The sequence below is a fragment of the Nonomuraea rhodomycinica genome, assembly GCF_013363995.1.
GTDB classification, from domain to species: domain Bacteria; phylum Actinomycetota; class Actinomycetes; order Streptosporangiales; family Streptosporangiaceae; genus Nonomuraea; species Nonomuraea rhodomycinica.
In genome coordinates this window covers 281392-336795 of the sequence record NZ_JABWGO010000010.1, presented here as the reverse complement: position 1 = coordinate 336795, position 55404 = coordinate 281392, and the positions used below count along the sequence as shown (strand labels likewise).

The 55404-nt window shown below is 69.8% G+C and carries 60 protein-coding genes and 2 pseudogenes (2 of these 62 cut by a window edge); 35 read left to right on the top strand and 27 right to left on the bottom strand.

The genetic code is table 11. The features are described from left to right. On the bottom strand, positions 1-962 hold the 5' portion of the coding sequence (locus tag HT134_RS33615) for an ABC transporter permease (RefSeq protein ID WP_175604497.1). It extends 529 nt beyond the left edge of the window; the window shows 962 of its 1491 coding nt (coding positions 1-962); the start codon lies at positions 960-962; its stop codon lies off the left edge, out of view. A gap of 188 nt (positions 963-1150) precedes the next feature. Here HT134_RS33615 and HT134_RS33610 point away from each other — a divergent pair, with 188 nt between their 5' ends. From HT134_RS33610 to HT134_RS33600, 3 genes are read left to right on the top strand one after another with little or no spacing between them, the layout of a single operon-like run. Continuing rightward, positions 1151-1639: a DUF5946 family protein gene (locus tag HT134_RS33610; RefSeq protein WP_175604496.1), complete on the top strand. Its 489-nt coding sequence runs from the start codon at positions 1151-1153 to the stop codon at positions 1637-1639. 49 nt (positions 1640-1688) lie between these two features. Then, positions 1689-1877 carry a hypothetical protein gene (locus HT134_RS33605; protein WP_175604495.1) on the top strand — a complete coding sequence of 63 codons (189 nt, stop codon included), beginning with the start codon at positions 1689-1691 and terminating at the stop codon, positions 1875-1877. Positions 1878-1937: 60 nt separating this feature from the next. Further along, complete coding sequence (locus HT134_RS33600; protein ID WP_175604494.1) at positions 1938-2234, top strand: DUF3817 domain-containing protein; 297 nt, start codon at positions 1938-1940, stop codon at positions 2232-2234. Between the two features lie 42 nt (positions 2235-2276). Here the strand turns inward: HT134_RS33600 and HT134_RS33595 are convergent, their stop codons facing one another. Both HT134_RS33595 and HT134_RS33590 read right to left on the bottom strand, forming a co-directional pair. Then, entirely contained in the window at positions 2277-3383 is a 1107-nt protein-coding gene (locus HT134_RS33595) for an ARPP-2 domain-containing protein (protein ID WP_175604493.1), read from the bottom strand. After that, positions 3380-4765 carry a hypothetical protein gene (locus HT134_RS33590; protein WP_175604492.1) on the bottom strand — a complete coding sequence of 462 codons (1386 nt, stop codon included), beginning with the start codon at positions 4763-4765 and terminating at the stop codon, positions 3380-3382. The genes HT134_RS33595 and HT134_RS33590 overlap by 4 nt, the downstream gene beginning before the upstream one ends. Before the next feature lie 281 nt (positions 4766-5046). On the opposite strand from HT134_RS33590, the gene HT134_RS33585 reads away from it, so the two are divergent. Further along, positions 5047-5517, top strand: coding sequence for a molybdopterin-dependent oxidoreductase (locus HT134_RS33585; RefSeq protein ID WP_175604491.1), 471 nt, complete (start codon positions 5047-5049; stop codon positions 5515-5517). Between the two features lie 30 nt (positions 5518-5547). On the opposite strand, the gene HT134_RS33580 is transcribed toward HT134_RS33585, so the two are convergent. From HT134_RS33580 to HT134_RS33550, 7 genes are all read right to left on the bottom strand, one after another. Next, entirely contained in the window at positions 5548-6579 is a 1032-nt protein-coding gene (locus HT134_RS33580) for an ABC transporter ATP-binding protein (RefSeq protein WP_175604490.1), read from the bottom strand. Beyond that, positions 6576-7388, bottom strand: coding sequence for an ABC transporter permease (locus tag HT134_RS33575; protein WP_175604489.1), 813 nt, complete (start codon positions 7386-7388; stop codon positions 6576-6578). Before HT134_RS33575 ends, HT134_RS33580 begins: the two co-directional genes overlap by 4 nt. A 5-nt stretch (positions 7389-7393) precedes the next feature. Continuing rightward, positions 7394-8188 (bottom strand): molybdate ABC transporter substrate-binding protein, encoded by a 795-nt coding sequence (modA, locus tag HT134_RS33570; protein ID WP_376768136.1) that lies wholly within the window; start codon positions 8186-8188, stop codon positions 7394-7396. A gap of 11 nt (positions 8189-8199) precedes the next feature. Beyond that, a complete protein-coding gene (locus tag HT134_RS33565) occupies positions 8200-8613 on the bottom strand; it encodes a TOBE domain-containing protein (protein WP_175604487.1) in 414 nt (137 codons plus the stop codon). Between the two features lie 200 nt (positions 8614-8813). Continuing rightward, complete coding sequence (locus tag HT134_RS33560) at positions 8814-9278, bottom strand: peroxiredoxin family protein (RefSeq protein WP_175604486.1); 465 nt, start codon at positions 9276-9278, stop codon at positions 8814-8816. A 145-nt stretch (positions 9279-9423) separates the two neighbouring features. Continuing rightward, positions 9424-10020: an RNA polymerase sigma factor gene (locus tag HT134_RS33555; RefSeq protein ID WP_175604485.1), complete on the bottom strand. Its 597-nt coding sequence runs from the start codon at positions 10018-10020 to the stop codon at positions 9424-9426. Between the two features lie 213 nt (positions 10021-10233). Further along, entirely contained in the window at positions 10234-10926 is a 693-nt protein-coding gene (locus tag HT134_RS33550; protein ID WP_175604484.1) for an SDR family NAD(P)-dependent oxidoreductase, read from the bottom strand. A 109-nt stretch (positions 10927-11035) separates the two neighbouring features. Between HT134_RS33550 and HT134_RS33545 the strand changes: the two genes are divergently transcribed. From HT134_RS33545 to HT134_RS33510, 8 genes are all read left to right on the top strand, one after another. Further along, positions 11036-11533, top strand: a complete 498-nt coding sequence (locus HT134_RS33545) for a SigE family RNA polymerase sigma factor (RefSeq protein WP_175604483.1) — start codon at positions 11036-11038, stop codon at positions 11531-11533. A 4-nt stretch (positions 11534-11537) separates the two neighbouring features. Further along, positions 11538-12539 carry a hypothetical protein gene (locus HT134_RS33540; RefSeq protein ID WP_175604482.1) on the top strand — a complete coding sequence of 334 codons (1002 nt, stop codon included), beginning with the start codon at positions 11538-11540 and terminating at the stop codon, positions 12537-12539. An 83-nt stretch (positions 12540-12622) separates the two neighbouring features. Beyond that, positions 12623-13240 carry a hypothetical protein gene (locus HT134_RS33535; RefSeq protein ID WP_175604481.1) on the top strand — a complete coding sequence of 206 codons (618 nt, stop codon included), beginning with the start codon at positions 12623-12625 and terminating at the stop codon, positions 13238-13240. 52 nt (positions 13241-13292) lie between these two features. Beyond that, positions 13293-13877 (top strand): hypothetical protein, encoded by a 585-nt coding sequence (locus HT134_RS33530; protein ID WP_175604480.1) that lies wholly within the window; start codon positions 13293-13295, stop codon positions 13875-13877. A gap of 46 nt (positions 13878-13923) precedes the next feature. Continuing rightward, positions 13924-14502: a hypothetical protein gene (locus tag HT134_RS33525; protein ID WP_175604479.1), complete on the top strand. Its 579-nt coding sequence runs from the start codon at positions 13924-13926 to the stop codon at positions 14500-14502. Between the two features lie 442 nt (positions 14503-14944). Further along, positions 14945-15841 (top strand): hypothetical protein, encoded by an 897-nt coding sequence (locus tag HT134_RS33520; RefSeq protein ID WP_175604478.1) that lies wholly within the window; start codon positions 14945-14947, stop codon positions 15839-15841. An 81-nt stretch (positions 15842-15922) separates the two neighbouring features. Beyond that, positions 15923-17545: an SCO7613 C-terminal domain-containing membrane protein gene (locus HT134_RS33515; protein ID WP_175604477.1), complete on the top strand. Its 1623-nt coding sequence runs from the start codon at positions 15923-15925 to the stop codon at positions 17543-17545. Positions 17546-17642: 97 nt separating this feature from the next. Then, positions 17643-18017 carry a hypothetical protein gene (locus HT134_RS33510; RefSeq protein WP_217708657.1) on the top strand — a complete coding sequence of 125 codons (375 nt, stop codon included), beginning with the start codon at positions 17643-17645 and terminating at the stop codon, positions 18015-18017. Between the two features lie 12 nt (positions 18018-18029). Here the strand turns inward: HT134_RS33510 and HT134_RS33505 are convergent, their stop codons facing one another. From HT134_RS33505 to HT134_RS33495, 3 genes are all read right to left on the bottom strand, one after another. Continuing rightward, on the bottom strand, positions 18030-18350 hold the full coding sequence (locus HT134_RS33505) for an ankyrin repeat domain-containing protein (RefSeq protein ID WP_175604476.1): 321 nt from the start codon (positions 18348-18350) through the stop codon (positions 18030-18032). Positions 18351-18484: 134 nt separating this feature from the next. Beyond that, positions 18485-19135: a class I SAM-dependent DNA methyltransferase gene (locus tag HT134_RS33500; RefSeq protein WP_376768135.1), complete on the bottom strand. Its 651-nt coding sequence runs from the start codon at positions 19133-19135 to the stop codon at positions 18485-18487. A 145-nt stretch (positions 19136-19280) separates the two neighbouring features. Beyond that, a complete protein-coding gene (locus HT134_RS33495; RefSeq protein ID WP_217708656.1) occupies positions 19281-19721 on the bottom strand; it encodes a hypothetical protein in 441 nt (146 codons plus the stop codon). A gap of 239 nt (positions 19722-19960) precedes the next feature. Here HT134_RS33495 and HT134_RS33490 point away from each other — a divergent pair, with 239 nt between their 5' ends. After that, positions 19961-20449, top strand: coding sequence for a hypothetical protein (locus tag HT134_RS33490; RefSeq protein ID WP_175604474.1), 489 nt, complete (start codon positions 19961-19963; stop codon positions 20447-20449). 23 nt (positions 20450-20472) lie between these two features. Here HT134_RS33490 and HT134_RS33485 read toward each other — a convergent pair whose 3' ends face one another. The 3 genes from HT134_RS33485 to HT134_RS33475 all read right to left on the bottom strand — a co-directional run bounded on the left by HT134_RS33485 (position 20473) and on the right by HT134_RS33475 (position 23159). Further along, the gene (locus HT134_RS33485; RefSeq protein WP_175604473.1) at positions 20473-21141 is read right to left on the bottom strand and encodes a hypothetical protein; all 669 of its coding nucleotides are present in this window, start codon (positions 21139-21141) and stop codon (positions 20473-20475) included. A gap of 139 nt (positions 21142-21280) precedes the next feature. Continuing rightward, positions 21281-22447, bottom strand: a complete 1167-nt coding sequence (locus HT134_RS33480; protein ID WP_175604472.1) for a serine/threonine-protein kinase — start codon at positions 22445-22447, stop codon at positions 21281-21283. Positions 22448-22565: 118 nt separating this feature from the next. Beyond that, complete coding sequence (locus HT134_RS33475) at positions 22566-23159, bottom strand: protein kinase family protein (protein WP_175604471.1); 594 nt, start codon at positions 23157-23159, stop codon at positions 22566-22568. Positions 23160-23391: 232 nt separating this feature from the next. On the opposite strand from HT134_RS33475, the gene HT134_RS33470 reads away from it, so the two are divergent. Then, positions 23392-23955, top strand: a complete 564-nt coding sequence (locus HT134_RS33470; RefSeq protein WP_175604470.1) for a dihydrofolate reductase family protein — start codon at positions 23392-23394, stop codon at positions 23953-23955. A gap of 75 nt (positions 23956-24030) precedes the next feature. Here the strand turns inward: HT134_RS33470 and HT134_RS47255 are convergent. The 4 genes and pseudogenes from HT134_RS47255 to HT134_RS33450 all read right to left on the bottom strand — a co-directional run. Continuing rightward, a pseudogene (locus tag HT134_RS47255) lies at positions 24031-24231 on the bottom strand (response regulator transcription factor); the annotation flags it as partial. A gap of 48 nt (positions 24232-24279) precedes the next feature. After that, the gene (locus tag HT134_RS33460; protein WP_217708655.1) at positions 24280-25095 is read right to left on the bottom strand and encodes a CPBP family intramembrane glutamic endopeptidase; all 816 of its coding nucleotides are present in this window, start codon (positions 25093-25095) and stop codon (positions 24280-24282) included. Between the two features lie 114 nt (positions 25096-25209). Next, positions 25210-26346 carry an o-succinylbenzoate synthase gene (gene menC / locus HT134_RS33455; protein ID WP_175604468.1) on the bottom strand — a complete coding sequence of 379 codons (1137 nt, stop codon included), beginning with the start codon at positions 26344-26346 and terminating at the stop codon, positions 25210-25212. Positions 26347-26493: 147 nt separating this feature from the next. Then, positions 26494-27132 (bottom strand): TetR/AcrR family transcriptional regulator, encoded by a 639-nt coding sequence (locus HT134_RS33450; protein WP_246366036.1) that lies wholly within the window; start codon positions 27130-27132, stop codon positions 26494-26496. Between the two features lie 69 nt (positions 27133-27201). Between HT134_RS33450 and HT134_RS33445 the strand changes: the two genes are divergently transcribed. Continuing rightward, the gene (locus HT134_RS33445) at positions 27202-28521 is read left to right on the top strand and encodes a M14 family zinc carboxypeptidase (RefSeq protein WP_175604467.1); all 1320 of its coding nucleotides are present in this window, start codon (positions 27202-27204) and stop codon (positions 28519-28521) included. 45 nt (positions 28522-28566) lie between these two features. On the opposite strand, the gene HT134_RS33440 is transcribed toward HT134_RS33445, so the two are convergent. The 5 genes from HT134_RS33440 to HT134_RS33420 form a co-directional block, all read right to left on the bottom strand. Then, the gene (locus HT134_RS33440; RefSeq protein WP_175604466.1) at positions 28567-29385 is read right to left on the bottom strand and encodes a S1 family peptidase; all 819 of its coding nucleotides are present in this window, start codon (positions 29383-29385) and stop codon (positions 28567-28569) included. A gap of 177 nt (positions 29386-29562) precedes the next feature. Beyond that, positions 29563-30195 carry a DUF6461 domain-containing protein gene (locus HT134_RS33435; RefSeq protein WP_175604465.1) on the bottom strand — a complete coding sequence of 211 codons (633 nt, stop codon included), beginning with the start codon at positions 30193-30195 and terminating at the stop codon, positions 29563-29565. A 91-nt stretch (positions 30196-30286) separates the two neighbouring features. Beyond that, entirely contained in the window at positions 30287-30952 is a 666-nt protein-coding gene (locus HT134_RS33430; protein WP_175604464.1) for an ester cyclase, read from the bottom strand. A 94-nt stretch (positions 30953-31046) separates the two neighbouring features. Further along, positions 31047-31829 carry an SDR family NAD(P)-dependent oxidoreductase gene (locus HT134_RS33425; protein WP_175604463.1) on the bottom strand — a complete coding sequence of 261 codons (783 nt, stop codon included), beginning with the start codon at positions 31827-31829 and terminating at the stop codon, positions 31047-31049. 47 nt (positions 31830-31876) lie between these two features. Further along, entirely contained in the window at positions 31877-32602 is a 726-nt protein-coding gene (locus HT134_RS33420) for an SDR family oxidoreductase (protein WP_175604462.1), read from the bottom strand. 128 nt (positions 32603-32730) lie between these two features. On the opposite strand from HT134_RS33420, the gene HT134_RS33415 reads away from it, so the two are divergent. The 8 genes and pseudogenes from HT134_RS33415 to HT134_RS46245 all read left to right on the top strand — a co-directional run. Further along, positions 32731-33693 (top strand): LysR family transcriptional regulator, encoded by a 963-nt coding sequence (locus HT134_RS33415; protein WP_175604461.1) that lies wholly within the window; start codon positions 32731-32733, stop codon positions 33691-33693. A gap of 136 nt (positions 33694-33829) precedes the next feature. Further along, positions 33830-34972: an ROK family transcriptional regulator gene (locus tag HT134_RS33410; protein WP_175604460.1), complete on the top strand. Its 1143-nt coding sequence runs from the start codon at positions 33830-33832 to the stop codon at positions 34970-34972. Further along, positions 34950-36128, top strand: coding sequence for an alanine racemase (locus HT134_RS33405; RefSeq protein ID WP_175604459.1), 1179 nt, complete (start codon positions 34950-34952; stop codon positions 36126-36128). The genes HT134_RS33410 and HT134_RS33405 overlap by 23 nt, the downstream gene beginning before the upstream one ends. Positions 36129-36156: 28 nt before the next feature. Beyond that, positions 36157-37578, top strand: coding sequence for an APC family permease (locus tag HT134_RS33400; protein WP_217708654.1), 1422 nt, complete (start codon positions 36157-36159; stop codon positions 37576-37578). A 482-nt stretch (positions 37579-38060) separates the two neighbouring features. Beyond that, complete coding sequence (locus HT134_RS33395) at positions 38061-38807, top strand: hypothetical protein (RefSeq protein ID WP_175604458.1); 747 nt, start codon at positions 38061-38063, stop codon at positions 38805-38807. A 785-nt stretch (positions 38808-39592) separates the two neighbouring features. Further along, positions 39593-40183: a hypothetical protein gene (locus tag HT134_RS33390; protein ID WP_175604457.1), complete on the top strand. Its 591-nt coding sequence runs from the start codon at positions 39593-39595 to the stop codon at positions 40181-40183. A gap of 70 nt (positions 40184-40253) precedes the next feature. Further along, positions 40254-40514 carry a hypothetical protein gene (locus HT134_RS33385; protein ID WP_175604456.1) on the top strand — a complete coding sequence of 87 codons (261 nt, stop codon included), beginning with the start codon at positions 40254-40256 and terminating at the stop codon, positions 40512-40514. Between the two features lie 328 nt (positions 40515-40842). Further along, positions 40843-41039, top strand: a pseudogene (locus HT134_RS46245) (tyrosine-type recombinase/integrase); the annotation flags it as partial. 374 nt (positions 41040-41413) lie between these two features. Here HT134_RS46245 and HT134_RS33380 read toward each other — a convergent pair. Next, complete coding sequence (locus HT134_RS33380) at positions 41414-44050, bottom strand: tetratricopeptide repeat protein (protein WP_175604455.1); 2637 nt, start codon at positions 44048-44050, stop codon at positions 41414-41416. Positions 44051-44844: 794 nt separating this feature from the next. On the opposite strand from HT134_RS33380, the gene HT134_RS33375 reads away from it, so the two are divergent. After that, a complete protein-coding gene (locus tag HT134_RS33375; protein WP_175604454.1) occupies positions 44845-45930 on the top strand; it encodes an HNH endonuclease signature motif containing protein in 1086 nt (361 codons plus the stop codon). Positions 45931-46224: 294 nt separating this feature from the next. After that, complete coding sequence (locus tag HT134_RS33370; protein ID WP_175604453.1) at positions 46225-46788, top strand: NUDIX hydrolase; 564 nt, start codon at positions 46225-46227, stop codon at positions 46786-46788. Here the strand turns inward: HT134_RS33370 and HT134_RS33365 are convergent. After that, positions 46766-47989 carry an NsdA family TPR-like regulatory protein gene (locus HT134_RS33365; RefSeq protein ID WP_175604452.1) on the bottom strand — a complete coding sequence of 408 codons (1224 nt, stop codon included), beginning with the start codon at positions 47987-47989 and terminating at the stop codon, positions 46766-46768. The genes HT134_RS33370 and HT134_RS33365 overlap by 23 nt on opposite strands. 118 nt (positions 47990-48107) lie before the next feature. Between HT134_RS33365 and HT134_RS33360 the strand changes: the two genes are divergently transcribed. The 10 genes from HT134_RS33360 to HT134_RS33315 all read left to right on the top strand — a co-directional run. Continuing rightward, entirely contained in the window at positions 48108-48530 is a 423-nt protein-coding gene (locus HT134_RS33360) for a hypothetical protein (protein WP_175604451.1), read from the top strand. Further along, positions 48527-48868 (top strand): hypothetical protein, encoded by a 342-nt coding sequence (locus HT134_RS33355; RefSeq protein ID WP_175604450.1) that lies wholly within the window; start codon positions 48527-48529, stop codon positions 48866-48868. The genes HT134_RS33360 and HT134_RS33355 overlap by 4 nt, the downstream gene beginning before the upstream one ends. A 302-nt stretch (positions 48869-49170) precedes the next feature. Then, on the top strand, positions 49171-49887 hold the full coding sequence (locus tag HT134_RS33350; RefSeq protein WP_175604449.1) for a GntR family transcriptional regulator: 717 nt from the start codon (positions 49171-49173) through the stop codon (positions 49885-49887). A gap of 122 nt (positions 49888-50009) precedes the next feature. Next, on the top strand, positions 50010-50420 hold the full coding sequence (locus tag HT134_RS33345; protein ID WP_175604448.1) for a plasmid replication, integration and excision activator: 411 nt from the start codon (positions 50010-50012) through the stop codon (positions 50418-50420). Then, the gene (locus tag HT134_RS33340) at positions 50417-50731 is read left to right on the top strand and encodes a hypothetical protein (RefSeq protein WP_175604447.1); all 315 of its coding nucleotides are present in this window, start codon (positions 50417-50419) and stop codon (positions 50729-50731) included. The genes HT134_RS33345 and HT134_RS33340 overlap by 4 nt, the downstream gene beginning before the upstream one ends. Before the next feature lie 86 nt (positions 50732-50817). Beyond that, entirely contained in the window at positions 50818-52248 is a 1431-nt protein-coding gene (locus HT134_RS33335) for an FtsK/SpoIIIE domain-containing protein (protein ID WP_175604446.1), read from the top strand. After that, entirely contained in the window at positions 52248-52448 is a 201-nt protein-coding gene (locus HT134_RS33330; protein WP_175604445.1) for a hypothetical protein, read from the top strand. Before HT134_RS33335 ends, HT134_RS33330 begins: the two co-directional genes overlap by 1 nt. Then, positions 52441-54042, top strand: coding sequence for a replication initiator (locus tag HT134_RS33325; protein ID WP_175604444.1), 1602 nt, complete (start codon positions 52441-52443; stop codon positions 54040-54042). Before HT134_RS33330 ends, HT134_RS33325 begins: the two co-directional genes overlap by 8 nt. Next, positions 54039-54227, top strand: a complete 189-nt coding sequence (locus tag HT134_RS33320) for a helix-turn-helix transcriptional regulator (protein WP_175604443.1) — start codon at positions 54039-54041, stop codon at positions 54225-54227. The genes HT134_RS33325 and HT134_RS33320 overlap by 4 nt, the downstream gene beginning before the upstream one ends. Continuing rightward, positions 54224-55404, top strand: the 5' portion of a protein-coding gene (locus HT134_RS33315) for a tyrosine-type recombinase/integrase (RefSeq protein WP_175604442.1). 199 nt of this gene lie beyond the right edge of the window; the window shows 1181 of its 1380 coding nt (coding positions 1-1181); it begins with the start codon at positions 54224-54226; its stop codon lies off the right edge, out of view. The genes HT134_RS33320 and HT134_RS33315 overlap by 4 nt, the downstream gene beginning before the upstream one ends.

The following is a 55404-nucleotide window of genomic DNA, read 5'->3' as shown; positions in this document are numbered from 1 at the left end:
GGGTCGATGACCAACTCCTCGGGCTCCGGCCGACAGCCGAGATCCCGCACGGCCCGCACCGGGATGAAGATCTTCTCCTCCTGCGGGTCGGCGGATCTGGCGGCGATCGCGGGAAGGATCTTGCTGGTTGACGACGCGCCGCAGTCGCCGTAGTCGATCGTCACCTTGTCGACGTCCGTGTCATCAGCCGTGATCACCACGGCCGTGTCCTCGTCGTAGGGCGTCGACGGGGCCGCGGTGAGATAGCGGAGCAGCGCCTCGTCACCGATGACCACGGCCGAGGTGCCGCTCTCCAGGTCCGGTGCGTCCACATCGACGATGTCCAGGCTCAGAAATCCGGAATTCGGCAGGCGATAGCTCTGCGCGATCGGCACCTCGGGTAGCTCCTGCTGGACGACCCTGCCCACAGCCGCCGCCTGCTCCGGCGAGGGCCAGGTCACCACGAGAGCGCCGGAGCGGGCCTGTGGACGGTACGCCGCTCTGTCCTGCTCCACCTGGGCCGTCCCGACGATCATGAACGTGAGCGCGAGTGCCGTCGCACTCGCCGTCGTCGCCGCCGCTGCCGCTGCCCGGCGCCCGGCCGCGCCGTGAGCCGCCAGGCGGATCGGCGGCGTCAGCCGTACCGCCGGCCTCCCGAGCAGGACCAGCAGCCATGAGACGAACGGGCCGATACCGAGGAGGAGCAGTGCCGCACCCGCCAGGGCCGCGAGAACGGTGAGGGCCAGACCGCCGTCGTCGTAGGGCGTGTAGTGGCGCGTGGGCCGCGTGACCACCAGCACCACGATGCCGACGGTCGACAGAACCGCTCCCCAGGCCAGATGGGGCCGGCTCACGCGGGCATGACGGCTGCTGGGGGCGGAGCGAACCGCGAGCGCCACGGAGCCGCACACGGGGGCCGCGGCGACGCACAGGATCGTCACCATCAGCGCCGCGTTGAGCACCGCCAAGATCACTTGCTCCATAGCCGGATCGTACGCAGCGCCGAACGGACGCGGTGATCTCGCGGCTCCGGGGCCTTCCGAGGCGCGGCTGCTGCGCGTCAGCGGCGCCACGTACCAGTTCCGGCACCGCGAGCCGCAGGACTTCCTGGCGCCGCCCGGCCGGGAAATGTGATCGACAAGGCCGGCGCCGTCCGCCTAGGGTGCGGGCCATGACGGACATCCCCATCGCGAATCGGTGCGAGTGCGGCGCCACGGCCGGCCCGCTGGGCGTGTGCGCGGACTACTATCACGGGATCCTGGCCGAGGAGCAGGCCGATCCGCGGATGTACAGCTGGCACGCGCCGGTGGTCTGCGCGTACCTCCTGCAGCACCCCTCCCGGGCGCGCGAGAAGTACCTGGACGGCCAGTTCCGCCAGTTGCAGCTCTACGTGGACCAGGGCCTCGACGCGTTGCTGCGCGTGGCGGCTCATCAGGTGGCGCGGAACAGGCACGGGTCACGGTCGGGCTACGACATGGCACCCCTGGCGCCGTACGAGCCGCTCCCGCCGGGCGGACCTCCGGGGCGCTTCCGCGCCGCGTTCTCGGGCTTGCCTTACAGGGAGGGCAGCTTCGTGGCCGACGGGCACGAAGCGTACGGCCGCCGCATCCAGCTCATCGCCGAAGCGACGGTGGAGGCGTGGACCTCCCTCCGGGCCTGACGCACGCGGCGAGCCCGGCCGGGGGCCGGCGATCGCGGGGTGACCGACGATGAGCAGGAGGCGCTACGTCGCCCGAGGCGTTCCCGGGGGCTACCGGATCTGGGACAACAAGGCACGCCGCTGGTGGGGCGAACTGTACGAGCTGTGTCCGGACGATCTGCTCGCCGAGCTGAACGGCGCCCGCGACCACGCGAGGGTCACGGCCCTGCTCAGGCGTCACCGGGCCATGAGGCGATGAGCGCCCCTTGCTCTACAGCCTGTAGAGTGTGGCGCGATCGTGCGAGTGGGAAGGTGAGGCATGCTGCGCTGGTTCCGGGTCGTGGCGGTGGCCGAGGCGTGCTCGTGGGCGGGCCTGCTGGTCGGGATGTTCTTCAAGTACGTGGCCGCCACCGGCGAACTCGGCGTGAAGATCTTCGGGCCGATCCACGGGGCGCTGTTCGTGCTGTACGCGGCCGGCGTGGTGCTCTCGGCGCGGGAGGCCGGCTGGAGCCGGGGCGCGGTGGTGCTCGGCCTGGCGTGCGCGGTGCCGCCGTTCACCTCGGTGTGGTTCGAACGCCGGATGGCGGCGCGCACCCCGGCCGGACAGCCGGCCTGACCCCGGGCCGGACAGCCGGCCTGACCCCGGCCTCCGGACTCCTCAGCGCTTCGCGGCCTTGCGGTAGTGGTCCAGGACGTGCTGCCGCAGTAGGTGGCCGAAGCCGGCGCGTTCGAGGCGCAGCCCCAGGTCCGCCGGGGTGGTCCCGAGGGCGTCGGCCGTGCGCCCGAGGTGCCAGTCGTGCGCGGCCAGCCTGGTCAGCAGGTAGCCGCGCCGGATCTGCGCCTGCGACAGGCGGAAGGTCTTCAGGTAGGCGACCTGCCCGTCGTCGGAGGTGATCGTCTCCCCGATGTGGTTCTCCCGCCGCGGTTCGAAGCGCGGCAGGAACCGGGAGAGGCGGAACGGCCCGAACCGGTAGACCTCCTCCACCCGGCCGGGGGACGACAGCATCTCCGCCGCCATGGTCGTGTCGTGGAAGGACGCCCACTCCCGTTCGTGCCGCTCGGCCGCCTGGCGCAGGTCGTCCAGCGAGGCCACGCGCAAGGCGTCCACCACCGCGGGGAAGTCGCGTACCGGGTGGTACAGGGCGTAGTCGTGGATCAGCTCACCGTACAGGTCGTGGATGAGGGTCGGGTGCAGCGCCCGGTAGTCGTCGGGGTGCGGCACCACGGTCGCGGCGGCGAGCGAGTCGGCCACGTAGATCATCAGCCCGCACTGTCCGGGGTAGATCTCGAAGACCCGCAGGGCGTCCGCCAGCCCGCTGATCTCGGCGCCGCTGTAGACGGCCTCCACCCGCGGCGACAGGTCGCGGCGCGACCACTCCTCCCAGACGATCTCGGGCCCGTCGAAGTGCAGCGCCAGGTAGCCCTCCACGGCCAGGTGCATCGGCAGGAAGCGCAGCCGGTTCTTGTCGACGCGCCGCGCCATGCGGCGCCGCGTCCTGATGCCGATGCGGCGGGCCGGCTCGTCGATCTGGGTCCCGTACGCGGCGGCGGGCGTCCCGTCGCCGGTCCAGGACGCGACGAAGGCGTGCGGGATGTAGGCCCAGTAGCCGGTCCTGTCCGGCAGCGACACCATGGACAGCTCGTCGCCGTAGATCTTGGCGTGCAGCCGCAGGTCCAGGATCGGCTCGCGGCGGACGAGCGGCACCAGGCGCACCGCTCCCCAGGTCTGCGCGGGCCGCGTCTCCAGCCCGGTCAGGTCGATCATCGCCGCGCCACCCTCTCCGCCGCCCGCTCGGCCAGGTAGCCGCGCAGCTCCGCCAGGCCGGTCCGGCCCTCGGCGAACTGGGCCAGCTCGACCAGCACCGGGAGGTCCTCCGCGTCCCGGATGCCGGTGGTCGGCACACCGGGCGCCAGCCGGCGCACCTCGAAGCCGCCGGCGTCGTAGACCGGGTTGACGTGCACGATGCTCACCTTCCGGCCGGGGTCCAGCCGGGTGCGCCAGACGCGCAGCACCTCGGCGGCCAGCCCCGGCGGCGCGTTGTCCCAGCCGTCGGAGACGATGAGGAGCCGTTCCGGGGCGGTCTCCAGCCCGTCGACGATCCGTCGCCCGAGCGGCGTGGGGCCGGTCGGCCGCGCCATCAGCGGGTCGCCGCCGCCCGACAGCCAGAGCCCGCGGTAGTCGCCCGCCAGCGCCTCCAGCAGGTAGTGGCAGGCCACGGCGACCGCGAGCGGCCTCCGTCGCTTGGTGACCGAGCCGAAGGCGGAGAAGCTGTCGTCGAGGACCGCCGTGACGCGTCCCCAGGTGCCCGCGCGCGTTCCGGCCGCGCGCGCCGCCGACGCGCGCAGGGCCGCGGTGAGTTCGGAACGGCGGCGCGCCCGGGTCTGGAAGGGCAGCGACAGCGCGTAGGAGGCCAGCCGCACCAGGGGCATCGCGGCCAGGTCGGCCTCGACGCCCTGGTCACGCGCGGACTCGGCCAGCCGCATCCGCTCCAGCCTGGTCAGCCGCGGCGCGATCCGCTCCATGAAGATCTCGCGCTTGATCCCGTGCCGGGCGGCGAATCCCTCGGCCACGGTGTAGGGCAGCTCGTAGACGGCGGCCTGCTCGTAGTGCGCGCGGCGCCAGGCGTCCAGCAGCGGGTGGTCGAACCTGGTACGGCCGCGCGGCGCGAAGAGGAAGTCGCCCAGCTCGCCCTCCAGCCGCAGGTGGGCGTGGCGCACCGCGTCCTTGACCGCCGTACGGTACTTGACCGCGTCGAAGGCCAGGTCGGGACGGCCGGACAGCCACCCGGCGATGATCGCCCGGGTGCGCCGGTTGTTGACGCCGAGCCGCCGCAGGTCCTGGAACAGCCGGTAGACGCGCTGCGGCGCCATCCGCGACAGCCGCCACGCGATCAGGGCGCCGTCGCCGCCGTGCCGCAGGAGCAGGTTGCGGATGATCATCGCGGCGTTGTGGTCGTTGATCTCCAGCGCCAGCGTCGCCGCGTAGATCTCGGGGTAGTTGCCGTCGATGTAGCTGTGCAGGAACCGGAGGGAGAGCCGCTGCTCGGCCTGCGTGCTGTGGAACTCGCGCTGCCCGGTCGACGTGATCGCCGCGTTGACGAACAGCAGGACGTCTTCGCACTCGATCAGGTCGGCGAACGTCTCCATGATCGCCCCCTTGTCCGGGCCGGCCGGGGAATGAGGGCACGAACTGCGAAGGCATCGCTGTACAGGCGGGTTCCGGAAGTCGCACCGAAGTCCCGCGGCCGACCGGAGACGACGGTACCAACGATCACGGAACGGCGCAGGTGGATATCAATCCCACCGAAACGCAGAAGCTACATCCTTTCCGCCATTTCCCTTGCATCTGCGATGGGTAGCACGAAAGCCCCTTGCAGTTACATGGCGGCCCATGTGAGGGTGAGGAGGGTCAAGACGAGGAGGCGGCCGTGCGGCCGACGTCAACCGATCTTCCATCGGCCGGCCAGGTGGCTCTGTCGGGCGAGGTCCGCGTACCCGCCCGGTGGAGCGTCGCGACGCTGCGGTCCATGCCACAGCGGGAGATGACGGTGACCTTCGAGTGCCGCACCTCCGGACCGCGACGCCACTACTTCACCGGGCCGCTGCTCATCGAGGTGCTCCAGGCCGCGCAGCCGCTGTTCGACCCGGCCGAGCGAAAGGACCGGCTGCGCCATCTGATCGCGGTGCTCGGACGCGACGGCCACCGCGCGGTGCTGTCGTGGGGCGAGATCGACCCCGAGTTCGGCGACACGCGGGCGCTGCTGGCCGTCAGCATGGACTGCCGGCCGCTGGACGAGCAGGGGCCGCACCTGGTGATGCCGGGCGATCGCTGCGGGGCGCGGCACATCAGCCAGGTCACCGACATCCGGGTGTGCGCCGACGACCGGCTGTGGGGATGAGCGCGCCGTCTCGTTCAGACAGGAGCTCGTTCAGGCGGGATAGGCGTGGGTCTCGGTGGCCTTGACCGAGGCCCAGATCGTCTGGCCCGGGGTGAGGTCGAGGTCGGCGAGGGCGGCGGGGGTGATGTCGGCGAACGCCGTGACAGGGCCGTCGAGGTGGACGCGGACGTTGTCGCCGTGCCGTTCGATGCCGTCGATGCGCGCCTGCCAGAGGTTGCGCGGGCTGCCGTCCGGACGGGAGCGGTAGAGCGCCACGGCGGCGGGCGGGAAGGCCACGAACGCGGCCCCCTCCAGCCGTTCCGACGTGCTGATCAGCAGCTCGCCGACCTTGACCCGCGGCCCGTCGGCCACACCGCGATACAGGTTGAGCCCGACGAGCCGGGCGACGTAGTCGGTGCGCGGGTGGCGGGCCACCTCGGCGGGGGCGCCCTGCTGGACGATCGCGCCGTTCTCGATGACGACCAGCCGGTCGGCCAGCACCATGGCGTCCAGCGGGTCGTGCGTGACCAGCACGGTGGCGCCGCCGAAGTCGGCCAGGTGACGGCGCAGCTCCGAGCGCACCTCCAGGCGGGTGTGCGCGTCGAGGGCGGCCAGCGGCTCGTCCAGCAGCAGCAGGTCGGGCCGTACGGCCAGCGCCCGGGCGAGCGCGACGCGCTGCGCCTGGCCGCCGGAGAGCTGCCGCGGCCTGGCGGCGGCCCGCTCGGCCAGGCCGACGCGTTCCAGCAGGGCGGCGGCCGTGCGGCGCGCCTCGGCCTTGGAGGCGCCCTGGCACCGGGGACCGAAGGCGACGTTGTCCAGCGCCGACAGGTGCGGGAAGAGCAGGTAGTCCTGGAAGACCATGCCGATCGGCCGCTGCTCGGGGGCCAGGGTGTGCAGGGCGTGCCCGTCCAGGACGATCTCGCCCTTCGACAGGGGGACGAGGCCGGCCAGGGCGCGCAGGGCGGTGGTCTTGCCCGCGCCGTTGGGGCCGAGCAGCGCGACCACCTCGCCCGGCCGGACGTCGAGCGCGATGTCGAGGGTGAAGGCGGGCCGGGTGACCACGAGCCGGGCGTGGAGGGTCACGGCGCGCTCACCCACCGGTCGCGCAGGCCGGCCAGGATGATCATCGAGACGGTCAGCAGCACCAGGCTGAGCACGATGGCCGCCTCCGGCTCGGTCTCCAGCGCCAGGTAGACGGCCAGCGGCATGGTGCGGGTGGTGCCGGGGAAGTTGCCCGCGAACGTGATCGTGGCACCGAACTCGCCCAGCGCCCGGGCCCAGCACAGCACCGCCCCCGCCACCACGCCGGGCATGACCATCGGCAGGGTGACGCGGCGGAAGACCGTCCAGCGGGAGGCGCCGAGCGTCGCCGCGGCCTCCTCGTAACGCCGGTCGGCGGCCCGCAGCGCGCCCTCCACGCTGATGACCAGGAACGGCATCGCCACGAACGCCTCGGCGACGATCACACCCGCCGTGGTGAACGGCAGCGTGATCCCGAACGCCGACTCCAGCCACTGCCCGACCAGCCCGCGCCGCCCCAGCACCAGCAGCAGCGCCACGCCGCCCACCACCGGCGGGAGCACCAGCGGCACGGTCACCAGCGCCCGCACCAGGCGCCGGCCCGGGAACTCGACCCGGGCCAGCAGCCAGGCCAGCGGCACCCCGAGCAGCAGGCTCATGGCGGTGGCGACGGTGGCCGTCACCAGCGACAGCCGCAGCGCCTCCAGCACGTACGGCTCGGCCAGCCGCTCCGGCAGCGTGGACCACGGCGCTCGGACCAGCAGCCCGGCCAGCGGCAGCACCAGGAACGCCAGCCCCGCCAGCGCGGGCACGACCAGCATCCACGGCGGCCGCGCCGAAGCGGTGCGGTTCTGCTCGGTGACGGCGCCCATGCTGATCAGGGCGCCTCGAAACCGGCCTTGGTCAGCACGTCCTTGCCCTGCGGCGACAGCACCAGGCCGACGAACTGCTCGGCCAGCTCACCGGCGGGAGCCTTCGGGAGGGCGGCGATCGGGTAGTCGTTGATCGCCTTGTCGGCTTCGGGGAAGGCGATGCCCTGGACCTTGCCCGCCGCGGCGATCACGTCGGTCCGGTAGACCAGGGCGGCGTCCACCTCGCCCAGCTCGACCTTGGTGAGCGTGGCCTTGACGTCCTGCTCCAGCGTCACGGGCTTGACCTCGAGCCCGGCCGCGTCCAGCGCCTTGACCGCCGCCGCCCCGCACGGCACCTGCTCGGCGCAGAGCGCGACCTTCACCTTGGGGTCGGCCAGGTCCTTCAGCTCGTCCACCTTGGCCGGGTTGTCGGAGGGGACGGCGATCTGCAGCTTGTTGCGGACGAAGGTCTTCGGCGAGGTCGCCGGCGACGCGTCGGTGACCGTCTTCATCGTGGCCGGGCTGGCCGCGGCGAACACGTCCGCGGGCGCGCCCTGCGCGATCTGCTGCGCGAGCGTCGCGCTGGAGCCGAAGTTGAACTTCACCGACGTACCCGGATGAGCCGCCTCGAAGTGCTTGCCGAGCGCGGTGAAGGCGCCGGTCAGGGACGCCGCCGCGAACACCGTCACCTCCTTCGCCCCCTTGGCCGCGCCGGCGGGGGTGGCCGCCGAGCCGGCCGGTACGGCGGAGCCGCATCCCGACAGGCCGAGCGCGAGCGCGACGGGGAGGGCGACGGTCCACCGGGGAAAACGCCTCGACACCAAGGGGCTCCTCACAGGCTGCTGGGCACGCGCTCGTGACCAGGGATCTCGACGACGACATTGGTGGACTTGATCACGGCGATCGCCACCACCCCCACCTGCAGGCCCAGCTCGTCGGCGGCCTGGCGGCTCATCAGCGACACCACCCGGAACGGCCCGGCGGCGATCTCCACCTGCGCCATCACCGCGTCCCGGATCACCTCGGTGACGATCCCGCGGAAGCGGTTACGCGCCGAGGAGCGGTTGCCGCTCTCGCTCTCCCCGACCTGGGCTCGGGCGAAGGCCGCCAGATCGGCGCCGTTCACCTGCCGGTGACCGTGCTCGTCCCGCTCGGCCGCCAGCCGGCCCGCGTCCACCCACCGGCGTACGGTGTCGGAGCTGACCCCGAGCAGCGCCGCGGCCTCACTGATCCGGAACGTCGTCACAAGACCTCACCCTACCCTTCGCACATACCAGTCTGAAGACCCCCTCTCCCCCGAAACAGCAGCCCGATCCAGCCTCCTGACATGGCATCCACGAGAGTGGACCCCGCCGTCCCGGCCGTCGCGCAGCGGCGCCGGCGACAACGCGAGAGGCCCGCCACCGCGTCTCCGCCGGTGACGGGCCCCTTCCCGGTGAACCCGCGTCAGGTGATCGACATGCTCTTGACGGCCGCGATGATCCCTTTCCGGTCGTAGCCGGCGGTGGGCAGGGTGGAGCCGTGAGCGTGGCGGACGACGCCCGCCGCGTCGACCAGGATGCTGCCGGACTGCTGCAGCGCGCCGAAGACCTTCCTGCCCAGGCCGATCATCTCGTGCGGAGTGCCCTGGCGGCCGACGAGGACGGGGAACGGCACCCCCCGCTTGGCCTTCCAGGCGGCCGCCTCGGCACGGTCCTCGGGAACCGCCAGCATCACCTGGACGCCGCCGTCCGCGAACTCGTCGCGGCGCCGGTCGAGGTCCTGGACGTGCAGGTTGCAGACCGGGCACGACGTCGACCGCATGAAGTAGATCAGTACGGCGTGTCGGCCCCGGTAGTCGGACAGGCGGACGGTACGGCCGTCGGTGTCCTCCAGCACCACGTCGGGCGCGGGGGATCCAGTTTCGAGCATGGCGGAACTTCCTCTTCGAACTCGGGTTGTGAAAACGCGGACCTTCGACGGTCTTCGGGCAGACCTTCGGTGGTCCTGAGTCAGGCCGACGGCAGGCGGGGCCGGGGTCGGGCGTACGTCAGGCGGGTCCGGGGTCGGGCGTACGTCAGGCCGCGCCGCGGTCCGACGGGCTTTCGGCGGGGCCGGTCACGCCCGCCAGGCCGAGCCGGAGCCTGTTGCGGGCCCGGTGCAGCTGGGACTTCATCGCGGCGTTGCTCAGGCCGAGCGACCGCGCGACCGACGGCCCCGGATGGCCCAGGACGTCCCGCATGATCAGCACTCTGCGCTGGACCTCGGGCAACTCCTGGATCGCCCGCGCGACCCACTCGGCCTCCAGCCGCCGGAGCGCCTCGTCCTCGGCCGAGGACGCCAGGCCGCTCTCGAACCCGTCCTCACGCTCGAACAGCGGTCGCTCGTCCTGACGCTCGAACACCAGACGAGCGCGGCGCAGGCACTCGTTGCGGACGATGCGGAACATCCACGACGCCAGCGCCCCGGTGGCGCGGAGCGAGCCGATCTTCCGGTAGAGGATGATCAGCGCTTCCTGCGCGGCGTCCTCGGCGTCCTGCGGTGAGGCGCAAAGGTGCTCCGCGAAGCGCCGCACGTGAGCGTGGGCGCCATAGAGCACCGCGGCGATCGACTCGCGGTCGCCGGCCTGCGCGGCCTCGATGAGCTGCGCACTCGCCCATCCCCGGTCAGCCATGCGCACGCCCTTGCTCTCTGCTGGACAAGGTCCTGAAGCATACCCGCCGCACCACCGGCGTCACGGCGTCCCGCACACCCGTCTCCTTCCCCAGTGTGGCCATCACCTCATAAGAGGGCTGGGCGGGGCGAAAGGATTCACCCATGCCGCGATCGGCTCATGTCGGGAGCCGTGGCCGGTCGCGGCCGGGGCTCTCCGGAGACGGCGCGGAGGTCAGCGTGGCGACGGCACCACGGCGAGCTCCGCGGTGTAGGCGTCGGGAGGCGCGCTCAGCACCCAGACGACCATCGCGGCGAGCGTCCGCGGCCGGATGCACAGCTCGGGATCGTACGGGCGGCCGAACGCGGTCCTGACCTCGCTCAGCAGGTCGGTCGCCGTGGGGCCGGGATAGACGGTGGTGACCCGTACGCCGGAGGCCGCCTCCTCGTCGCGCAGCGAGTCGGCCAGCTCGCGCAGCGCCGCCTTGCTGCCGGCATAGGCCGACCAGCGGGCGATGCCGGTCGTTCCGGGAGCGGCGTTGATGAAGATCACGTGACCCCGCGAGCGCCGCAGGGCGGGTAACGTCAGCCGGGTCAGTTCGGCGGCGGAGCCCACGTTCACCGCCAGGGTCCGCTGCCACGTCCCGGGGTCGGCGTCGGCGACGGCCGCGACCGGGGCGATCGCCGCGCAATGCACCAGCGCTCGCAGATCCGCCAGCTCGCCCGCCTTCTCCAGCGCCCCGATCGCACCGGCCAGCGTCCCGGGCTCGGCGAGATCCACCTCGATCCCCCGCACGTCGAGCCCCCGCGCGCCGAGCCGCCCGACGTCGCGCCCCACGGCGGTCACCCGATGCCCGGCCTCCACCAGCGCGCCGGCCAGCGCCGCCCCGATCCCTCCGGTGGCTCCGGTCACCAGTACGTGTCCCATGACGGCTCCCAACCTCGGCGCGGCAGCGTGATCATCGTACGCACCGCGCAACCTTCCGCGCCCCAGGCGGCGTAAGGACGGGTGACTGTCGCCGCAGGAAGGACCGTTCATGGCGGATCGATCGGAATACGACGCCTTCGTCGAGACGTCGTGGCACCGGCTGCTCCGCACCGCCTACCTGCTCACCCGCGACTGGGCGACCGCGGAGGACCTGGTGCAGGCGGCACTGCTCAAAGCGTGGCAGGCCTGGCCGCGCCTGGGGGCCGAGCGCGAGGCGTACGTCCGGAAGATCATCACGAACCTGCACGTCTCCTGGTGGCGGCGGCGCTGGAGACGGGCCGAGCTGACCAGCGAGTCGCCGCCCGACCGCGCACAGGCGGCCGACCACATGGGGCAGGCCGACGAGCGGGAGCTGGTCTGGCAGGCGCTCGGACGCCTGCCGGCCCGGCAGCGGGCGGTCATCGTGCTGCGGTTCTTCGAGGACCTGACCGAGGCCCAGACCGCCTCGATGCTCGGCTGCAGCGTCGGGACGGTCAAGAGCCAGGCGAGCAGGGCGCTGGCCAAGCTGCGGGTGGACGAGTCGTTCGCGTACGACAGGAGGGGGTAGCACCATGCCCATCGACCAGGGAGAGCTCCGCCACCTGCTGGACGAGCGCAGCCGCCCCGCACTCGACCGACCCGTCCCGTGGCACTCGTTGCGGGCCGGGACGCGGAGCGCGCGACGGCGCCGGCTGTCGGCCGTCACCGCCGCGGCCGCCGTCGCCGTAGCGGCCGTCGCCGCGGTGACGGCCGTGAGCCTGCGCGGTCCGGAGGACGTCGATCGGCCGACCGTCGCGCGGATGAGCGAGAAGTTCCCGGTGCGGTACCAGGAGTCCGACGGCACCGTCTACCGCCGGCTCGCCGTGGTCGCCTTCGACCCGTCGAAAGAGAGGTCGAAGACGTTCCAGGTGAAGGTGAGCGGCAAGCCGGTGGCGGTGCTGCCCGAGTGCCCGCCCGAGACGTCACGGCAGCCCCAGATCAGCGCGCGGGTGCCGGGGACGGCCCGGACGTACACGCTGTCGCCGGTGCCCTTCCTGGCCAACGCGTGCACGCGCGGCATGGCGATGGACATGACGCCGTTCCCGGCCGGGACGCGGCGGGCGACGTTCACCATCACCGCGCGGCACGACGCGCCCGCCGGGAAGTGGCGGTTCGGCGTGTACGAATGGGCGCCTCCCGTCACGATGAGGGCGCCCGCGCCCCCGGTCGAGCCGCCGGCGAAGATCAGAGAGGGGCTCGACCTGGTCACCAGGCGCAGCGTCACCTGGCCCGGCGCCCGCGAGGTGACGCTCACCGTGCCGAACACGGGCCGCACCCTGGCCGTCGTCGCCTACTGCGGCGACAACCTCGGCGAGCGGCTCCTCCAGCAGCTGTGGGTGAACGGCCGGATGGAGAAGGGCGCCATCGACTGCTCGATCCCGCCCGGCGCCCGCGGGCTGGGGTTCACGGTCCTGGGCAAGCGGCCGCAGGCCGAGAAGACGGTGACGGTCAAGGTCCGGGTGACGGCGCCCGTTCCGGAGTACCTGCTCCGCCCGGGGACGCTGACGGTGGCCGTCTACGACGGATTCATGTGATGCCGCCGGCGGGGGCGGCGCTCTTCGGTGGTACGGGACGGAGGACTGACGCGGACGCCCGTCCGCTCGCTACGTTGATCCGCATGGGCGACGCGAAAAGACCACTGACCTCGACGGATGCGGCCACGGCATTGGCCATGACGCTCGACGCGCTCGAAGCGGCGGGCGCCGACCCGGCGTACCGCGTGTGCGGCACCGGCGCCGCGCTCCTGCAAGGAGTCCCGCTGCCCGCCGGGGACATCGACATCCTGCTCGGCGCCCGGGAGGACGTGGACACGTTCGCCGCGGCGCTCTCGTCGTTCCCCTGCCGGTACCCGGCGTCCTGGCTCGCCGGATCCGCGCAGTACTTCGCCAGGTTCGCGGTGAACGGGGTGGACGTGGAGCTGAGCACCCCCGAAAGGCAGGTCGATTCGGACGCCATGGAGTGCGCGGGCAGCGGGCCGTGGCAGCACTACGTCCAGGTTCCCTGCGGCTCGCACCATGTGCCGGTCGTCCGGCTGGAGCTCCGGTTGGCCACGGAGCTCCTGCGAGACCGGCCTGATCGCTACGACCCGCTCCTCGACCACCTGGGCACGCACGGGTTCGATGCCGATCTGCTGCGACGGGCGCTGGACGGCTGCCGCATCCCCGCTCAGCGCCGGCGGCTCGTGCGAGACCGCCTGGCCACCGTCGCAACCAAGATCCAAGTCGATCACCAGTGAGCTCTGCGACGCTCCGCGAGGTAAGCGAGAACGCGTCACAGGAGACACACATATGAGGAAGAAGGCGTTGTCCGCCGCGGCGGCATCCACCGCGGCGGCCGCCCTGACCGCTCTGGCGGCCGTGGCCGTGGCGGCTCCCGCGCCCGCGTCCGCGGCGGCCGTGACGATCAAGGTCGAGCGCGCCCACGCCGAGATGGTGCGGGAGTGGATCGACCCGTTCACCTGCCCGACGAACACGGTGCTCACCGGCCGCTCGCACTACGGCGACGAGAACGCCCCCACCACCTACTACTGCAGCTTCATCCTCATCAACGGCGAGCAGGCCCAGGTGTACCTGAGCGACTGGACCTCCCGCCTGAAGGAGAGCAGGTCCGACTACAGCGCCCCCGACCACCAGGCGGTCGCCGGCAGGTGGCACGAAGGCGACGAGAACGGCTACACGAGGTACCGCACCGCGAGCGTCTACTGGCGGGGCCAGCGGGTGCTGCTGGCCAACGGGGACATCAGCGGCGAGTACAGGGAGAGCAGCCACACCTGGCAGGCGGACGAGAACAAGGTCATGACCGGTCGCCTGCACAACGGGGACGAGAACGGCAAGACGTACTACCGGTTCGCCACCGTGACCTTCGCGGGCTGATCCCGCCGACCGCCGCGTGATCGCGCCTCGAAAGGAACCGAAGACAATGAGAACGTACGGCAAGGCCCTGTCCGTCGTCGCCGTGGCCGCCGCCCTGTCCGCCACCCTGTCCGCCGCCACCATGGCCTCTCCCGCCTCGGCGGCGGTGACGATCAAGATGGAACGCGTCTACACGGAGAGCGTGTGGGAGTCGATGGGCATCCAGTTCACCTGCCCGCCGAACCAGGTGCTCACCGGACGCTCCCACTACGGCGACGAGCGGGCCAGGACCACCTACTACTGCAGCCGCATCCTGATCAACGACGAGCAGGTCCAGGTGCACGCCGGTGACTGGACCTCCCCCCAGAGGGAGAGCAGGTCCGACTACAGCGCCCCCGACCACCAGGTGATCGTCGGCAGATGGCACCAGGACGACGAGAACGGCGACACGAGGTACCGCACCGCCGCGCTGTACTGGCAGGGACGGCAGGTGCTGCTCACCGACGGGGACACCAGCGGTGAGTACAAGGAGAGCAGCCACAGCTGGCAGGCGGCGACCGGCAAGGTCATGACCGGTCGTGTCCACTACGGGGACGAGAACAGCAAGACCTGGTACCGGTTCGCCACCGTGTCGTTCGCGGGCTGATCTCCAGCGCTTCGCGGGCTGATCCGGGCGCGGGTTCCGCTCGATCGCGCGCCCGGGTCAGAGCCTGCCGGTGAACAGGTCCGGCAAGGCTGCCCAGTGGCGTTCGGCGGCCTGCCGGCTGGTACATCGAGATGTCAGCCTGGTGTAGCCGTGGCGGGCGTAGGCGTAGACCTCGCCTCGCTCCGGCGGCGGACGCCCGCCGCGGCGTGGCCGGCGTCCTGCCCGCGCCCTCGCCCTCGCCCTCGCCCTCGCCTCGCCCTCGCCTCCCCTCGTCGAACGCGCCGGTCCGCGGTGACAGTGGTTTGCAAGGACGTTGGGGTGAATTATGAGGTGTCTTGATGACTTAAGCGGGGTATCGGTGCGCGAAAGTATGAAATGTCCGGCCTGTGAGGCGCCGTTGCCCGGGCCTCAGGGGCCGGTGACCAGGTGCCCGGCATGCGCATTGCCTCTGCAGGGACCCGCCGCGCACGAGCTCTGGCAGGTGGACCAGGTCCTCGCCGGGCTGAGGGACCAGCAGGCGCGGCTGCAGGCCCGCCGTACCGAACTGCTCGACATCCTGCGCGCCGGCACGGCGGCCCAGGGGGCGGCAGGCACGGGCGCGGCGCACCAGGGAACCGCGGGCACCCCGGCATCACACCCGGGCACCCCGGCATCACACCCGGGCGCCCCGGCGCGCGAGGTCTCCCCGGGCGCCGCGAAGAACGTCCTGCTCATCCTCGGCGGCCTGCTGCTGACGGTGGCGGCGGTGGTGTTCACCGTGGTGAGCTGGGGGCTGCTGGGCATCGGCGGGCGCGCGGCCGTGCTGGCCGCGTTCACCACGCTGGTCATGCTGGCGCCGGTCGTGCTGATCCGGCGCGGGCTCACCGCGACGGCCGAGACCATGGCCGGGTTCGCCGTCGCGCTGCTGCTGCTCGACGGCTACGCGGCCAGGCGGGTGGGATTCCTCGGGGTCGACGCCCTCGACGCGTCGCACTACACGGCCGGGACGCTCGGGCTCACCGCGCTCGTCCTGGTGGTCTATGCCCGGGTGACCCGGCTTCGCGGACCCGCCCCGGTCGCCGTGGTGCTGGCGCAGCCGGTCCTGCCGTTGTTGACCGGCGACTGGTCGATGACCTGGCTGGTGGCCATGCTGGTGGCCACGGCGGCGCTGGACGTCCCCCTGGTCCGCCGTGGCCGGGGAGCGGTGAGGGTGACGGCCGCCCTGGCCGGCAGCGGGGTCGCGATACTCGCCCTGCTGGTCGGCGCGGCGCACGCGCTGGGTTCCTCGTCCGTCGGTGAGGCCCTGGCCAGGACCATGCCACTGGTCGCGCTGGCTCTGCTCGGCGGGTTCGTGACCTGACTGCTGGCCCGGCCGGGCAAGGCCGAGGAAGAGATCTGGGCCTCGGCCGTCACCGTCGGGACCACGCTCACGCTGATCGCCGTGCCGGCCGCGCTGGCGCAGCCGGCGCTGAACGGCCCCGGCGCGGACTGGCGTCCCCTGGCCTACCTGGTCCCCGCACTCGCCGTCGTGCTCGCGGCCACCTGGCTGCCCTGGCGGAAGGTACGGCTGACAGGCATGACCACCGGCGGACTGGTGGCGCTGCTGACCACGCTGACCTTGCTGTCTCGGCTCGTGGTCACGCTGGCGGCGCCGCTCGCCTGGCTGGACGTGCTCTGGACGGGCACGTGGAACGGCCCGCGGTGGCGGCCGTTCGAGACGGCGACGCCCGCTGACGTGGTGGCGCTGGGCGCGATGACAGCGGGCCTGCTGGTGGCGGCCATGCGGGCCGCCGGCGGCCGTGCGACGAAGGCGGCGGCGTCAGGGACGCCGGTGCCGGGAACGCCGGTGCGGGGGACGCCGACGTCCAGCGGCTCCACGCCGAGCGAATCAACGCCAAACGCATCAACGCCCAGCGAATCGGCACCGAACGAATCGACACGGAGCGAGTCAACGCCGGGCGAATCAGCACGGAGCGAATCAACGCCGGGCGAATCAGCACGGAGCGAATCGGCGCCCGGGGCGCTGGCGTCCAAAGCGCTGGGGTCCAAGGCGCTGGGGCCCCAGACGCTGGCGTCTAGAGCGCCTTTGCTCTCCGGGGCGCTGGTGTCCGGCGCGCTGATGGTCGCGATCATCCCGCAAGCCTTCGGCATGCCGTACCCGGCCGCGGTGACAGTGCAGGTGGTGCTGGCCGTCGCGCTGGCGGTGACCGCCACCCTGAGCCGGGCGCCCTGGTGGGCCACGGCATGCGCGCTCGTCGCCGGTCCGGCCTCGGTACGGGCGGCGGCGTACGCGTTCGGCAGCGAGCCCGCGACGCTGATCGTGCTGCCGATCCTGGCGGTGGCCGCGGCCTCCATGGCCCTGACCGCCAGGGTGAGGGAGCTCCGCATCTGGGGACTGTGCTTCGCCGCGCTGTTCCTCGGGCTGGAGGCGGTGACGGCCGGCTTCTCGCTGGGCCTGAGCGTCCTGGTCGCGGCGAGCCTGGGATTCGCCGTGGCCGGGGTGCTGGTGCTGCTCATGTCGCTGTGGGCGGGCTCGGCCGTCGGAGGCGGCGCGAACGGCCTCAGGTACACGGGCACCGCCCTGCTGTTGCTGGCCTCGTGGCTGCGATTGGCGGCGGACGAGGTCACCGTCGTCGAGGCGTACACGGTGCCGTGCTCGCTGGTGCTCCTGGGCTCCGGCTGGTTGCGGCGGCGGCGCGGCGCGCCGGTCTCGTCCTGGGCGGCCTATGGTGCCGGCCTCTCCTTCACGATGCTGCCCAGCCTGGTGGCGGTATACGTGGACTCGGAGTGGCGGCGGTCGCTGGCCCTCGGCGTCCTGTCGCTGGCGGCGCTGCTCGCCGGAGCCCGGCTCCGGCTCCAGGCCCCAACGGCGATCGGAGCCCTCGTGCTCGCCGGGGTCACGGTGCGGGAACTGGCCCCGTACGTGTCGGAACTGCTGCTCACGGTGCCGAACTGGGTGCCGATCGCCGCGGGAGGACTGCTGCTCGTGGTGGTGGGGGCGACGTACGAGGCCCGCATGCGGAACCTGCGCCAGTTGCGCGACACCCTGACAGCGATGCATTGACGTTCCGCCATCGAAAGAGACTCAGTCACGCGATCACGGAGGCAACCCAGGCGCACGCCGCACGGCCCCCGGACTCCCCCGTGAGAGGCTCAGCCCCATGGCTCAACCATCTGAGGCAGCCTTCCCCACGGACAAGCTGAGCGCGCTTCGCCTCGGCCGACCCCTCGTCGCCGAAGTCGAGGCAGGCCGGCCGGAGTATCGCGCATGGATCGAGATCCGCCCACTGAGGACTGACGCCGACGCCGCCGCCCAGCGAGAAGGCTGGACACGTAACGACGAGGGCCGCAGCTTTCGGCTGACACACTGCGAGTACGTCATCGAGCGCCTCGACGGCTGGGACTACGACATCGGAAGCGACGAGATCAAGCGCACAACCGCCGCCGACGAAGCCGACCTCCTGGCCCTGCTCCAAGATTGGGGCGTACCGCCCGAACGGTTCACCTACCCTTGGGACACCGACTTTCCGGCTTAGCGGACGCTCGCGTCAAACCTGCGACCCGGCCCACGCTCGGATGATCTCGACGGCGAGCCAGTGGCGCCGTGACTCGGCTTGGTGGAGTGGTGTCCCGTGTCGCGGCGACGAGGCGAGCGGGTCGGCGCCACGGGCAAGGAGGTAGGCCGTCACATCGACATGCAGGGGCTCGCCGGTCTGAACGTGTCCGTCAATCTCCACGTCTATGGCGTGGTGCAACAGGGTCCACCCGTTTTCGTCGGGGTCCTCGACGCTGTGACCGTTGTCGAGGAGTTCGCGGAGGGCGGGAAGGTCTTCGAGTTCGACTGCCAGGTGCGCGGGACTCTGCGTCATGGGGGAAGCCTGGCATGAACGCCTCCGCCATGTGATCACGTCAACCCTGCGGCCGGCGGGCGGGCCTGTTGCGTGACAGGCCGCCCGCGTACCCGCCCGTCAGATGTGCGGCGCCGGGGCCTATAGCGTGACCATCAGGACGTGGCGGCTTGTCTGCGCATCAGCAAGTGGCCGCGGCGGAACCGTTCACCCTCCAAAGGCTCGCGCAACATCCGCCCCACCTCGACGAACTCCTCCTTGCGGAGCAGGTCGGCCAGGTCGTCGATCGGCCAGCGGTAGGCCGACGTCACCTTGTGGTCGAACTGCAGCACCGGCCCGCCCTCGGACTCGAAGAAACCGAGCAGGAGGTATCCGCCCGGGGCCAGCACCCGGCGGAACTCGGCAAGGTACGGCGGCAGCTCCGGCGGCGGGACGTGGATGACGGAGTACCAGGAGAGCAGACCGCCGAGCTCCCCGTCGGCCACGTCGAAGGCGCCCATCGAACCGACCTCGAAACGCAGGTCGGGATAGTCCTTGCGGGCGATGTCGATCATCGCGGGAGACAGGTCGACGCCGAAGGCGTCCAGCCCGAGGTCACGCAGGTGCGCCGTCATGTACCCGGGACCGCAGCCGGCCTCGGCTACCGGCCGGGGTCCGGCGGCACGTACGAGTTCGGCGAACGCGGCGACTATCGCGCGATCCAGTGGCAGGCGGTCGAGCGAGTCCCGGGCGAGGTCGGCGTAGAGCTCGGCGACGGCGTCGTAGGCGTCCGCGGTCGCGGTCAGATAGGGGGAGGATTCGGCCACGGCGGACGACTGTAGTCCAACCATCGGCGGAAATCGTCGATCATCGACCGGCCGGCGCGTCACCGATCCGGTCCCCTGGCGCGGCGCGTACGGCCACTGAATGACCGGAGCGCCCACGGGACGAACCTCGGGACCCGACTCACCGTCACTTCTTCTTGGGGAAGGCGGCGCTCAGCGCGGAACCGCGGGTGATGAAGGCGACGCCGATCAGGGCCGGCGCGGACAGCCCCTGAAGGACGGCGTACCACGCGGGGCAGAGGCCGGGGATCAGATCGACGCCGATGATCGCGATCGGCATGACGGTGGACAGGGTTCGTACGCGGTCGAAAGCCTTGTACGACCCCTCCGACGCCCGGACGGTCATCCGGTAGACCAGCGGGGCGACCGCGAGCAGGACGGCTCCCCGGATCCACATGAACGAGCTCGCCTCGTGACCGGTGAACGCCATCACGGCAACCACCCCCAGGACGATGGCGCTGACGGCGCCGAAGAGCGTGACGCACTTCTTCACCGTGGCGAAGGCCTCCTGGGTGCGGGCGTCGCCGAGCTGCGCCGTCGTGGTCGTGATGTCGCCGGCGTTCGCCATGATCTGTCTCCTCCGTGTCGTTGTGGTAGCGATGCTAGGTAGCGCCCTACCTGGCCCGATATGGGGTTGGCCGCACGGGTGGGTGGGGCCAGGCCCACTCCTGCGCGCCTGCCATGACTCCTGAGACCGATGACCACGTTCCGGGGTGTCGGGCGGGTGAAGGCGGCCGGCGGGCGGACTCCGTAGCGGCGATACTGGCACCGTTGTGAGGCGAGCCGGCATCGATGAAGGAACCGCCGATGATCACGGACCCGACGATGACCCGGATCGGCCAAGGGGTGGAGCTGCATCACCACCGAGGTCAGCGTGAGGCCGCTCGCGACCTGTTCGCGCAGATCTGGGACGACATAGGCGGCGAGCGAGGCGACCCGCTGCACGTTTGCGTCCTCGCCCACGCGATGGCCGACGTACAGGACGACGTCCACGAAGAGCTGATGTGGGACCTGCGGGCGCTCGCCGCCGCCGACCTGATCACCGATGAGCGGGTGGCCCAAGCCGGGGTGACGCTTTCGGCGGCCGGCTTGTACCCGTCGTTGCACCTCAACCTGAGCGAGTGCTACCGCAAGCTGGGCGATCTCGACCGCGCCCGCGAGCACCTCCACCAGGCTCGGACCACGATCGGCGCACTCGGCGACGACGGGTACGCGCAGCTCATCAAGGGCGGCCTGGAGCGCCTGACCGAACAGCTCAGAGACGATCCCCAACCGGAGAACGACCGCATCGAATGACGCAGCCTCTCGTCACACCATGATCAATGGTTCAGGTACGAGCTGAAGTGGTCGGCCACGATGTCCGCCACGGCCTCAGCATCGTCGCGCCCGTCGACCTCAAGGACCCGGATGCCCAGGCGACGAGCGGAGCGGGCGGCCTCGTCGGCGACGAGGCGGTCTCGGGCGAGTCGGTTGCGCTGCGCTCGATCGGGGTCGCTGACCGCGTGACTGACGGCGGCGGCACGGGGCAGTTCGCGGAACTGACGCTCACGGAATTCCTCGCTCGGCACCATCACGATCATTCGACGGGGTGAGTCGATGATGGGCGCGACCAGTTCGGGACGCAGCCCCCAACCTTCGGCGATGACGGGCCGCCCGGATACCAGGCCGCGCAGGTCGTCCAAGGCCCACTCGAATCGCGTGGGGAAGCCGGCCAGGGTCTCGTCGGCCATCTCCTGGGGGCTGGTGTGCACCCAGACGCTGTCCGGGTCGGGGTCCGCGGTGGGCTCGCCAAGCCGTACTCGGTGCGCGATCCGCCGGTCGTTGTGCGCACGCGCGTCGTGGTAGTCGTAGTGGTACGCGGTCAGCCCGTACCGGACGGCCAGCAGCCTGGCGACGGTGGACTTGCCGGCCCATTGGCCGCCTCCGATCCACAGGGCGTTGCGCAAAGTGCCGAAGGGATCCCATACCTCACTGTCCGTAGCGACCATGGTCACAGCCTGGCAGCGTGCAGACGAAATCAACAGTCTTGTTCTGCCTGCCCAGCAGGGAGATGATCGTAGAGAGGGGAAGTGTCGCACTGAGATCCGCCGGTGCGGCGGCCGGCCGTTGCGCTCCGGCGGCGGATCATCACCCGTCGGTCAACGTCGCCCAACTCGTGATGTTCACCACCGCGAGCACGCTGAACGCCACGCCGGTGATCATCCCCAGGCCGAGAGCGAGGCGTCTGGGAAGCCACCCGATCAGGCCGCCGGAGCCGAGTTGTATCGGGCCCCACACGAAAATCACCAAGGGGATGAGCGTTCCCCACGGCATGGTCGGATCTGCTCGGTCGGCTTCGTTCTGGAAACGCACGGCAACGCTCACGGCGATGCCCGTCAGAACGAAGAAGGTCCCGGCGAGCAAGGCGGCCACCGATCTCTTCTCCTTCGCCGGCTCGGACGTCGGCATGGGCTTCGTCTCGGTCGTCTTCGTCCCATCGGAACGGAGCAGGTCCAGGGCTGCCTCGGCCGTGGGCCTGTTGGCGGGGTCCTTGTCCAGGAGCCGCATGACGAGTGGGGCCAGCGAGCCGGCGCGCTGCGGAGGTGCGGGTCGGTGGGCCAGGACAGCGCGCAGCGATGCCGAGGCGCCGGCCCGCCTGAACGGGGAGAAGCCCTCCACCGCCTGGTAGAGGGTTGCTCCGAGGGAGAACAGGTCGCTCTTGGGGCCTCCGTCGTCACCCTCGGCCCGCTCGGGCGCGATGTACTCCACCGAGCCGACCACCATCCCGGTCCGCGTGAGCGCGGTGTCGGCGTCGTGGATCGCGATGCCGAAGTCAGCGAGCAGGATGCGCCCGTCATCGGCCAGCAGCACGTTGGCAGGCTTCACATCCCTGTGCACGATCCCGGCCGCGTGCGCCGCGCTCAACGCCTCCAGCATCGCCTCGGCGATCCTCTTCGCCAGAGGCAGGGGTACGGGGCCATCGGCGCGAATCGCCTGCTCCAGGGAGCGCCCGGCCACCAAGTCCATGACCATCCACGGGACGCCGTCCTCGACCACCACGTCGTGCACGGCGACCACGTTGGGGTGGGTGCGCAACCGCGCGGCGTGCCGGGCCTCTCGTTCCGCGCGCAGCAGCCTCTCGGCTCGTTCCTCGTCCGAGCCGGCCTGCGCCAGCGAAACCACCTTGACCGCCACGTCGACGCGTAGGTTCTCGTCCCGGGCCTTCCATATCTGCCCGAACCCGCCGGACCCCAGCTCGCTGACAAGCCGGTAGCGCCCGGCCACCAGACGCCCTGCACAGCCCTCGCGCGACATCCGTCTCCCGCCGTTCGCCAAGCGAAGCCCAGAATCGCGCAGTGAACTGCCGTCAGAAAGAGCTGTTCCCATGGAAGCGGGCCCCGGCTTGGCGAACGTCGTCGGCGTACTCGCCTGATCAGGTGAGTCGCTGAACGATGCCTGCGCAGCGCACGGGGTCTTCGGTGAGGCCGGCGTCCAGACCCCACAGCCAGTGGTCCACCGAGCGCAGCACCGCCCACGCGCAGGCCCGGGGCCGACTCATCTCGGCCGCGTCGATCAGCGCGTCGAGACACCAGCGAAGGCGACGAGTGCCGGCCGGTCTGCCGCCATCTCCCCTGCCAGCCCGAGCGCGATGTCGAGCACGCGGGTGGGGAAGGGCCGGCCCACCGCCTCCCCACTGGTGGTCAAGCCGCTCCAGCAGCAGCGCACCGCTGGACACGTCCGCATCGACCAGCAGAACCATGCCGCGCCCGTTCCACACCCGCAGCGCCGCGACCTGATCGGGGACCGACTCGTCCGGCCAGCTCACTTTGAGTACCAGCGGTTCGTCACCGCGGCTGACCGGCACCGCCAGACCGTTGTCCCCATGCATGGGGTCGCCGTCAACCGTCAGATCCCAGCGGGCGCAGTGTTCGGAGACGATGCCGGGCAGCGCGGCCAGCCACAGCCGCCCGGCCTCCCCCTCGCGCTGCCATCGCCCCCAGGAGCGGAACGAGTCCGGCACCGTCATCGATCGCCACCCCCTCCACCACGAAGGCCGCGTGCGTCCACACAGGGAACCACCACATGACCGCGCGACCAGCCCGTGGACCGGGCGCCGATGACTTCCGGGCGGCAGCGTTGTCTAAGGCATCAGTGACAGATCGCAGATGCCGCGGCCACCCGAACGCTGCGGTCCGAGACACGCACGTTCCCCCGGCAAGCACGGTCCCCGGACGACCCGAGACCACGGAGTTCTGATCATGCGGAAGCTGATGGCGACAGTGTTCAACTACTCCCTCGACGGCCTCCTCGCCGACGAGGGCACCGACTTCTGGAAGTTCTGCTTCGACCTGCCCGAGAACCGTGAGCCCGACCAGCCGGCGCACCTCGACTGGCTTCGGAGTGCGTACGCGCACGTCATGGGCCGCACCGCCTACGAGGGCATCGCCGGGGCCATGACGACCTCCACCGACCACCCGTTCGCCGACATCCTGAACGCCGGGCGCAAGGTCGTCTTCTCCCGGACCCTGAAGACGGCCGACTGGGCCAACACCACCATCGCCGCTGGTGACACGGTAGAAGAGATCGACAAGCTCAGGCATGGCGGCGACGGCCACATCGTGGTCTGGGGCGGCGTCAGGCTCTGGCGGTCGCTCATGCGGCTGGACCTGATCGACGAGCTCCGGGTGAGCATGTTCCCCTACGTCGCCGGCGAGGGCACCCGGCTGTTCGACGGCGTCCCCAAGTCCTACCCGCTCGACCTGGTCTCCAGCACCGCCTCCAGCAGCGGGATCATCTATCTGCGGTACCGGCGGCACCGCTGACCCACCGCGGCGACCGTGGCCGGAGTGTTCCCTCGTGAGGGTGCCCTCGATGAGGTCGCGCGGCTGGGCTCGGGCGGTGACACCCAGCTTGGGGAAGCTGCGGTAGAGGTGCGAGCCGACCGTACGCGAGGAGAGGAGGAGCTTCTCGCCGACCTCGCGGTTGGTCAGCCCGCGGGCGGCGAGCCTGACGATCTGCTGCTGTTGCGGGGCCGCATGGACCCAGGTCGACGACCCCCGCAGCCAGGAACGACAGGCCTGGGGCTGCCCCGTCCGCACCACCGTCCAGGCGTACACCGGCCCGAGCGGGCCTCGTGACCGCAGAAGTCACATCGAGTAGGCGCCGGAGGCGAGGGCGATGATGCCGACCACGGTCATCAGCAGCGCCGAGCCGGGGTGCATGGTGATGGAGATGCGGATGTCCTTCTTCTTCCAGGCCAGCCAGACGCCCGGGTAGAGGAAGACGAGCTTCGACAGGACCGTCCAAGGGGCCCAGAAGTGGTACACCGAGAAGAAGAAGGTGTTGAAGAACGGGGCCCACTTGCCGAGCTGCGGGAGGCGGGGCAGCAGGAAGCCGCGGAAGTAGTACTCCTCCAGCAGGGGCAGGGTGAAGCCGGTGAACGGCGCGCAGATGAGCAGTGTGGTGAGCACGAGGTCGTGCGAGTAGCCCTGGAGGTAGGCGGTGCCGGAGGGGCCGGCGCCCTGGTAGTCCACCCAGGTGAAGAACCATTCGTAGACGATGTTGTCCAGCGGGGTCAGCGAGAGCGACACCACGGTCATCCACACGAGGCACGCGGCGCCGAGCCAGAAGACCTTGCCGCGCGGGACCGGCTTGTCGCGGTAGTGGACGACGCCTTTCATCGTGAAGCGGCCGGTCTTCTTCTTGCCCAGCCACAGCAGGAACAGCTGGAGCGGGAAGAGCACGACCGCGAGGGCGATGGCCCAGGCCAGGAAGATCGGGAAGTTCATCGCCCGGACCAGGGGGGCGGCGACGAACGCGTACACGGCGACGATGACCGCGCCGGGCACCAGGTGCAGTGCGATGGAGAGCGGGACGGAGTGGCGGTCGGCGAGGAGCTTCGCGACGAAGCCCTTCGGCTGGGCGCCTCGGGTGTCGGCCGGCGGCTGCATTGCTGTATCCATGCCGGGAATCGTGGCCCCGCGACCCGACATGGACCTGACATCGCGCTGACACGGCTTCGCGTCGTCGTTCGCGAGCACCTGATCGACCTGCTCACCGAGTAGGACGGACGGGCCTCACCGAGCGGGAGTGACGCGTACGGGCGGCTCGACGGTGAACGCCGTCAGGGCGTCCGGGTCCGGGGCGACGCCGGTCCCGGGGCCGTCGGGCACCGTGAGGGAGCCGCCCGTCAGCTCCACGGGTGCGGTGAGGTCGCGCTCGTAGTAGCGGGCCGTCGCCGAGATGTCCCCGGGCAGCGTGAAGCCGGGCAGGCTGGCCAGCGCCAGGTTCGCCGCCCGGCCCAGTCCGGTCTCCAGCATCCCGCCGCACCACACCGGAACGTCGGCGGCCTGGGCGAGGTCGTGGATCCGGCGCGCCTCCAGATAGCCGCCGACCCGGCCGGGCTTGATGTTGATGACCGAGCAGGCGCGCGCCCTGATCGCGGCGGTGGCGGCGCGCGCCGAGGTGATCGACTCGTTGAGGCAGATCGGCGTGTCCATGCGGGCGGCGAGCCGGGCGTGGCCGTGCAGGTCGTCCGGAGCGAAGGGCTGTTCCAGCAGGGCCAGGCCGTACGCGTCGAGGCGGGCCAGGTGGCGGGCGTAGGCGGTGTTGGCGTCGGCGGTGTTGGCGTCGGCGGTGTTGGCGTCGGCGGTGAGCATCAGGCCGGAGCCGAACGTCTCGCGCACCAGCCGGACCGGCTCCACGTCCCAGCCGGGCTCGATCTCGAGCTTGATCCGCGCGTACCCGGCGGCGACGTGCCGGTCCACGGTGTCGAGCAGGTCGTCGAGGGTGGCGGCGATGCCGACCGACACGCCGACGCGCACGCTGGGCCGCACCCCTCCCAAGTAGGCGGCCAGTGACAGGCCGCGCGCCTTGAGCACGGCGTCCAGGACGGCCGTCTCGACGGCGGCCTTGGCCATCGGATGGCCGCGCAGGTGCGCCAGCACGGGCGCGACGCCGGCCGGGTCGAGGCGGGGCACCGCGAACAGGGCGGGCAGCAGGAAGCGGCGGATGAGGTCGGCCGCGCCCTCCAGGTACTCGGGGCTGTAGGTGGGCTCGTCGTCGGCCACGCACTCGGCCCAGCCCTCCTCCCCCTCGGCGCCGCGCAAGCGCACCAGCAGCGCCCTGCGCACGGTCTGCGTGCCGAGCGAGGTGCGGAACGGGGTGAGCAACGGCAGCGCGACCGTGTGCAGCTCGGCTTCGGCGATCCTCATGCCGCACGCTCCAGCACGTACCAGCCGTCCCTGGTGAAGGCGGTGATCCGGTAGCCGCGGGCGAGCGCGCCCCCCAGGGCGGCCCGCTGGGCGGCCCGCCATCGCGCGGCCTCCTCGGGGTGCTCGCGCCGCAGCCCCGGCCGTGATCTAGGCCGGGCCGAGCACCTTCGGCGTGATCAGCGCCTGGGCGGTCTGGACGAAGAACCCCTCGTCGGCCTCGTAGGCGCCGAGCACGACGCCCTGGCCGAGCCCGGACAGCAGGGCCTTCAGCGCGCGGGCCAGGCGGAGCGCCTGCTCGCCCGTGACGGCGCCGCCGTCGTGGTGGCGGCCGGTGAACAGCGCGGCGAGGTCGGCCTCGGTCGACCTGATGGAGGCGTTGAGCCTGCCGCGCAGGTCGGAGTCGTCGAGCACGAGGTCGAGCACGCGGGTCTCGAACAGCAGCATGCCGGCGGCCTGCGGGTCGGCCGACATGCGCAGGAACCGGCGGGCGACCTCGGCCACCGCCTCCTCCAGCCGCCCGCCGGACCCTTCGCACCCGCCGGACCTGCCAGCCCCAGCGGTCTCGGCCGTGCGCAGGTCGAGCGGGCCGGCGTAGTCGTCCACCATGGCGGCCAACAGCCCGTTCTTGCCGCCGAACAGGGAGTAGACCGCGCCCGTGGTCAGGCCGGCCAGCTCGGCGATGTCCTCCAGCTTCGCCTTCGAGCCGTCCCTGCCGACGATCTCGCGCGCGGCCTCGATCAGCGCGCGCTTGTTGGCGGCCTTGCTTTCCGCCCTGGTCAGCCGCATGACATCTCCTGCACGCCGTAAAGATAATCTGATTTACTAGAATAATCCAGATTATCAGGAGGCTCGAAAATGGACGTCACCTCCCACATGAGCCGCGTGCCCGACTTCACCGCGTTCCCGATGGTGGACCAGATGCACGCCGAGCTCGACGACCTCGCCGCCGCCCACCCCGACCTGGTACGCCTGCGCCGCATCGGCACGTCCCGCCTGGGCGAGCCGCTGCGCGCGGCGACCATCGGCGCCGGCCCTCACGACGCCGTGATCATCGGCGGCCCCCACCCCAACGAGCCCATCGGCGCGCTCACCGTCAGCGCGCTGCTGCGCCAGCTCGTCGAGGACACCGCGCTGCGGGAGGACTTCGGCTTCCGCTGGCACCTCGTCCCGTGCGCCGACCCCGACGGCGCCCGCCTCAACGAGGGCTGGTACGCCCGCCCGAACGACCGCCGCGCCTGTGCCGAGCACTTCTACCGCCCAGCGGAGGCGGACCAGGTCGAATGGACCTTCCCGCTGACCGGCGAGGACTACTTCTTCGACCGCACGCTGCCGGAGACCGAGGCGCTGATGCGGCTGATGGACGAGGTCAAGCCCGCCTTCGTCTACTCCCTGCACAACGGCGAGCTCCAGGGCGCGTTCTACTACCTCAGCCGGGACGACCGGGCGCTCGCCGCCCGCCTGACCGCCATCGCCACCGCCGAGGGTCTGCCTCTGCACATGGGCCCGCCGGAGGTGCCCGGCGCCGTGCAGATCGGCCCGGCGGCCTACCTGAGCCCGCGGGGCTCCGAGCTCGCCGCGACGTACGGCATCGGCGGCGGCAGCGTCGACTACGCCGACCGCTTCGGTGCCCTGCACCTGGTCACCGAGCTGCCCTACTGGGCCGACCCCCGCGTCGACGACCAGACCCCTGCCGATCAGGAGTACGGCGAGGCGATCCGCGACTCCCTGGCCGGGCAGCGCGCCCTGATCGCCGAGCTGGCCGCCTCCCTCGCCCGCGTCAAGGGCGACCTGACGGTACGCTCCCCGTTCCGCCGGGCGCTGGAGGACTTCATCGGCGCCCACGACGAGTTCATCGGCGGCTGGGAGAGCCTTCCCGGCACCGACCGCCCGGCCACGGTGGCCGAGGTGGTCGGCAGCCGGCAGATCGTGCATCTCATGCGGCTGAGGTACTGCGGCACCTACCTGCGCATGCTGGACGCCGAGCTGGCCGCGGGCTACCTGACGCCGGCCGTCCGGGCCGAGCGCGCCCGGCTCGGGGCGCGCTTCGACGAGTGGTTCGAGGAGGCCGAGGCCGAGGCGATGGGCACGCCGATCCCGCTGCGCTCGCTGGTCGCCGTGCAACTCGGCGCGGCGCTGCTCGCTGCGGACTCCGCCAGGCGGACGCGCCTTTCCTGACCGGCCCGCCCCGGCCGCACCCGACCGGGGCGGCCGGGCCGCGGCTCAGCCGTTCGCGCGGATGGTCCTGTCGATCCAGTCGCGGTAGGCGGGCACGTCGGTGTAGAGGCCGGGTCCCTGCTCGCAGGAGGGGCTCTCGGCGCCGGGGCCGGAGGTGACGCCGATGAGTTCCCAGCGGCCACCGCGGCCGCGCTGGATCTGGGGGCCGCCGGAGTCGCCGTTGCAGGCCATGGCCCTGGGCCTCCGGCTGATCGTGCACAGGCGAGTGTCGCCGGCGAAGCCGGGGCCGCACTCGGATACCGCGCCGCGGCGGGTGTCGAGCTGGCGCAGCTTCGCGGTCATCTTCCAGTCGGCCGGGTCGGTGCTGAACCTCGTGACGCCGAAGCCGAGGATCCGGGTCGGCGTGCCGGGCCGGCCCGCCTGGTCGGCGATCTCGATGGGCTTGATGCCGACCCGGCGGTCCAGGCGGACCAGCGCGATGTCGTTCTTGTTCGGCGAGTTCTGGGCGTAGTCCGGGTGCAGGAACGCCTGCGCGATCTTGCGGACGGTTCCGCCGGACGTCCGCCGGTCGCTGCCGATGCGCACCGTACCCTTCGGGATCGAGCCGATCTCCAGGTCGAGGCAGTGCGCCGCGGTCACGACCCACTGCGGGTTGATCAGGGCCGCGCCGCAGTTGCCGTCCGTGAGGCCCATGAGGGGGGCCGTGGTCGGGATCGTCGCCATGAAGGGGTAGGACTCGGTGGGCCTGGAGCCGTTGATGATCGCTCCGGCGCTCCCGGCGGTGACCGCGAGGCAGGCGGCGCCGGCCACCGCGACGACGGCGGAGCGGGAGACGATACGGCGGAACGAGGTGGTGCCGGACACGGGTGAGGCCCTTCATCGGTCGTTTGCGAAGTCATGAAGGTATCGGTCCGGCTTCATCGGGACGATCATGTCAGCAGGCCATCACCCGGTAGGGACAACCCCACCTGACCAGGGCTGATACGCCCTGCCGCCGCGCATCCAGTTCTGCGCGACTCTCCGACCCGGCTCCCGGTCCGGTCACCGACCACGACAGACCCTCGCTTGCTCACCGTCCCGAGCGGACGCGGGGATGACGTATCTGGTGTGCAGGCCGTTCAGCCACGCCTCGTCGAGTTCCCTCCCCGTGACGCGGCCGATGAGGCGTAGGGCCGAGGTCACCTCGGCCGCGGCCGTGTCGCCCTCGAAGGCCAGCCCGTCCATGTAGACGTCCAACGCATCCGGATCAGCGCCGTCCCGCGCCTCCGGATCCCCGACCACCAGGGTCGTCACCACCTCGCCGTCGACCACGTATTCGAGGTCTTCAACGCCCTCCAATTCGTACAGGGGCCAGCCGAGATAGAGCAGCCGCCCACCGTCCCGAGTCAGCTCGACCCAGGACCGCCATTGCCACGCGTCGTTCCCGTCGAGTTGGATCACCTGGACCCAACCCGGCGCTTGTGGGCCGATCCAGATGACGCCATCGCCGTGCTCGGTGTAGCTGCCGGTGACGATGTCCCGCCAGCCGCAGGCTTGGGCAGTGCTCGGGTCGGCGCGCAGCCGCCGTGCCACCTCCTCGACGTCCAAGCCTTCCACCCAGACGCCCCGGAACGGCGCGTCCCGGTCGATGCCGTGAGCGACGAGGAGCTCCCAGAGGTCCTTGCCGGCGTCCAATGCCCCTCCATCCCGGCCGCGGAGATCCCTCGCAACCTCGCTTGTACCGTCGGCGCGACCCGCCGGGCAAGGGCGTGCAGGACCAGCGGCATCAGCCGTTGACTCCCAGCTGGCTCAGCAGCGTCGCGTTGTCCTCGATGTGCCAGTCCTCGATGATCTTGTCGGTGCCGACGTGCTGGATGTCGATGGCGTTGAACTCGACCCTCTGGCCCTTGCCCTGAACGCCGCCGAAGGTGCCGGTGAAGTGACCGCGGAAGACCAGCCGGGCAGTGATCTTGTCACCGGTGACCAGCAGGTCGGACAGCTCGCAGGTCAGGTCCGGCACGGCGGCGCGGAAGTTCTTCGAGGCGAACGCCGGGCCGGCGGGGCCCTGCGGGCGGCCGCCCGGCAGGGTGTTGTCCTTGAACCGCGGGCTGACCGCGGCGTCCAGGTACTTCTGCCGCCCTGTGTTCCAGAACGTGTACAGCTTCTGCGCCAGGTGGACCTCCTGGGCCGCGCGCTTGTCGCCGATCGAGCGGTCCACGGTGATCCGCTTGGGCCGGATCAGGTCGGGTGAGCGGTCGATCAGGCGCTGGGGCCAGGCGTGCGGGCCGTGGTGGCGGCCGTTGTCGTGCGCGTGTGCGGCCGTGGCGACGCCGCCCGCGAGGCTCGCCGCCACGGCGACGACGACGGCACGGGCCAGGACGGTACGGACAACGGCGGTGCGGACAACGGCGGTACGGACCACGGCGGTGCGGACAAGGTTGCGCGAACGCATGAGCGGTACTCCTCGAATCAGCCGGTCACGCTCGGCGCGTGCCGGGACGGCCGTCCGGTCCCTTCGACCGGACGGAAGAACGAATGGCGATGGGTCAGATCTGGCGCAGCGCGCCGCCGTCGACGGCCCACTCGGCGCCGGTGACCTGGCCGGCGAGCGGCGAGAGCAGGTAGGCGATCACCCGGGCGACGTCCTCGGGCCGGCCGAGCCGGGCGCTGGGCAGTCGCCGCACCTTCCGCACGAAGTGGTCGACGGCCGCCTCCGGCGCGAGGCCGAACTGGGTGCCGAGCTGCTCGGCGAATCCGCCGGGGGCGTCCCACAGCCTGGTGCGGGTCGGTCCGGGGGCGACCACGTTGGAGCGCACCCGGTGCGGGCCGAACTCGCCCGCCAGGGTCTTGGACAGGGACAGCAGGGCCGTCTTGGCGGCGGCGTAGTCCACCAGTGGTACGTCCGGCAGGCGAGCGGCCTCACTGGTCACATGGACCAGCGAACCGCCGTGCTCCAGCAGGGCGGGCAGCGCGGCGCGGGTCATCCGGACGACCGAGTGGAAGTTGAGGTCGAACGCCGCGTGCCACTGCTCGTCGCTCACCTCCAGGAAGCCGCCGCGTGACTCGAGACCGCCGACGTTGTTGACCAGGCCGTCCAGGCGTCCGTGGCGGGCCAGCACCTCGGCCACGACCTGTGCGGGCGCCCGTGGATCCGTCACATCGGCCGCGACGGCGCTCACCCAGGTCCCGAGCTCCTCGACGCCCTCGGTCTTGCGGGCCATGCCCACCACGAAGGCCCCCTCCTCCGCGAGGACCCGTACGGTGGCGGCGCCGATGCCGGCGGAGGCTCCGGTGACCAGGAAGACCTTGCCGTCCAGCTGAAGATCCATCAACTGCTCCTTGTTCAGTCAGGTCGGATGATCCGGCGAGCCGGCGGTCAGGCGAGGCGGCCGCCGCCGTCGACATGCAGCACGGTGCCGGTGACGTAGGGGTTGTCCATGGCGTAGAACACGGCCTTGACCAGGTCCTCCGGGCTGCCCACCCGCCGGGCCGGGTTGCGCTCGGCCACGCCGCGCAGGAACGCCGCCTTGTCGGCGCCCATGCCGTCCCAGGCACCGGTGTCGACGATGCCGGGAGAGACGGCGTTCACCCGGATCGGGGCGATCTCCACCGCCAACGCCTGCACCAGGAAGGCCAGCGCGCCGTTGGTGGTGGCCATCACCGTGCGGGCGGGCGCCGGCCGCCAGGCCACCACACCGGAGAAGAAGGTGAACGAGCCGTGCTCGGACACCTGCCCGGACAGGTGCTTGGCGATCAGCAGCGGACCGATCACCTTGGCCGACAGCGCCCGCTGCACCTGGGCCAGGTCGAGGTCCTTCAGCGGGCCGTTGGCCGGTATCGCGGCGGTGGAGACCAGGTGATCGAACCGGCCGAGACGTCCGGCGAAGTCGGCGATCGACCCCTCGTCGGACAGGTCGAGCCGGTGCACCTCGCACGGCCCGGACAGCTCACCGGCCGTCCACTCCAGCTTGCGCAGGTCAGGGCCGGCCAGCACGACCGTGGCACCGGCTGCCGAGGCGGCCTTGGCGATCGCGCGTCCGGTGTGCGAACCCGCGCCCACCACGACAAGCCGCTGCCCCTTCAGGCGCGTGTCATCGGACATAGGAGTACTCCTTCGAGTCGTCGGGGATCGGCCGCCCGCGGTTGCCGGTGGCGGCCACTCACGACTCTGTCCCAGCCTCCTGCGATAAGTCCAAGGCTTGTTTTCTAGCGCTGCGATAAAATTCGCTCATGGCGGTTCCGACGCTCCGGCAGCTCGAATACCTGGTCACCGTGGTGGACACCGGATCCTTCACCCGCGCGGCCGAGCGGCTGCACGTGACACAGCCCGCGCTCTCCCACCAGATGCGCGCGCTGGAGAGCACGGTCGGCGGCCCGCTGCTCGAACGCCTGCCGCGCTCCGTGCGGCTGACCCCCATGGGCAGGGCGGTGCTGCCGCACGCCCGCGCCGCGCTGGCCGAGGCCGAGCGCCTGCACAGAGCGGCCCGGCGCACGGCCGGCCTGGAGGAGGGCGAACTGGAGGTCGCCGTTATCTACTCGGTCAGCCTGGGCATTCTGCCGCCCGTCCTGCGGGCCTGGCGCCGCCGGCACCCCGGCGTACGGATCCGGCTGCGCGAGTACCCGCACGCCGACCGTCTCCAGGCCGCCATGGCGGCCGGACGCGCCGACCTCGCCATCGGCCCCGAGCCCGCCGGATGGGAGGGGCCCATCCGCGAACTCGGCGTCGAGGAGTTCGCGATCGTCCTGCCCGCCGACGACCCGCTGGCCGACCGCCCCACCGGCACCCTCGCCCTCACCGATCTCGCCGACCGCGCCTGGGTCCACTACGCCCCCGACAACGGCCTCGCCGACCTGCTCGACCATGTCTGCGCCCAGGCGGGCTTCCATCCGCAAGCGGCGATCCGCGCCGAACAGACCTCCGCCGCTCCCCTGCTGGCCGCCGCCGGACTCGGCCCGGCCCTGGTTCCGGCCAACATCGTCTCGCCCCACTTCGACGGCATCCTGCTCCGCCCCGACCCGCCGATCCGCCGTACCCTCGTCGCCTACACCCGCACCCGCCCCGACCCCATCACCGCCGCCTTCGCCGACCTCCTCGCCCGGCAGGCCCGCGTCAACCCACCCGGATTCCCGGCGACCGCCACCGCCCTCGACCGGAAGGATGCCGACGCGTCGGCAGACCCTCAGCGCGGGTGAGCGGAACCCTGCCGTCGGCCTGATGTGGTGCGCCGGCTCCGCCGCATTTGGGACAAGCCCTTGACTGAAATACGGATCGTCACGTAGAAATTTCTCACCGCATTCGTCTCAGTGTGAAACTAAAGGGAGAGTCCACGTGGAGAGCCGTGATGCTCGCCGGGTCAATCGCGCCGCGGTGCTGAGTGTTCTGCTCAGTGACGGCAGTGCGTCCCGGATGGCACTCGCCAAGTGCACCGGGCTCAGCAAGGCCACCGTTTCCCGAGTGGTGGAGGACCTCCTCGCCGAAGGTCTGATCAAGGAGTCGGGGCCGCTCCCCGCCGACGGTCCAGGGCGTCAGCCGTACGCGCTCCACCTCGCGGCGGACGCCGGCCTCGCCGCTGGAGTCGACATGGGGGGCAGCAGCACGCGGTTCCTCCTCGCCGACCTCACCGGCAGGGTGCTGGTCAGTCACCGCGCGGCGACGCCCCAAGCCGGCGACGCCGCGGAAGTGGCCGCCTTCCTGGCCGAGACGCTCGCCTCGCTCGCCGCCGGACACCCCGGCGGCATCACCAGCACCACTGTGGGCCTGCCCGGAGCCGTTCACCCCGGCACCCGCGCGGTCAGGAGCGCCCCCAACCTTCCGCAGATCGAAGGCACCGCGTTCACCGAGGCCGTCGCCGCCTCCATCCCCGGCGCGGTGGCCTTCGAGAACGACACCAACTGCGCGCTCATCGGCGAGGTCCACGCCGGTGCGGCGCACGGCCGCCGCGACGCGGTGATGGTGACCATCGGCACCGGCCTCGGCGTCTCGGTCCAGCTGGACGGCAAGCTCCTGCCGGGCCGCACCGGCGCCGTCGGTGAGTTCGGCGCCCTGCCCTACGCGGACGGCACCCTGGAGGACGCGATCTCCGGCAAGGGCCTGACCGACAAGGCGCCGAGGGCGACCCCCGCCGAGATCCTCGCCGGTGACCTCCATCCCGAGCTGCGGGACAAGGCCAGGAGAGCCCTGGAGACGCTGCTGCGCCTGGTGACCGTCGCCTACGAACCCGAGGTGATCGTGCTGGGCGGCGGCGTGAGCGCGTCGCTGCTCCCCTGGCACACGGCATTGGAACGTTCCCTCACCGACCTCACTCCCGAACCGCCGTCCGTGGTGACCTCCGCGCTGGGCGATCCCGCGGGCGCGGCCGGCGCCCTGATCGCGGCGCTCGGCGCCGCCCACCGCGCGATCGGCGTGGACGCCCCCGTTCCCGCCGTACGGCTGACACCGAAGGAGAGCCATGTTCCTGCGCAGGCTGGTTAGGACCAACCCGAAACTCGCCGAGACAGCTGTCGCACTGCACCAGGAGGGCCGGCTGTCCGCCAACACGTACCTGATCGACATCGACGGCCTGAGAGCCAACACCGAGATCACCGTGGGGGCCGCCCGCCGGCACGGCCTGGGCCTGTACGTCATGTCCAAGCAGTTCGGCCGGAACCCGGACGCCCTGCGGGCCATAGCGGCGGCCGGCCTGGAAAGCGCGGTCTGCGTCGACTTGCAGGACATGGAGGCGGTCCAGCGGGCGGGAACGCGCGTCGGGCACGTCGGCCACCTGGTCCAGCCCCACCTGGGCACCGAGGACGCGGTCGTCGCGGCCGGCCCCGAGGTCGTCACCGTCTTCACCGAGGAGACCGCGGCCAGGATCGCTTCCTCCGCCTCGCGCGCCGGTCGCGTTCAGCCGGTGCTGCTGCGCGTGCGCGGCCCCGAGGACCGCTACTACTTCGGACACGCGGGCGGCTTCCCGATCGGCGCCATCGAGGAGGCTGCCGGGCGGGTGGAGTCCCTCGACGGCGTCACGGTCACCGGCGTCACGAACTTCCCGTGCATGCTGGCCTCCGCCGAGACCCGGACGATCGAACCGACCCGCAACTTCGCCACCTTGGTCGAGGCCGCCGAACGGCTCCGCGCGGCCGGATTCACCATCACGCAGGTCAACGCCCCCGGCACCACCTCATCCGGCACGTTCGAGCGGCAGGCGGCTTACGGCGCCACGCACGTCGAACCGGGCAACGGCCTGCACGGCACGACGCCGCTGCACCTCTTCGACGACGCCCAGCCCGAGGTTCCGGTCATCGTCTACGTGAGCGAGGTCTCCCACCTGGACGGCGGCGACGCCTACGCCTTCGCGGCCGGCCACTACATCGACAAGGTCCTGGGCGAGTACCGCCTCACCGCCCTGGTGGGGCCCGACCTGCGCGAGTACGAGGTCGAGACGGCGCCCGACGGAGCCATCCACTACTACTGCGCGATCAAGAACGCGCGGGGCGTACGTCCCGGCGACACGGTCGTCTTCTGCTTCCGGCCGCAGGTCTTCGTGACCAGGGGCCGGACCCGGGCGGTCGCCGGAATCAGGTCGGGGGACCTGGATCTGCGGGGGAGCCACGACGCCGAAGGGCGTCCCATCCACGGCGTGGCCTGAAGGCCACGTCCTTTCACAGGAGGTCACCTTGGACTCCACTCCCCGCGGCCTGAAGAGCGGCGCGCTGAGCGCCGTCGGGGCCGCTGTCATTTCGATGGCCTTCATGGGACCGGCGACCAGCGTGTTCTTCAACACCCCGCTGGCCGCGGCCGCCGCCGGGTACGCTCTGCCGCTGGCGATCCTGCTGGCGATGGTGGTCTGCCTGCTTGTGGCGTCGGTGATCGCCTCCTTCGCCCGCAAGCTTCCGACCGCGGGCTTCGCCTACACCTTCAACACCCACGGACTCGGCCGCCGCGGCGGCTTCCTGTCCGGCTGGCTGCTGGTGCTGGCCTACGGCATGGTCGGACCGATGCTGCTGGCCGCCATCGGCTCCTTCACCGCCGACTTCCTGGCCCAGTACCTGTCCCTCACGGTGCCGTGGTGGATCCTGACGCTCGCCTTCTCGGCGATCATCTGGGGGATCAGCGCCCTCGGCGTCTCCCAGTCGGCCAAAGCCGCGTTGGTCTTCCTGGTGCTCGAACTCGGCGTGCTGCTCGCGCTCTTCGGCGTCATCTTCGGCAAGGGCGGCGCCGACGGACTCTCTCTGGCCCCGTTCGATCCCGCCGAGTCGGCGGGCGGGCTGGGCGGCCTGGGCAAGGGCATGCTCTGGGGCATCCTGATGTTCATCGGCTTCGAGTCGGCCGGCACCCTCGGTGAGGAGGCCCGGTCAGCTCGCCGGGTCATCCCCATCGCGCTGTTCACCGCGGTGCTCGCCATCGGCGCCTTCTACGCGCTCTCCGGGTACGCAGCCGCGATCGGCTTCGGCAGGTCGGGCGCACAGGCGCTGGCCGCCGACCCGGCGCCGTGGAACACGCTCATGAACAAGTTCTGGGGGGTCGGCTGGCTGCTCGCGCTGACCGTGCTCAACAGCCAGTTCGCCAACCTGATCTCCGGCGTCACGGCGATGGTCAGGGTCGTCTTCGCGATGGGCCGTGAGGGATTCTTCCCGCGCCGCCTCGGCACCGTCGACCATCGGCACGTCCCTCAGGCCGCGATCGCCGCCTACATGGTCTTCGCCATGGCCTTCGCGCTCGCCGCCGGAGTCTGGATCGGCCCCCTCGGCGTGTACGGCTTCGCGGGCACGATCGTGGGCGTCGCCATGGTCGTCATCTACATCCTGATGTCGGTCGCGTTGATCCGCTTCTATCTCCGCGAGCACCGCGCGGAGTTCTCCGTGCTGAAGCACGGGGTGATCCCCGCCTTGGCCGCGCTGCTGCTCCTGCTGCCGATCTATGGGCAGGTGGTGCCCCTGCCCGATGGGGCGAACCGGATCGCGCTGTTCCTCATCGTCGCCTGGGTGCTCGGCGGCCTCGCCTATCTGATCCGGATCGAGCGGGGTCGTCCCGAGCTCCTGACCGCGATGGGTCGGGTGTGGACGGAGGAACCCGATATGGCCGAGAGCAAGCCCTAGAACCTGTTTTGTGGAGCTCGCGCGAGCCGTAGCAGCAGGCCGGCGATGGTCCCGGGTCATCCGCGCCGGCCTGATCCCCAACTAGCCGCTTAAGTCGACCCGCACAATCCGTAGTGGTTCGACGTAACGGAAGGTGTGCGCTTGAGGACAGACTATGTCTGGTGCACGGCTTGAACTCGTAGAGGTTGTCCCTTGCGCCCATTTGTCGAGCCATAAGGTCGCGACTGCCCCCGCCCGCCCCATCAGCACTACATCAAAACGGCCCGTCACGAACCGGGGCACACCGTCGGGCTCAACCACTACGCTGCCCTCGCATCCCCGCCCGCACCTCCAGGCGAGTTCGGCCAGCCGCACGACTGCATGATGAGCGGCGACGTCGACAGGATGCCCGACCCGACCGGCTCGTGGATCTGGCAATACAACGACCACCACACCAACCACATCAACGCCTGGTGGTCGTGACGATGCGAGGAGAACCCCACGTGAGCAAGCACCTCGCCGCTGCCCTTGCCTTGGCGGCCGCCCTGACCGCGTGCGGCACCACCACGTCGGCGCAAACCGCGCGGCCAAGCACCGCCCCTGCCGCGGCCGCCGAGCAGAAGGGCTCGCTCGATACGTCCCCGCTGCGCGTCGCGGCGGCGGACTTCCAGGCCGCCGAATCTCCCGAGGCTCTCGCCGCCGGACGACCCATCGTGGCCGCCGGTGTCATCGACGGCTGGCAGCAGGGACCGATCCTGGAGAGCTACCCCAACGGCCCCCTTGACTACCGAATCGTCCTGCGCGTCCGCATCACCGAACCACTCAAGGGCGTCGCCGGCCGGGCCTCGATCGCGAACGGCCTCATACACATCGCCCTCGATCAAGGGCCCGTCATACGCGACGACGCGCTCCCGGCCGACCAGTGGAAGCCCGAAAAGGATGTCCAGGACTTCGCCACCGCGATGCCGCCCGGCACCCGTGTCCTGGTGTTCCCCCGAGAGATGCCCGAGGGCGCACTTGGCAAGGTGCGCGATGCGGGTGCCGCGCTTCCGCCACGGGCGAAGCTGATGTCCGTGCCGCCTCAGGGCATCGTGCTGGAGGACCCCGCCCTCAAGGCCCGCGCCATCGACGGCCAGACCGCACTCGTCGGCGGCAGGGAGCCTCTCAACGTCGGCGGCTCCGCCTGGAGCGAACCGAAGAACATGGACGAACTCGTGGCCAGGCTGAAGCAGCGGGGGTTCGACGAATGACTCAGCTCCCGCCCAGTCGCCTGACTCGCTGAGGCGACACTGACGATCTGATGGACTGGCTTCCTCTCGCCCCAGCAGCGAGAGGAAGCACGACCATATGGCACACCCCCGACGTCGCCGCGGCGCTCCCGCCGTACAGCGGCCTGGAGCCCCTCTGCCCGAAGTGCGGATGGATCGGCGCCACCCTCCAGCACCGGCCGGTCGCGCGGCCCGCCCCGTCTTGCCGTGTAAACCCGACCAGCTCGTGGACGCGACCAGGCCGAAACGACTCGCCCGGCATCGCACCCCGCCATGCTGCGGCTACCACTGGGACGAGGACCACTGGAGGCGCCCCCGATGGCCGCCACGGCGCCGGACGACGCTGCCGAGAGACTGGCGAGCGGTCGTAATGGCCGTCCCCGAGACCCCTGACGCTGCGGACGCCGTGCCGGCCTGGCTGGAGAAGATCGCCGACAACCTCCCGGACGGCCCACGGTCCGGTTCTCCTCCGGTGCTCGTCCGCGACGCGCACGTACCCGCGCATGCGGGGATGGTCCCGTGGCCTGACTGCCAACGCGGCCACGGCCTGGCGCTCCCCGCGCACGTGGGACGGCCACGCGGGTATGGCCCTCGGGGCGACGGTTTACAGCGCGTGTCCGTTCCTGTCCGTCAAGGCCTCGGACCTGCGGCGCCACCTTGCTCGGCCACCATAGCCAGCAAGATCATTAACGCACAGTGCACGAGCCCTCGGCCCCTCCGCACCATCTCCGTGCGGCTTTCGCTCAGCTCGCATCCACAATGGACCCATGCGAGGACCGTGGGTGCATGTTGGCCAACTCTGGACAAACGGCGATCCGTTTCTCGCTGTCGACGCTTCGCTGCGCGACGCATGGCGTGGATTCAGCGACAACCAATACGACGACATCGTGGATCTCGGCCCGGAGGACACCAGCATCCCGGTCGGAGCCGGCTGGGCAGCCCTCGTCGGCGCCGACGGAGTCGTCCGTGATGACAGCTGGATGGAGGTCTTCCAGGCAGAGGACGGCGGCATCGGCATCGTGCAGGCATCGGGGCCCGACTACCCGCGTGTGCTGACCGAGGCCCTCCGCCACCCGGACACCGACGATGAAGACGGTGACCCACTCGTCGTGCGCAGCGGGAAGCTCGCCTTGTTCAGCGCCGCATGCGACGGCACCGGAGCACACTCGCAACCCCTGGCGCCTGCCCGACCAGGACCGGTGCCGCCGGCACACGGACGACCACCACACGGGGACGATCCAGGCCTTCTGATATCGACGATGTACACAACGTTCGCGTTCAAGGTGCGCTGGTACACCCGGCTGGACGACGAGAGCTGTTTCGCCCGGTGGCTGCTGACCCCTGCACGACCCGTGTGATCAGTAAGTGCTCAAGCGATCGCCACCGTCGTCGCCGAGACAGCGCCATCGGCTGCAGAAGGAGCATCAGATGATCGCTTTCGACGGGACCTTCTACCACATCACGGATCCGAAGTTCGAGATGACGATCCCGGCATGGCAGGGATATGAAGCCGACACCGCCGACGAGGCCGACGCGACGATCACTTTCCGCGATGGCTTACGCCGATATGCGACCTTCATGACCCTGGATGTCGTCGAGCACAACATGGACAAGAATGCGCGCACCGGCGAGTTTCATGCTTACGAGACGCCGGGTTCGAGGGTATGGCGGCCGCGATTCGTGATCTGATCTCGTCTGGAGACATCGAGGCAGCATGCGGCCTGCTCGACCCTCGTGCCGATGGCGAGGCGAATTGAACGCCCCGACCTCGCGGAGAGCGGCGCGAGCGAGGGAATCGAACCCGTGCCGTCAGCTTGGGAACTGCAGAGATCTTTCCATTAGGGGCGTTGACTCGGGGCTGGGGCGGGTCGTGGGTGACCGTGGTTGAACCCTCGTCACCGCCCTTGATGACACGCCAATGGCACAACGATCAGCCCGCGACCTGGCATTTCTCGCGCGTCGCGCACACGCCGGCCGCCTAATCATCCCGTCCGCAGTCGACCCGTTCGAAGGGAATGTGGCCTCGCCGCTCGCCAAGCGGCCGTACGACCTGCGGCACGCGGCCGTGTCCCTGTGGCTCAATGCGGGCGTCCCGGCGCCGGATGTGGCCGAGCGTGCGGGGCATGGGACGCCCTCCTGCGTGTCTACGCCAAGTGCATCGACGGCCAGCAGGAGATCGCCAACAAGCGGATAGGCGACGCCCTCGCCGCATGACCAAGTACTCACCACACCCAGAGCCCCGGCCCACCACCGGGGCTTTTCTCTTGGCCACGTATTGGCCGAATCGGGCCGCCGACCTGCGGGGACGCACCCAAGATCCTTGCACGCATATTGGTGGACCAACGACAACCGCCCGCTCACGGCGGCATGACCCCTGAAACGCAGAAGAGGCCCCGAAGGGCCTCTGACCTGCTGGTACTGCTGGTGGCAGGTGCAAGGTTCGAACTTGCGGTCGGCTGAGCCGACGGTTTTACAGCGGGCCAACGTTCCTGACAGCATCAGGCCTTGACCTCGGACGAGACTCTCGCCCTTCCCCTACTAGGGAAGACCATCCCGCATATATCCCGCGGGGCAAGCAGGCGCTCCATCTACTCCTTCTCCACCGACTGCGTCGGGCGCACCTCAGTCTCTTTCTGCAGTTCTTGGTGGCGCAGTACCGTCGTCAGGTTGTTACGGCCGGTCAACGTCTCCGGACGCTCTTCGCCCAGCACTCGGCGCCGCATCTCCAGTACCGCTCGATGCTCGGCCTCCGCCTCCTCCAACCAGCCCCGCTCACCCAACACCCCTGCCAGGTTGCTACGGCTGGTCAACGTGGACGGGTGCTCCTCGCCCAGCACCCGGCGGCAAACCTCCAGCACCGCCCGAAGCTCGGCCTCCGCCTCCTCCAACCAGCCCCGCTCACCCAACACCCCCGCCAGGTTGCTACGGCTGATCAACGTGGACGGGTGCTCCTCGCCCAGCACCCTGCGGCAAACCTCCAGTACCGCTCGATGCTCGGCCTCCGCCTCCTCCAACCGGCCCAGCTTGTGCAGCACGCCCGCCAGGTTGTTGCGGCTGATCAACGTGGACGGGTGCTCCTCGCCCAGCACCCGGCGCCGCATCTCCAGTACCGCTCGATGCTCGGCCTCCGCCTCCTCCAACCAGCCCTGCTCATCCAACACCCCTGCCAGGTTGCTACGGCTGATCAACGTGGACGGGTGCTCCTCGCCCAGCACCCGGCGGCAAACCTCCAGCACCGCCCGAAGCTCGGCCTCCGCCTCCTCCAACCAGCCCCGCTCACCCAACACCCCTGCCAGGTTGTTACGGCTGGTCAACGTGGACGGGTGCTCCTCGCCCAGCACCCTACGCCGCATCTCCAGCACCGCTCGAAACTCGGCCTCCGCCTCCTCCAACCAGCCCCGCTCACCCAACACGAGCGCCAGGTTGCTACGGCTGATCAACGTGGACGGGTGCTCCTCGCCCAGCACCCGGCGGCAAACCTCCAACTCTGCCCGATGCTCGGCCTCGGACTCCTGCAACCGGCCGAGTGCGCGCAGCATGAGCGCCAGGTTGTTACGGCTGGTCAACGTGTCCGGGTGCTCCTCGCCCAGCACCCGGCGCCGCATCTCCAGCACCGCTCGATGCTCGGCCTCGGACTCCTGCAACCGGCCGAGTGCGCGCAGCACGCCCGCCAGGTTGCTACGGCTGGTCAACGTGTCCGGGTGCTCCTCGCCCAGCACCCGGCGCCGCATCTCCAGCACCGCTCGATGCTCGGCCTCGGACTCCTGCAACCGGCCCAGCTCATCCAGCACGAGCGCCAGGTTGTTACGGCTGGTCAACGTGATCGGGGCATCGTTGCCATGCGTCTGCTGATGGAGGGGATAAGCCATGCGGTAGGCCTGTTCCGCCAATGGATAGCGGCCTTGGCGGTAGGTCGTCAGCCCGATCTGGTCAGCGTCCTCAGGGTTGCCAACATGCGCCAGCATGACCTCGATCACGGACGTGGCCACCTGCGCGAGCGGGCCGTCAGCTTGCTGCTGGACGTCGACCAGATAATCGAACACGTCCACGCCGTCATCAGCAGCGCCGGACACGAGCGAGAGCAGAGCAGTGGTGGCCCGCCGGGGCTGGGTGGCCCAGTCCCAGGCCTCCTGCATGGATTCCGGTTGTAGGCGGTGCCCGCCTCTGGAGTCCAGGTAGGCGGTATGCAGCTCGGCGAGCAAGGTGCGCGGCAGAGGGCTGGTGTAGCCAGCGCGGCGGCAGTCGATGGCGGCGGCCACGAGCGCCGCCCCGCGCGGATTGACCCCGACGTCCCAGGCATCCGCAAACAACCGCTGCAATTCTGGCCCTGAGGCAAGGTACTCGGCGATTCCGCACTCATCCGCGTGCTCCAGCGCCGAGGAGATCCGCGCATCCCACTCTCGTGCCTGGGCGCGTTCCAGTTCGGTCCGACTGAAGATCCTCGGCAGCCTGATGGCATACGCCTGTTCCAGCGCCTCTCGGATCTGGCGCCCCGCTGCCCGCATGGCATCATCTGGATCTGCCGCAGGGCTCGTGAGCCGCGCCTGCTCCGCACTGCGGAGCGTGGCCACGATCACACGATGACCACTCCCGCCTGTGATCCGCGCGATCTGCTCGCGGGTCAGCCCGCCAGGGCCGAGGTAATGTTCCAGGTCCGACAGCCACAACACCACTCGCTGCACCCGCACGCACGATTCGATCGCGGCCGGGAGCGCAGCACGATCGTGCGGGGCGACCAGCACATGATCGGGCAGCGTGGCTCGGACCGCCTCATAAGCGGTGCGCGACTTGCCCGCGGTCGAATCACCGACCAACAACACGAACCCACCACCCGCCAGCGCCTCCCGCACCTCGTCGTCCACATCACGGGGAACATAGGCCGGCGGCTCGGTATCGGGGCTGCCTGGCAGGCTGATCGCCGGATGCACCCCCAACTGCAACGGGTCCGTCACATCAGACACGCGAGGCAGCCGTCCACTGGGCAACACCAAGGCGCCGTCCTGAAGTTTCAGCGTCACCTCGTCCTGACGGGCCACCGTCCGCTTGTAGCGCTCCTGCACCAGCCCGGACACCACCGTCGCGACCGCGACGACCACTGCCGCAGCCCCAAGGATCCATGGAACGGTCACCTTGAAGGCCACCAGCACCCCGGACACGGCCCCGGCTGCCGCCAAGCCAATCACAACGATCAGCAACCGCCGCTCCTGCCACCGGACACCGAACATGCTCCCCACCCTCTCGACTCCGGTGCTCGGAGAGTGACACAGCACATCCTCGAACGACCAGCGAATCCCGTCCGTTGTCACGCAACCGACACCGTGAGCAGATGTCTGGACGTACTCCTCAGTTCGGCAGCGGGGCGTACCCATATGCTCGGTGAGCCGTGCTGAGGAACGAAGCACGGATCGTCGATCGCCCCCAAGTATGTACGGCGTCCAGCCACGCAGTGGCGATCGTAGGGCTGTGTTTGTGCGGCGGCGCGGCAACCCGGGTCGGCGCGTTCGATTAGTACGGCGGGGCCGGCGTGCCGTGCCCGGCCCGGTGTCCCGCCGCCGTCCGGGACCGGCCCCCAGGCCGCACGCCCGGACGGCGGGCGGGCGGAGGGACGGGAGTACGGCGGCGCGCCGCGCCGCCGCTTGATACCTATAGGAACAATTCGGCAGTGGTTATCGGCCGATAATGTCTTGTCTTGCTTGATGGTCGACTCTCTGGCCTCGCTTGATGCTTGGCACCTTGATCATCCTTATGTCGCTCGTGTCGTTATCGGCACTCCGGGGGAGGCTGGACCCTGTCGGACGATGAGGTCGTCCCAGTGCTGGCACGTCGACATGATCGATCTGCCGACTCGACGGTTGTGTCCCGGTCAGCGGGTGGCTGCCCGTCGTGGGGTGCAACTGACGAGGCGACGAACCTTGCCGTTGTGCCCTGCCACACATGGCGATGCCATCCCATGCTAAGTGTCGGAGTCCTCTTGTACCCTGCTGTCGTGTCTGATTCACGACCTGCTATCCCTCGACCGATGGAGCGCATGATCCTCGTCGAAGCTGGGCATCGGTGCGCCATCCCCACTTGTCGAGCAACTCCGGTGGAGATCGCTCACATTGACCCTTGGGCCAAGGTTCTGGAGCATAAGCCCGAGAATCTTATTGCCCTTTGCCCCACATGCCACACGCGATACGACCGGGGTGAGATCGATAGACAGTCGATGTTGACTTACAAGCGACAGCTCCAACGACTCCAGGCGCGATCGGCCGAAAAAAGCGTCGCCCAACCCAGTACCTCTTCACGCCCAACCTCACCGCCTGCCTCGCCTTCAATCCAGACAGCGCCAGTTATAGACGCGGACCCTTTTCCAAAGACAAACATCTATTTTGGCGACTATGAACTTGTATGGCCTCCCCACCTTTTTGTCGACGAGGCGACAAATATTATCCGCGGAAGCCAGCGCATACGTGACAATTTTGCTGCGGTGGAGCGCCTACTTGGAGAGGCGTTTAGAGATTCTAATGTCGTTCAAGATTTCAACGCACTGAGCAATGGCATGCTATTTGGGGTGCCCAACTCCTCTAAGATAACTCCAGATGAATTTATTCAGGAACTCATAGCGCGGGCTTACGACATTCCTATCCAGAGCTCCCCGCGCGCATATTGGAAGCGAGCTCAAAACGGCACTATCAAAGCGTTGTATCGTGACTTGACAAAGGCTCGCAAAGATTTCTCTGCACTGATCAGCAACTTCGAAGAGAATGGCTATCTGGATCAGGCATTTCCTAGGGATTGCGTGGACGACCATGCAAGGGATTTCGTTGACCCTGCAATAGAGATAGAGAGAAGACTTGGCGTTTCTGGCGCCTGGCCATTGAATCCTCAGACCTGGGATGAAGACACCTTTCTTGGGCTTGTAGAGGTATTTCACGACTTGGTCTCAAGACCTCGTGAGGCTTGGTATCACGATTTTGCCAACTGTGGGATGCACTACTCCAGTTTTGCCACAGAATCTGGAAGGAAGTTGTATCGCTGGCACGTCAACCGAATCTTCGAAGGGGCAAACCTTCCGTATAGGATTTCCGAGTCTGGCGAGTATGTCGGACGCATTGTGGGGTAAGTTTGGGCTATCGATCGGCTTGCGTGCGCTACTAGATCGTTTGGCGTTCCTCATAACTCTTGAGGTTGCCGCGGTTTTCTCATGCTGAATCACGGACAGTGTTAGCTGTGATCAGCCAATGAACTCCAGCGAATGAGGCTTGCCGCCGGGGCGCGTCGTGCGGACCGCCGCAAGCGGCCCGTCAATGGAGTAGTGAAGCTTCATGGGTACGTAGTCCCCGGCGCGTAAGACAGCTACTTCAGATCTGCGTTAGAAGCCATGTACTGCGAGTGGCCTAGACGGTAGTTTCGCGGTGTGGCTGATGACGCTGAGCTGACGCGCTGGGTGGTACACGGGGAACGGCTGATCTACGACAACCGGTGGATCCGGCTCGGCATGGCCGATGTGGAGATCCCTGGCGGGGAGCGCTTCGAGCACCATGTGGTGCACTTGGACCGGGCCGCTATCGCTGTCGTCGTCGACGAGCAGGATCGGGTCCTGCTGATGTGGCGGCATCGGTTCGTGTTCGACCGGTGGGGATGGGAGCTTCCTGGTGGGCTGGTCGAGGCCGGCGAGGACCCGATAGCCACGGCAGTCCGCGAGGTCGAAGAGGAGACCGGGTATCGGGCGAAGCAGGTAGAGCACCTGGTGAGCTATCAGCCGATGGCCGGTATGGTCGACTCCGAGCACATCCTGTTCCTGATGCGCGGGGCTGAGCTGGTCGGCAAGCCGGAGGGCGAGGTGGAGGCCGATCGGATCGAGTGGGTTCCGATGGCGGAGATCCCGGACATGATCGCCCGCGGGGACATCTGGACGTCGGGAACATTGATCGGCCTGCTTCAGGCTCAGCAGCGGCTCAACGGCCAAGGGCGCGGTTGACCGCCCGCGACAGTTCATCGATGCGGCGCCGCTGACGGCGGGAGCCGGTCATGGTGGCCAGTTGCTTGGCGCGATGGATATGGGGTTGGGCGGCTTCGGGGTCGCCGGCGGCGAGGAGGGCATGTCCGAGGTCGCACCGGACGCCTGCTTCGGCGCGGTTGTAGGTGCCGTCCATTCCGGCAAGTGAGGAGCGGAGGTCCTCGACGGTGCCGGGGTCGCCGAAGCGGAGCAGGCAGCTTCCGCGCCAGCGGGCGAAGTGGTGGACGTTGATGGACAGGTAGGGCATGTCCGCGTCGCCGTCGCCTTCCGGCAATACGGCGGCGGCCTGGTCGAGGGCGCGACGACATGCGGTCTCGTCTCCGAGGATGGCCGCGGCTTCGCCCTCGGCTGCGGCGAGCCATGTGCGCAAGCGGGCGGGGACGTGGTCTCGGTGCGTGGCGTGGATGTACTGGAGTAGTTCGGCTGCCTCCGCTGGGCGGCCCATGTCCATGAGGACGTACGCCTGCTCGCCGGAGACATAGGCCAGCACGGCGGCGTCCTCGGCTTCCCGCGCGGCGGCTTTGGCGGCTTCGTAGTGGTTCCATGCGTCGTTGAGGGCCACGGTGTTGATGGCCTGCCAGCCGGCCAACGAAGCTGTTTCGGCAAGTAGGTGGGCGAGCTGGGCGCGGATGCGTGGGCGTACCGCGTGGCGGTGGGCTCGTTCGATCTGGGCCATCTGGGCGCGCATCTTGTCGGCGATGGCGACGCTTCCCAGTCGGCGGTCCTGGAGGCGGAGGTTGTTGGTGTCCGTCCGCAGGATCATCACCATGGTGTCGTCGACGGCTGCGGCGGCCTCCAGGCGGGCGGCGAGTTCGTCGGTCTGCTCCTGGTGCTCGTCGTCGAGGTCGCCTGTTGGGGATGCGATGTCGAGTGGGGCCAGGCCGAGGAGCATGCGGGCGTGGTCGGGGAGGCCGAGTCCGGTGGCGATGCGTTCGAAGACGGCCAGTTCTTCGATGGGGCCGGCGCTTCCATTGAAGATCTTGTTGACGCGAGGCTGCGCTATTTCGGTCGCTGTTGCGATGCGAACCTGACTGATACCGCCGTATTTTGCGACGAGCCGGAATAGTCCAGCGATGTCGCGGTTTTTCAGGCTTTCTCGCATGTCGTCGCGGTCCCAAACCGATGGCGGTAGCTTGATCGGCTCGAAAGCACTCGCGCGCATGCGGTCCTCCGGAACTCGGCTCCGTGATGGTGCATTGCCGTGCCGGGGACTCTATATGCCTCGGTGGTATATCGCCGCTGGATATGTATAAACGGTTGGTCCATTCATGCTCTGCCGCATGACAACTCCGGTCAGGTGTGAAGAATGCGACGGGCGCGGATGGAAGATCGTCACGCGGCGCGGGCATGTGGCGGCGTCGAAGCTGGGCGTCGCCTCCTCCTCCACCGTTGAGTGCCTCTTCTGCGATGGAGCCGAGTGCGGCGCCCCCGCCGGCGGCGAGGTGTTCGAGTGGGAAGTACGGATCCAGTCCGGCGGTAGTGAGGCACTCGGGTCGTGCGGGTCGAGCCCGTTCCAGGCGACGGCGATGGACGAGCTGCGCAAGGCGATGCGCGGCGTGGCTGGGGACGCTGCGGTGTGCGGGCGCATCGTCCACAGCGTCTACGGGCTCGGGGGTACGGCTGACGGCGAGAGCCGTCACGAGATCTTCCGTGCGTACCTGGACACGGCCGGCTCGGTCAGGTTCGAGCGGGTGGCCGAATGAGTGCGGCGAAATTCGTCTCGATTCATCCGGGGCATTCGGCTGAGCTTCTTCGGCAGGCGCTGGCTGTCAAAGGGGTCACTGCTGACGTTCACGACGGGTACGGGCTCGCGCTCGTATCGGTCTGGGTCGGTCTGGTGGTGTGGTGCGACGGTGCCCATTTCTGGTGGCGAACCGGGTGGAATGCCGGGCGGCGTCGTGTCATCTATGCGTGGCATCCCGCGATCGACCCGGTGCGGGCCGCTCACCGCGTCGCCATGCGTTATGCGGATTTGCGATCCACGCATTCCGCGACAGGGCCGCTGGCTGAGTTTCTGCGCGAGACCGAGCATGAGCGATGACGAGGTCGCCTTCTGGGGGTGCGGGGTGGAGAGCATCCGGCGGAACTCCGTCCTGGTACAGCATGCGGTGCGTACGGACGGTATGACCGCATGGTGCGGGGTGACGGTGCAGCCGGTGTTGATCGACGAATGGCATGTGCCGTTCGTCCCGGACGGCTCGACATCCTGCAAGGAATGTGCGCGGCGGTACAGGCAAGCCTTCAGGTGGAGACGGAAGTTTGCCTTTCAAGAGCCCTGACAGGTCACTTCTTAGCCAGTACTGTACTTGTGCGGACGAGCGCAAGAGTGAACGGACGGCCAAGATGAGCATGGACTTCGCCCCGCCGAAGTACGCCCAGGTCATGCGGGCGATCCAGGAGCGTATCGAGTCGGGCGAGTACGCGCCCGGCGACATGCTGCCGTCCGAGACACAGTTGGTTCGTGAGCTGGGCGTGGGCCGTACGACTGTGGTGCGGGCTCTTCAGACCTTGGCCATGCAGGGCTGGATCGAGCGTGAACACGGGCGCGGCTCGTTCGTGAAGGGGCGTCCCGAGAGCGGGGCCGATCGCGTTCGGCCGAGCTTGACTGCGACCGAGCAGGGCGAGAGTCCGGAGAGCCTTGTAGAGGTGGCGCGCGTGTCGGCGCCTCGGTTCGTGGCGAAGCTCCTCGGGGTCGCCGAGCGTACGCCAGTGATCATGCGTAGGCGGGTGGCTCGTGAAGGAGATCTCCCGTCGGCGGTGGAGACGGTGTGGGTTCCGCTGGAGATCGCGGTGGGTTCCGACCTGGACAAGCCGGAACCGCTGCGCAGCGGCATCCGCCGGCATCTCCAGGCGGTCAAGCATCTGCGCTTCGACCACATCACCGAGCGCGTCACCGCTCGTAAGCCGACCAAAGAAGAGGTCGAGCTGCTCGGCTCATCCAACCCGGTGCTCGGCGTGCTGGCCACCGTGCACGATCCAGCCGGGACAGTGCTGCTCGCCATGAGTCTGGCCCTGCCGGGCACTCCGCATGAGCTTGAGGATGTCTACAAGGTGAGCTAACTCTTACCAAGCCATTCCGGCTCAGCCACTTGTGCGGACGAGTGGCCGTTGCCTACTCTCAACTCATGCGGACAAGTGGACGAGCGAACGAAGGGCTCTCCGCCGCAGTAGAGAGGAACCTCATGGCAATCCAGGGACCCATCCCGATCAGCTTCGAGCAGGTCTTCCCGCACGGCTGCTACCTCGTCGGCAACGTCGAGCAGGTCAAGGACTTCGACGCCTCCACCAACGGCCGAACCGTCTACGCCAAGGACAAGACGACCGGCGAGCCGGTCTGGCAGGTCCCGGTCATGGACGGTGACCCCACCGTGAAGGCGTCCCAGAAGACGGTCGCGGTCAAGCTCCTGTCCTCGACCGAACCCATCGCCCCGCCGAGCGTGGCCGGCGTGCCCATTACGCCCGTCGAGTTCGTCGGGATGACCATCACGCCGTACGTGTCTCAGGCCGGTCGACTGGCCTACTCCATCCGCGCCACGGGGATGCGTCCGCCGCGCGCCAAGCAGGCTCCGGTCGGTAAGGAGACGGCGGCGTGAGCCTCGAACCGTACACCTACGTCACGCTGTCGATGCCGTCGGCGGACAGGCCGCACGTCGCTGTTTCCTTCTACAACCACGAGGCGAATGCTCGCGCCGGTGTGATCGACGAGCGCCGCCCGTACCTGGCCGTCAGCACCCCGGAGGCCAACGTCTCCATCTCCACCACGGGCGGCGGGTCGGTGACCAACGCCGACCTGGCCCTCGCGCGCAACATCTACGCCGCCGCCGCTCAGTACCTGGCCGACTGCGAGCGCCTGCACACCCAGCAGCCGGCCACCGGCAAGGCCACCGACCAGACGGCGGCCTGACACGTAAGGCGGGGCCGCCAGAAGCGCCAACTTCCGGCGGCCCCTCGGTTCTCCCCTGACTCCACATCACGAGAGGTTCCAAGCTTATGTTCAAGCGGCTGCCTGGTGATGAGGCGCGCAACCTCGTCACCACTACGCCCGACACGGCCATCGTCTTCCGCCCGGCCGTCGTCCAGACTCCCGCCATCCTGGCCCTGATCATCTTTGCCTGGCGCGTCCTCACCGGATGCGTGCGGCTGCTGTGGCGGCACCCCGTTGCCGTGCTCCTCGCCCTGACGCCCGTCGTCCTCACGCAGGTGTACGGCTGGCGTACCGCGCTGCTTCTGCTCACTCCGGTCCCTACGGGGATGCTCGCCTGGGCCCTCACCGACCGACACGGCTTCGTCCGCCTGATCGGGCTACGGGTGCTGGCCTGGTGGCGGCTCGTCTGGGTGTACCGGCGGCACTGGCAATCGGTCATGGTCGTCTCAGGACTTGGCCGGCACCTGTGGGGCCGTGACTACCTGCCCAAGCTCGGCAAGGTCACCTGCACCGCATGGGCCGACCTGGTCACCGTGCGCATGCTCAAGGGCCAGTCGGTCAAGGACTGGGCCGACCGCCTCGACCACCTCGCACAGGGCTTCGGCGCTGCCTCCTGCCGTGTGGCAGTCATCCGGGGCGGTCGGCTCCAGCTCACCTTCCCGCGTACCGACCCGCTGGCCGTGCCGCTCGATGCTCTGCCACTGCCCGACGTCCCGACCGTGGGGCCGATCGAGGTGGGCAAGCAGGAGGACGGGCGGCCGTGGCGGCTCAAGGTGCACGGCACTCACGTCCTGGTCGCGGGCGCCACCGGGGCTGGCAAGGGCTCGATCATCTGGTCCACGATCCGCGGGCTGCTCCCGGCCGTGCGGGCGGGCCTGGTCGAGATCTGGGCGCTCGATCCCAAGCTGATGGAGCTGTCGTACGGGCGCGCCTTGTTCGGTGAGCGATACGCCGCCGCACCGGATGAGTGCGCCGACCTGCTCGATCAGGCCGTGACCGTGATGCAGGAGCGTGCCGCCCGGTTCGCCGGTGTGCTGCGTTCCCACACTCCAACTGCGGAGGACCCGTTCGTCCTGGTGGTCGTCGACGAGGTGGCGTTCTTGACCGCCTACCAGGCCGACCGGCAGCTCAAGCAGCGCATCTCCGCCGCGCTGGCCACGATCACCACCCAGGGCCGCGCGGTCGGCATCAGCGTCATGGCCGCCCTCCAGGACCCGCGCAAGGAGGTCATGAACATCCGCAACCTGTTCCCCGACAAGATCGCCCTGCGGCTGGACGAGTCCGAGCAGGTGGACATGGTCCTCGGCGACGGCGCTCGCGACCGTGGCGCCCTGGCCGACCACATCTCACCCGTCCCGGAACGGGGCGCCGGCATCGGCTACGTCCGCCTGGAAACCTCACCCGACCCGGTCCGGGTTCGCGCCGCATACGTCTCCGACACCGACATCCGCGACATGGCCGCCACCTTCACCACCGCCGGAAGGGACGCCGCCTGATGAAGGTCTGCTTCCACGGCACCGCCGAAGAACTCGATCGCGTCTCGGGCCGCCGCCTCATGATCCTGCTCACCTTCCGCGACCTGCCCCGGCTGCGCGTCTTCGCGCTGCTCCACCCCCGCACGCTCAAGCACCCGTACAACGGTCTGTTCCGGCTCTGCGCCGACTTGGCCGAAGACGAGGGAGGTGTCCATGGCTGAATTGCCTCGCGCCGTACGGCAGGCGATGCCGCTGGCCCGTGAGGTTGCCGTGGAGGTCGCCAAGCAGTACGGCGTGTGCATCCGGCCCGTACCGCTCAAGCGCCTGGACGTTGACACCGGCCGCTGGGAAGTCGTGGACGTCCCCTGCGGAGCCACCCTCGACGCCAAGTGCCCGTCCTGTGCCAAGCGCAACCGGCAGCTCCGCATGGCCCAGTGCCGCGAAGGCTGGCACCTCGACCATGAGCCGACCATCACCCCGAACGACCCGAACGACGAACAGCGGTGGCTGGTCGAGTTCCGCGCCGATCTCCAAGCCCGCCGCGACCAGGCCGCCGCCCTCGGCGAAGACACCGCCGACTGGGACGCCGCCGTCAAGGGCGTGGACGCTGAGATCAACGAGGCGGGCATGCGTGGCAACGTCCTCGGCCGGACCGTCCCCAAGCGCACCCGCTCGACGAGGCGACGGCAGGACGCCCCGAACCTGCCCAAGCGGAGGATGTCGCCGACCACGCTCGGGCGGACCTTCACCAGCTCGGACGGCAAGGTCTATCGCCCCTCGCTCTTCGTCACCCTGACCCTTCCGTCCTACGGCAAGGTGCGCGATGGCGTCCCGGTCGATCCCGAGACTTACGACTACGCGCGAGCCGCTCGCGACGCTCTGCACTTCGCCAAGCTCGTGGACCGGTTCGTGCAGAACCTCCGCCGCGTCGCCGGATATGACGTGCAGTACTTCGCCACCGTCGAACCACAGAAGCGTTTCGCCCCGCACCTGCACATGGCCATCCGCGGCACTCTCCCACGCGCGGAGGTCAAGCAGATCGCGGCGGCCACCTACCACCAGGTGTGGTGGCCACCGGTCGACAAGGTCGTCTTCGACGGTGACCACTTCCCCGTCTGGCAGGACGACACGGGCTACCTCGACCCGGCCACCGGCGAAGTCCTGCCCACATGGGACCAGGCCCTCGACCAGCTCGACGCCGACGAGGACGCCGAACCACTGGCTGTGCTGCGCTTCGGCGACCAGGTCGACGTCAAGGGGGTGCTCGCCGGCACTCCGGACGCCGACCAGTGCATCCGCTACCTGTCGAAGTACCTGACCAAGAGCCTCGGCGACAGTCTCGACGCAGGCGATCGGGCTCAGCGCGAGCACGCGGCACGCATGGTCGAGGCGCTGCACTACGAACCCTGCTCGCCGCGCTGTCCCAACTGGCTCCGGTACGGCGTCCAGCCCAAGGACGCCAAGCCCGGAATGGCTCCCGGCCAGTGCCGGAGCAAGGCCCACAAGCCCGACCACCTCGGCTACGCGGGCCGCCGCGTCCTGGTCTCCCGGAAGTGGTCGAACAAGACCCTCGCCGAACACAAGCAAGACCGCCGCGCCTGGGTTCTGCAAGCCCTCGGCCAGCCCAACGAGCCGACCGACCCACACCGCTACATCTGGAAGCCCGTCCCGGCCGGCGACGCCAACGTGTCGCCGCTCGCCGTACGCCTCCTGCGATCGGTCGCCGAACGCCAACGCTGGCGAGCCCACATGGCCCAACTCCAAGCCCAAGCAGGCGGCCAAGATCTTCCGGCAACTGAGGAGGCGGCGGCGTGAAGCGAGACGAGCTCCTGACCGTTGCCCAGGTCCTCGACGAACTCGGCGGAGTCTCCCGCCGCACCTTCTACCGCTGGCGCGAGATCGGCAAGGCCCCGCGGGGCATCCGCCTGCCCAACGGCGAACTCCGCATCTACCGCAGCGACCTCGACGCCTGGCTCGAATCCCTCCGGAGTGCAGCATGACGACCTCGTACGACGTGAAGTTCTGGGAGATCCGGCGGAACAAGTCCAGCAAGTCACCCTCCTACGAGGTGCGCTGGAAGGTGGGCGGCCGGGAGAAGTCCAAGACCTACAAGACCAAAGCCCTCGGCGAGAGCTTCCTGACCGACCTGCGGCAGGCCGCACGACGGGGAGAGGCGTTCGATCTGGAGACGGGTCTCCCCCAGTCGATGATCAAAGCCAAGGACGCCCGGACGGTCCTCGACTTCGTGAAGGCCTATGTCGAGGCGCGCTGGCCGCACGCGGCTGCCAAGAGCCGTGACAGCATGTCCGACGCCTTGGCGACGGCTCTCCCGGCGTTAACGACGGACAAGGCTGGGCGGCCGGACGCTGTCCTCCTCCGTACGGCTCTACGCCAGTACGTTCTCCTGCCCGAAGACAAGCGACCTGCGATGCCTGCCGACATCGCACGAGCCGTCCGCTGGCTGGAAGCGGCAGCGCTCACCATGGAGGCCCTGAACGAGACTAAGGCCGTCCGCCCGGCCCTGGACGCCCTTACGCTCCGCCTCGACGGCAAGAAGGCCGGCGCCAACACGATCAAGCGGAAGCGCGCCATCCTGCACCACGTCTTCGAGTACGCCGTGGAACTGGAAGAGCTGCCGTCCAACCCGCTGCACCGCATCAAGTGGAAGCTTCCCAAGACCACCGAAACAGTGGACCCCCGAGTCGTGGTCAACCCCTGCCAAGCCCGCGAACTGCTGGTGGCGCTCACCTACGTCGGCAAGCGTCAGCGCGGCGGAAAGGGCCGGGGACAGCGGCTGATGGCCATGTTCGCCTGCATGTACTTCGCCGCACTCCGCCCCGGCGAGGCTGTCAGCCTCCGGGAGCAGGACTGCCACCTCCCGCCGCATGGCTGGGGACGGCTCACCCTCGACGGCTCGCGGCCGGAGGTGAACCGCCGGTGGACCGACACCGGGGACGCTCACGAGCTGCGCGGCCTCAAGCATCGGGGCCAGGATGACATCCGCCGGATCCCGATCCCTCCGGAACTGGTCAAGATCCTTCGGCAACACATCGCGGAGTTCGGCATCGCCCCCGACGGGCGACTGTTCCGCAGTGAGCGTGGTGGCGTGGTCGCCTCGACGGCCTACACCGAGGTCTGGCAGGAAGCCCGCACGCTGGCCCTCACGCCCGCCCAGGT

Coding starts and splice junctions, on each gene's coding strand:
- HT134_RS33610 (WP_175604496.1), top strand. CDS start 1,151: ATGACGGACATCCCCATCGCGAATCGGTGCGAGTGCGGCGCCACGGCC.
- HT134_RS33525 (WP_175604479.1), top strand. CDS start 13,924: ATGAGAACGTACGGCAAGGCCCTGTCCGTCGTCGCCGTGGCCGCCGCC.
- HT134_RS33480 (WP_175604472.1), bottom strand. CDS start 22,447: ATGTCGCGCGAGGGCTGTGCAGGGCGTCTGGTGGCCGGGCGCTACCGG.
- HT134_RS33495 (WP_217708656.1), bottom strand. CDS start 19,721: ATGGCGAACGCCGGCGACATCACGACCACGACGGCGCAGCTCGGCGAC.
- HT134_RS33560 (WP_175604486.1), bottom strand. CDS start 9,278: ATGCTCGAAACTGGATCCCCCGCGCCCGACGTGGTGCTGGAGGACACC.
- HT134_RS33365 (WP_175604452.1), bottom strand. CDS start 47,989: ATGCGCGCGAGTGCTTTCGAGCCGATCAAGCTACCGCCATCGGTTTGG.
- HT134_RS33530 (WP_175604480.1), top strand. CDS start 13,293: ATGAGGAAGAAGGCGTTGTCCGCCGCGGCGGCATCCACCGCGGCGGCC.
- HT134_RS33595 (WP_175604493.1), bottom strand. CDS start 3,383: ATGATCGACCTGACCGGGCTGGAGACGCGGCCCGCGCAGACCTGGGGA.
- HT134_RS33545 (WP_175604483.1), top strand. CDS start 11,036: ATGGCGGATCGATCGGAATACGACGCCTTCGTCGAGACGTCGTGGCAC.
- HT134_RS33430 (WP_175604464.1), bottom strand. CDS start 30,952: ATGCGTTCGCGCAACCTTGTCCGCACCGCCGTGGTCCGTACCGCCGTT.
- HT134_RS33540 (WP_175604482.1), top strand. CDS start 11,538: ATGCCCATCGACCAGGGAGAGCTCCGCCACCTGCTGGACGAGCGCAGC.
- HT134_RS33330 (WP_175604445.1), top strand. CDS start 52,248: ATGAAGGTCTGCTTCCACGGCACCGCCGAAGAACTCGATCGCGTCTCG.
- HT134_RS33390 (WP_175604457.1), top strand. CDS start 39,593: ATGCGAGGACCGTGGGTGCATGTTGGCCAACTCTGGACAAACGGCGAT.
- HT134_RS33460 (WP_217708655.1), bottom strand. CDS start 25,095: ATGGATACAGCAATGCAGCCGCCGGCCGACACCCGAGGCGCCCAGCCG.
- HT134_RS33575 (WP_175604489.1), bottom strand. CDS start 7,388: ATGGGCGCCGTCACCGAGCAGAACCGCACCGCTTCGGCGCGGCCGCCG.
- HT134_RS33385 (WP_175604456.1), top strand. CDS start 40,254: ATGATCGCTTTCGACGGGACCTTCTACCACATCACGGATCCGAAGTTC.
- HT134_RS33470 (WP_175604470.1), top strand. CDS start 23,392: ATGCGGAAGCTGATGGCGACAGTGTTCAACTACTCCCTCGACGGCCTC.
- HT134_RS33450 (WP_246366036.1), bottom strand. CDS start 27,132: ATGCGGCTGACCAGGGCGGAAAGCAAGGCCGCCAACAAGCGCGCGCTG.
- HT134_RS33605 (WP_175604495.1), top strand. CDS start 1,689: ATGAGCAGGAGGCGCTACGTCGCCCGAGGCGTTCCCGGGGGCTACCGG.
- HT134_RS33490 (WP_175604474.1), top strand. CDS start 19,961: ATGATCACGGACCCGACGATGACCCGGATCGGCCAAGGGGTGGAGCTG.
- HT134_RS33590 (WP_175604492.1), bottom strand. CDS start 4,765: ATGGAGACGTTCGCCGACCTGATCGAGTGCGAAGACGTCCTGCTGTTC.
- HT134_RS33375 (WP_175604454.1), top strand. CDS start 44,845: ATGGAGCGCATGATCCTCGTCGAAGCTGGGCATCGGTGCGCCATCCCC.
- HT134_RS33350 (WP_175604449.1), top strand. CDS start 49,171: ATGAGCATGGACTTCGCCCCGCCGAAGTACGCCCAGGTCATGCGGGCG.
- HT134_RS33475 (WP_175604471.1), bottom strand. CDS start 23,159: ATGACGGTGCCGGACTCGTTCCGCTCCTGGGGGCGATGGCAGCGCGAG.
- HT134_RS33510 (WP_217708657.1), top strand. CDS start 17,643: ATGGCTCAACCATCTGAGGCAGCCTTCCCCACGGACAAGCTGAGCGCG.
- HT134_RS33345 (WP_175604448.1), top strand. CDS start 50,010: ATGGCAATCCAGGGACCCATCCCGATCAGCTTCGAGCAGGTCTTCCCG.
- HT134_RS33505 (WP_175604476.1), bottom strand. CDS start 18,350: ATGACGCAGAGTCCCGCGCACCTGGCAGTCGAACTCGAAGACCTTCCC.
- HT134_RS33355 (WP_175604450.1), top strand. CDS start 48,527: ATGAGTGCGGCGAAATTCGTCTCGATTCATCCGGGGCATTCGGCTGAG.
- HT134_RS33380 (WP_175604455.1), bottom strand. CDS start 44,050: ATGTTCGGTGTCCGGTGGCAGGAGCGGCGGTTGCTGATCGTTGTGATT.
- HT134_RS33555 (WP_175604485.1), bottom strand. CDS start 10,020: ATGGCTGACCGGGGATGGGCGAGTGCGCAGCTCATCGAGGCCGCGCAG.
- HT134_RS33360 (WP_175604451.1), top strand. CDS start 48,108: ATGACAACTCCGGTCAGGTGTGAAGAATGCGACGGGCGCGGATGGAAG.
- HT134_RS33600 (WP_175604494.1), top strand. CDS start 1,938: ATGCTGCGCTGGTTCCGGGTCGTGGCGGTGGCCGAGGCGTGCTCGTGG.
- menC (WP_175604468.1), bottom strand. CDS start 26,346: ATGAGGATCGCCGAAGCCGAGCTGCACACGGTCGCGCTGCCGTTGCTC.
- HT134_RS33485 (WP_175604473.1), bottom strand. CDS start 21,141: ATGGTCGCTACGGACAGTGAGGTATGGGATCCCTTCGGCACTTTGCGC.
- HT134_RS33550 (WP_175604484.1), bottom strand. CDS start 10,926: ATGGGACACGTACTGGTGACCGGAGCCACCGGAGGGATCGGGGCGGCG.
- HT134_RS33420 (WP_175604462.1), bottom strand. CDS start 32,602: ATGTCCGATGACACGCGCCTGAAGGGGCAGCGGCTTGTCGTGGTGGGC.
- HT134_RS33415 (WP_175604461.1), top strand. CDS start 32,731: ATGGCGGTTCCGACGCTCCGGCAGCTCGAATACCTGGTCACCGTGGTG.
- HT134_RS33335 (WP_175604446.1), top strand. CDS start 50,818: ATGTTCAAGCGGCTGCCTGGTGATGAGGCGCGCAACCTCGTCACCACT.
- HT134_RS33535 (WP_175604481.1), top strand. CDS start 12,623: ATGGGCGACGCGAAAAGACCACTGACCTCGACGGATGCGGCCACGGCA.
- HT134_RS33325 (WP_175604444.1), top strand. CDS start 52,441: ATGGCTGAATTGCCTCGCGCCGTACGGCAGGCGATGCCGCTGGCCCGT.
- HT134_RS33405 (WP_175604459.1), top strand. CDS start 34,950: ATGTTCCTGCGCAGGCTGGTTAGGACCAACCCGAAACTCGCCGAGACA.
- HT134_RS33445 (WP_175604467.1), top strand. CDS start 27,202: ATGGACGTCACCTCCCACATGAGCCGCGTGCCCGACTTCACCGCGTTC.
- HT134_RS33425 (WP_175604463.1), bottom strand. CDS start 31,829: ATGGATCTTCAGCTGGACGGCAAGGTCTTCCTGGTCACCGGAGCCTCC.